The following is a 57,671-nucleotide window of genomic DNA, read 5'->3' as shown; positions in this document are numbered from 1 at the left end:
GATATATAAGGATTGGAATTTCGACAAGGCGAAGCAGGCGATGGGTATCCGCTTGCTCCATTCGCCCAACTTCACGAGTGCGGGCTCGCGAGAGAGTATCCAATGGTCGGAATCAGCTCCAACCGAACGTATTCGGAGTGATGGCCATGTGGTATAGGCGTCTCCCCCTGATTCTGGTTATGGCGACTGCCCCTGTCGCGCTGGCTGGTTAGGCGGGTGGTGGATTGAAGATGGGTGGACCATGCAAAGCCGCCGCACTTTCGCCGTCAATTCTCGAGAAGTATTATCTCCCCGCCCTTCCTGAGGGTGACGGCGTTCGATTCTGCGAGAGTTCCGATCCGGACGGGTTTGGAGTGGAGCTAACCTTCCAGAGTTCCCCGGTGGATTCCAGGGAATATTTGAAGTCATTGGGTATGGATCTGTCGGATTTCACGGAGGTGTCCGGCGGTAAGGTCGATGAACTTGCGAAGCCTGGCGGTGAAGGATGGTCGCTGATTGCTGGGCAGAAATATAAATGGGTCCTGAAGGCTCGTGATTGGAACGGGCACTGTCGAGTGGATTACTCGGCATACGTCCCGGATGGTGCAAATTTGGACGGCCGGGTCTATCTGGGCATGTACTGCCAAACGTAGGATTCCCCTTACGCCCCTTCGGGCTATGGGGGAGTGGAGCGCAGGGGGTGCCGATAGTGTCCTGGGCGTACGTCCCGACCGATCTGGCGATCGGCCGGCATCGGGGGCTACGCCAGTAACGACCTCGCGGCCCTTGGATTTCGCTGCTCCGCCGGGGTCGAGTGTTCCGCGCCTGCGCCTCTTTCAGGGAATGTTTTGCGAGCCGTTCCGTTTCGCTTCGTGCCCGAGCAGGCTGGCTGCGATCAAGTGCTGTAGTTCGCCAGAGGGGCGCGAACTACAGCGCTCGGCTCCCGTGGGGCGTGCGGTCCCGCTGACTACATCGGAGGGCCGAGGTCTCCCGCGAGGAGCGTTTGTGTGATCTTGGGGCGGTCCCAGAGGGCCAGGATCTCGTTCGCGAGGGCTGCAACGGGCAGGTGGTCCTGGTCCCGCACCTTGATGGCTGCCGCCTTCAGCGTGCGCGGGACGGCTCCGGCGTCCAGGAGGACGCGCCATTCCTGCGCGCCGATTTCCAGGAACTCCAGTGCCGTGAGCTCAGCGACCTCCAGGGGGTCGGCCAGTGTGCCGGGCATGGCGGTCAGAGTGCGAAGTCGGGGCAGCCCGACGACAGGCGCGAGGCTGAAGGGTGCGCCGTCCCAGGCTCCGATGGACAGGACTTCCAGGGCGGGATGGGAGGCAGCTTGGATGGTCTCGAGGCGTCCGGTGCCGACTTCGGCCTCGACGGGAAGCTTGTCCGCGCGGCGGCCACGGGCTTCTTCCCTCATCCGGCCCAGGACGAAATCTGTGAGGGAATCGGCTACCAGGTCGGCACCGAGGCTTTGCTCGTGGTCGACCAGGATGATCTGCCCGAGGTAGCCGGCGGGGCCGGGGGTCAGGTCGACGGCGAATTCGTCGCCGCCGTTGGTCCCGAAGCCGATCCAGCCGGGAGAGCCGGCCAGACCCTGCACCGCGGCGTCGGCCCCGATGTTGACCGCATGCGTCGCTGCGTGATCCCAGCCGGGGTGACGCACTGCGGCGTCGACGCTGTACAGGTGCTCCAGGCCGGAGAGCTCACAGCCGACCGCCTCGCCGGCCCGGTCCGCCTCCTCGAGATCGATCTCGTCGTCCTTGCCGTACACCCGTGTCACCCGGTACAGCACCTTGAGCTCATCGGACAGCGTGACACCAAGGCGCGCTTCCGCTGCGGCGATCTCGTCCTCTGTCGCTCCGACGGCGCCGGGCAATCGCGCGCGCAGCGTCCGCTCCAGCAATTCCGGATCGGCCGACGGCGCCGGCACCGCTCCGGGCACCGGATCGGCCTGGCGAAGCCAGGGCTCGGCAAGGGAGGCGTCGGCCAGAACCAGGACGCCCAGGTCCGGGTAGCCGAGAGCCGGTTCCACGGCCGGGCTCGGCCAGACCAGGCCGAGTGTGGTCCGACCATCCGGCTGGACCTCCGCGCTGAACGCGATCTCCTGGACTCCGCCGCGCGCGAGCGCCCGCTGAATGTCCTCCACCGCGGTCCGCGCTGCCGGCGACATGGATCCCCGGTACGCCAGGCTCGTGCCGTGCTGGCTGATGCGCCCTGCGACACGCGCCGGCCGGGCGGCACGCCGATCCGTGTCGTCGGCCAGCATGAGCCGGAGCACGGGTTCCCAGGTCGCGAAGTCGGACACCGATGACAAGGGGGGTCTCTGATCAAGCATGCGCAGACCGTATGCGGAGCCAATGACAAGTGGTGCACCGGGCGACGCTGCTGCTCACCAACGTCCCTGGTGAGAAGCGGCTACGGGGAGAACCTCCCCGACGGGCAGTTTCCAGATCCCGGGGATCGATCAGCCCCTGCAGGTCGGCCGTGGTCACGGCCAGGTGCGGTAGACGGGGCCCCGGCATGCCTCGGTCGGCCAGAACCAGCATGCCCGGGCGGAGCGAGCCGTTCGGCCGTTCGACCTGGCCCCGTTCCTGTCCGCGGACCAGAGGATCAGAGAGGCCGTACGATCCTGGCGCGGTAGCGGACGGCGCGTTCGTCGAACCGGGTGCCGAGCCGCTTGTGGCCGGCACGGGCTCTGTCCAGTCCCGCTCCGCCCCCTCAGCTCGCCTCGACCCACCACGAGATCAATTGCTGGCCCGTCTTAGGGTTGATGGGTGGTCCCTTCTGACGCTGCATCGAAGACACGCTTCCTGGTCCTGAACGACTACGGCATGGGCGGAACCTGGTGGTGGGTCCGCGCCCGGTCCGAACAGGAGGTGCTGGAGACCTTCGCCGACGTGGAAGTCGTACACACCGAGGCCACCCGCGCGGAAGCCGAGACGTGGGGCCTCGACGAGGCCGACGTCGACGGACCGACGACACCGCCCGGCTTGGACGAGGCCCGAGCCAAGCGGGACGCCCAGCGCGGCATGCCAGGCTTCGGCGCCCTGGCCGGCCGGGACCTGCTGTATCTGAGCCGCCTGTGGGACGAGGACGACGACCCGATCGTCTACATGATGGAGGTCGGCCCCGACGGCCGTCGGCTCCGCCAGGTCGAGCTGACCGAGGACGGAACGGCCTACCGGAGCACCCCGGAGGACTGGCCCTTCAACCCGCCGTTGGTGGACCGCTACGCCCCCGAGTGGGTGCCGTTCGTGATCGGCCAGGACGAGTTCGAGGCCCAGTGGACCCGGGCCGTCCACGATCCGAGCCGCTGGGATTGAGCCGACCTGCTCGGCGGCGCGGAGCGGCGGTCTGCCGTTCCGCGCCGCCAAGCGCTCGAGGCTCGCGGCCGGGCCCGGACGTCAGCCGCGAGGTCCGCTTCACGGGAGCCTGTTGCCAGACACTCAAGGTGAGCATGGTGGCGACGTTCGCCGCAGGGGCGGAGGGGCGGCTGTCATTCGCTCGGCAGGGTAACTCGTCATGCTCACGGTGTCTCAGCTACGTGTGCTTGCTTTCGCGGGCCAATCACGCGGGCGTGAGCAGCCGCTATCCAGTAGAAGGGGAGGGGAGGAACAGACCCGTCTGCTCCTCCCCTCGCACCACAACAGACCTCAGCCTCGAGGCCTCCGTGCCCACGATGAAGGCGTTACCGGCGGCCATCGCCGCCGCAGCCGCTGCCGCAGCACTCCTGGGATTCGTCCAGTACCCGGGCACCGAAACCGTCGTCCGGCAGCCATCCGTACACGACACGAACGAACCACCGACCGCGGAACGCATCCGCGAACTCAGTCGGACCGGGCAGATCAACCCCGCCAGTCCCCTCCCGGTGGACGAGCACGGCAACACCGTCGAGCCGAGGCATTAGGGTCTGCTCGAGTTGTCGTCGGTTTGGCGGATGTGCCCTCACTGCGACGACGGCGCCACGACGCCAGCAGGGAAGTCCTTTGCCCAGTGAGCAGTGGTGATGGAGCTGTCAGGGGTCAGCAGTCGGTGGGTGAGAGTCGGCCTTCGAAGGCGTTGAGGGCGACCGAACCGGCGGCCCTGCACCACTGCCGGCCGGCGCCTCAGCCGCCGGCCGGCCGCCGGCCCCGGACCGTCGGGATCAAGGCAGCGGATCCCAGTACCGACAGCAGCGCGGCCCCGCGCAGCAGGGTGTTGATGGCCGGGCCGTCGGAGGCTGCGTGCACCGGCGAGCCGCTGATCGCCTCCAGCAAGGTGGAGCCCACGGCCAGCGTCATGGCGCCGAACAGCACGATCGTCGTCAGGAACAGACCCGACGCGGCGGCGAGGCGTCCGGGCTCGACGTACGACTGTGTGGTCACGTTCGCCAGCGCCCAGACGAGCCCGCCGCCGAGGCCCACCACCGCGAAGACCGCCGTGTACGTGGCAAGGTCGGTCATCCAGGTCAGGGTGAACAGGCTGACGCCGCTGAGCAGCAGGCCGCCCGCGATCAGGGTCTCGGGACGAATCCGCTCCGCGAGATGTCCCGACCAGTAGTTGCCGACCCCCAGGCCCACGGACAGCGCCAGGAAGACCAGTCCGGAGCCCAGGGGCGACAGCCCGCGTACCTGCTGCAGGTAGATCGCGGAGAAGAGGTTGACCAGGGCGTGGACCATGTTGGACAGCGTTCCCGCGAGTGCGACGGCGACGAAGAGGCGGTTGCGCAGCAGCCCGAGGTCGAGCAACGGTCGCTCGGAGCGCTGGTCGATGCGGAGGAACACGGCCAGCAGCCCCACCCCTGCGGCGATGCAGCCGAGGGTCGCTGCGGAGTCCCAGCCCCAGCGCCTGCCCTGGTCCACGCCGATCAGGATGCCGGCCACACCGCCGGCCAGCGTGAGCACGCTGGGCAGGTCGGGCCGGCCTCCGGCTTGCTCGTCGCGCGTCTCGGGGACATGCCGCAGCAGGAGCGCAATGGCCGTCAGGCAGAACGGCAGGTTCAGCAGGAACAACGCGCGCCAGCTGACGTGTTCGGCCAGGGCCCCACCCACGACGGGCCCCAGAACGGTTCCGATCGTGCCGCAGGTGATCACGATGGCGACGGCACGTCCTCGGCGCGCGTCCTGGAAGTACGCGGTGACCACTGCGACGGCCACGGGGAAGACGAGGGCCGTGGTGCATCCCTGGACGACTCGCCCCGCAATCAGCCAGGCGAGATTCGGCGCCGCGGCGCACCCTACGGAAGCGATGGCATAGCCGGTGAGTCCGGTGACGAGCACACGCTTGCGGCCCCACAGGTCAGCGGCCCGGCCACCGGTGATCAACAGGGCGCCGAGGGCGAGCATGGAGCCGCTGAACAGCCACTGGAGGTCGGTGGTGGGGGTGTGGAAGTCCCGGCCGATGACGGGAAGCATCAGATTCAGTGCGAAGAAGTCCATCTGCACCAGGAGCATGCAGATGCCGGCGGCCGCGATGACCGCCCGGTCCCGACGGCCGAACCTGCCCCGGGATTTCCCGCCCCCGCCGGCATGCGCATGTCCCGTCATGGTCGCTGTGTCCCGTCACGTGGGCCGGAGCCGGAGCCAGAATTGTCCCGCCGGCCGTTCCTTCACGCATTGTCGGCCTGCGAGGCCGGGACACCGGTGAAGCCCGGTGCGCCGGATGCGGGGTGTCGGGGTGTCAGGCCGTTCCGCCAGGCGGCACCTCTTGGCCGGGCCGTGCACCTGCGATCCGACGCAGCCGCGATGCCCAGCGAACCTCACGTAAGACTGGCGCCCTTCACCCTGGACACCCGCCACCGACCAGCACGGTACGGCTGTGATCAGACGTTTCTTCCCGGCGCGCTTCACTCTGGGGCCAGCCCTCATCATCCGGCTGCCTGTGCTGCTACGACGTGGGTAAAAGCCGTCCGGCGCCCCGAGTCCGTCGCCGAACGCGGCCGGATAACCATGAGGAACAAGATCAGACAACTCTCACGACATCCGACAAAGGGACGTCGATCCTGGTCGCGCCACCGAGGATGTCCACCGTCAACTCGATCCGGCCCCGAACATGGTCGACAGCCACCACGGGGCTCGTGAAGTCTGCGAACGGCCCCCCGGTAATCCGTACGTCAGTCCCGACCTGGATTTCCATATCGTGCGTCACACCGGCCCCCTTGCGCTGCTACCTCGGTTAGCCATCGCTGGCAGATTCGAACCTACGCCTTGGCGGTACAGAGCCGGACGGCCCGGGGCAGCTGGGGGGCGACCGTCGGTTGAACGTCAAGGTCAGCCGCTCGCCGGCCCTTTCGGCGGCCGGTCCACCTCCATGGGCGTGGCGGTCGTCGCGTCGGAGAGTGCCAGGTACAGGTCGAAGGCCTCGGCGGCGCCGCGGTGGGCGGGTCTTCTGGGCCGCCGACCTGTGACCCGCGCACGCCGTCGATCGAGGCATCTGGGCGGACACGGCGGCTTCGGACACTTATCCCCGTATCCGGTACTGCCGCGTGGTAGAGATAAGGGGAAAATACTCCCAAACCAGGAGGTATACGACGATGCGCACCACTCTTCTCCGTGTGACGGCCGCGCTGGGTGCCGCGGCAGTGCTGGCCATCTGCGGCGCCGGCGCGGCCAGCGCCGACGGCGTAGGCACCGCGGGCATCGGCAACGCGGGCGTCGGCAATGCAGGCGCCTTCAACGACGGCGTCGGCAACGCGGGCATCGCCAACTGGGGTCTGGGTAACGCGGGCATCGCCAACACGGGCATCGGCAGCCACGGCATCGGCAATTCAGGCCTCGGAACCTCCGGCATCGGCAATTGAGACGGGCTCACAGCCCCCGCACCACCAGGTCGCACGACGCGCCCGGCTGACGCCGGGCCGGTCCACCCGGGCTGCCCGCTCCACCAGCGGCCGGCCCGGGTGTGGCGTCGAGCAGCCGGCCCGCGAGGATGGCCAACCGCGCGCAGGATCGACCTCACCTCGTTGTGCGAGAACCCGGATGCCAGCACCCCGGCCGCCCGCGGGTCGCCGCGGAGGAAGTCCTCCGTGCCGCCTACGCGCTGGGCGTCTCACGACCCCCTGTGGCCTGCTCCTCCCGTTCTCGTGAACATCGACGTCCCGCCTCGGCGGGTGCCTCCCGAAGTCATGACGAACGGGCTTCACCCGTGAAGAAGGCCAGTCTCGTGGACAAAGCCATCAGTACCTGATCCATGTCCTCGGTCTCGGCCGCCGCCGCTACCGGGGCTAATCGCAGTGCATCGGGCTTTAGCCCGGTGGTGAAGCGATTCTGAGAAGTGCTCTGACCCGCAGGTCACAGCGGACGGTTCTGCTGCTCGATGCAGTGCCCATGGCGCCCCCGTCCAAGCGCCCAGCAGGCTTCCGGCGAGCAGGCAGAGTCGCCGCACTCCGCCAGCATCCGCCTTTCACTTCAGTTCAAGGGCGGCGAGCTCCTCTAACCGGTCTGGTTCAGGGCGGTGATGCGGCCTAGCTCCCTCCTGGGGACGTCGTCGACCGGCTGGTCAGCCTGTCGGCCCTGCGGAACCGAGGCGCGCAGCCGGCGAATGGTCCGAAGAACCTCCGAACGGTGCTTGGCCGACTTCACCCAGGCCGGCAGCCGCTCCACCAGGCTCATCGAGCCGGGAATTGCGGCGCGCTCACGCAGCCCGGCACCGATGTAGCTCTCGAGCAGGTCGAGATGAGCGAGGTTGTACGCCCAGAGCTGCTGTCCGCCGCAACAGTCCGCAGCCAGCCAGAGAGGCAGCTGGAAGTACGGGTCGACGGGCTGGCCGAACGTCCGGCAGTCCTGGAACTCGTCCCTGACGTGCCCGCAGCCGCACCGCAGCCGTCGACGGGTGTACTCCCGGCCGCCGACCCAACGGTGCTCGCACTCACCCAGCCGCGCGAGGACGAGGGCGCAGCCCCCGCACACCGGGCAGCGAACGAGTACCTCATCGGCGAACTCGTACACCTTGACCCCGGGGTCGGCGAAACGGCCCTCCATCATGCCCTCCACGATGCCTGACATCTTGTCCAGCGATCATCCCACCAGCCGCAGGGCATGCTGCCAGTGCACAACCCACTGCACCGGCGGTCAAAGGCCAATTCCGGCTGTCGGCCGGGGGCCCTTGCTCGGGGGGATGATTCGCGTTTCCCTCAATTGTGCAGAAAAGCCGCATGCCCGACCGGTAACTCGCTCTGCCGTCATCGCGAGCTGAAGCGACAGAGCCACGTCGCCGGGCCCTCAGCCACTCGCCGGCCCCTTCCGCGACGGGTCCACCTGGACGGGCGGGGCGGTCGTCGCGTCGGAGGGTGCCAGGTACAGGTCGAAGGCCTCGGCGGCGCCGGGCGGTGGGGGCGGTGGGGGACGATGAGCGGCGGTTCCTGGTGGGTGCCGTTCGCGCACGCGGCGAGCTGCATGCGGGGGAGGAAGGTGTGGAGGGTGTTGATCCAGTCGGCTTCGGCGAATTCGCGTCCAAGTGGGGGCAGCCGGTCAGCTGGCGCGGCATCACCGGCGGGACGGGGGCACGTTCTGGCCGAAGTAGGGGTCGGCCACCACGTGGGCCCAGCCTCCGTCCGGCTGGCGTCGGAGAATCTCCGTGGTGGTGGAGACGACCGGCTCATGACCGGCACAGGTGAGGGTGGCGGTGTTCGATACAAGGGCGACGTCGTCCACCTGCCGGATGTCGCGCAGTTCGAGCGCGAGACGAGCGCCCGTGTCGATCAGCTCTTGCAGGCCCTTCCGGATGGACGCGGTGCCTACCAGGTGGGTTCCAGGGGCGGGGACGAAGTGGGCGTTCGGCTCGTACAGCGACACCAGGCCCTCGATGTCACCCGCCTCCAGGTACTCCGTGAACAGGGCCCCCACCTCCTCGGGCGTCTCGGCGCGGCGCCGGGCCGCGGCGCCGACGGGCTTGTCGCCCCAGCCTGCCGAGGCGAGCAGGTCGTACCAGTCGGGGTGGGCGCCGTAGGGGAGATGGTGGCGGAGCAGGGCGCCCGGGAACGTCAGCGGGGACGCCTTGTGGGGCTTGGCCACGGCCTGGGTGACGATGGCGTCGCTGAGTGCGTAGGCCAGGTCCATGCGGGGGAGCAGGGCGTGCACCTCGTCGGCGAGGCCGGGCGGAAGGTCCTCACGCCGGATTCCGAGGATGTCGGTGCCGATGCCGGCCTGCGCAAGCGCCACCTCCGGGCCTTTCCGTCCGGCGATGCCGTCCGAGGTGTGCAGGGCGATGGCGTCCCAGACGATGGCGACGCGCCGTTCCTCGACGCCGCGTTCGCGGAGGAAGGCCGCTGCGGTGTCGGCGCCGTCGACTTCGAACCGCTGGTCGCCGTTGCCTGCCTCGCTCACCCCGATGTCGTGCAGGACGCAGCCGAGGAACAGCAGTTCGTCGTCGTAGTCGGTACCCACGCTCAAGCCCTGGTTCCGGGCGTGGGCCCGGGCGAAGACGTAACTGCGCACGCTGTGATGGAGGATGAAGTCCGCCGTGGCCCCGGCCACGTAGGCGTAGGCGTCCCGGGCGAGGCTCGTGTCGGGGAGGTGGAGCCGCTCGAAGAGGGGCAGGGGTGCATCAGTGGTCATGGTGTGGCTCTTTCGTTCGTATCGCTGATCGGCAGGCGACGTCTCCGTCGGTCATGAGCCGACCGTAGGCGCGATCCCGGCGAAGGAGTCAGTGGCACGTATGCCATCCACCGATAGGATCGTGCCATCCGCTGGGAGGTGAGATGTCGGACGCAAAGCACCGCGTGGTCGTAGTGGCTCTTGAGAACGTCCTCGCACTCGACATGGGGATCCCCGTGCAGGTCTTCGGGAGCTGGCCGGACGGGCCCTACACGCTGACGGTGTGTGCGGAACGGCCCGGGCTCGTCGCGATGCACGGAGGCCCCGTGTTATCGGTAGCCGACGGGCTGGACGCCCTGGCTACCGCCGACACCGTGATCGTCCCCGGGTACTTGGAGCCGGACAGGCCCTCCGACGCGGTCAGCGCCGCGCTCGCGGATGCGGCAGCTCGTGGCAGCCGCATGGTGTCCATCTGCTCGGGCGCGTTCGCCCTTGCCGCCGCCGGGCTTCTCGACGGCCGACGGGCCACCACGCACTGGCAGTACGCGGCAACACTGGCGAAGCAGTACCCGCAGGTGAAGGTGGAGCCGGAGGCCCTGTACATCGACGAAGGCCACGTGCTGACCTCCGGCGGCGTGACCGCCGGCCTCGACCTGTGCCTGCACCTCATCCGCCGCGATCACGGGACCCGTCTGGCGAACCAGATGGCACGTCTGCTGGTGACCGCACCACACCGCACGGGCGGGCAGTCCCAGTTCATGGATCTGCCGGTGCCCCCCGACCCGGATGACGGACGGGCGCCGGTGTACGAGTGGGCCCTGCGCAACCTGCACCAGCCGCTCACGGTGGACCAGTTGGCGAGCCGGGCCGGGATGTCACGTCGCACGCTGATCCGCCGTTTTCACGCCGACACCGGCCGGCCGCCCATGCGTTGGCTGCTCGACGCAAGGCTCGGCCGCGCACGGGAACTCCTGGAATCCAGCGACCTGCCGGTGGAAGGGGTTGCACGGCGCTGCGGTCTGGGCACGCCGGCCAACTTCCGGACCCTGTTCAAAGCCCACGTCGGAGTACCACCCAGCGCCTACCGCGAGACGTTCAACTCGGCCCGCTGAGCACGACTTGATGCCGGCCGGGTCGTAAACCGGCCGCTTGCGAGCAGGTTCAGGATCCGGGTTCCGCGACGTCGCACGGGTCGGATGCGGCGTCGCAGGGAGCAGCGGCCAGGTCCATCTCCCGGACGTCACAGGCGATCCGGCCGAGCGAGGTCCGGAACGCTCGGGCGCTCGTTCTCATCGAGCGCATCGAGGAACCTCTCTTCGGCTACCGGACGCTCGCCGCCGCCGTCCGGGGTGACCAGCAGAATCAGCTCGCCCCGGCCCGATACCCGGGGGAGAAGGTCATGCCGGCGGAGCCGATCACCGCCAGGGGCTTGCGGAGAGTCGGGGTCCATTTCCCGCTCCGGAGCGGGTACGGCAGCCAGGGGTCGCGCATCTTCTGGTCGTCGCGGGCCAGAAGCCATCCATGAAGCGAAGCTACGGTTCCTCCTTGCGCCGTGTCGGACCGTTCCTCCTCCTTCCCGTGCAGGCGGCCCTGATGGTCGGGCTGGGACGGCTGGTCACCGGATCGGCGGCCGGACACTGGCCGCTGTCGGCGGAGGCCTCGATCGGCAGTGACCTTGCGGAGGGCCGGGACCCGGCCGTGTCCGGAGTCACGGAGATGTTCTCCGTACTCGGAGGTACCCAGGCCGTCGTCGGTGCGACCCTGCTCTGCATCGTCGCCCTGCTCGTCCTCCCGCGCGTCGCCCTGCGCACCGAGGCGCTGTTCCTCGGCGCCTCGGTGGCCGCGCAGTCGGCGGTCTTCGTGGCCGTGACGGCGTTCGTGGACCGCCCGCGGCCCGCGGTTCCCCACGAGGACGCCGCGCCGCCCACGTCGAGCTTCCCCTCCGGGCACGTCGGCGCGTCCCTCGCGCTCTACGGGGGGCTGGCCGTCATCGCCGCGCTGCGCATGCGCGGTGCGTGGCGCTACGCGGTGGCGGGCACCCTGCTGCTGATCCCGCCGGCCGTCGGACTGTCGCGGATGTACCGCGGCATGCACTACCCCAGCGATGTGGCGGGTGGTCTGCTCAACGGCACTTTGACCCTGCTGATCACCGGGTGCGCGCTGCTGTACGGGCGACAGTCCGCTGCGGAGCCCGACGGAAGGGAGCGGCCCGACCGGGAGGTGCCCGCCCCGCGCAGCACCAGCGGCGGTCGGGTCCTCGTCGTGCGCCACCCGTACGGCTGCCCGGACGAGCTCGCGGACCGGCTGGCCGCCGTCCTGCGCGAGCACGGCCACCGGGACCCCCGGTGGATCCTGACCTCCGCAGAGCTCCCCTGCGGCACCCTGGCGGAGGAGCTCCGCCCCGTCCGCCCCGCCCTCGTGGTGGTCTGCGGAGGCGACGGAACCCTGCGTGCCTGCGCCGAGGTCCTGGCGTGCACGCGGATCCCGCTGGCCGTCGTACCCTGCGGCACCGGAAACCTCCTGGCCCGCAACCTCGACCTCCCGATGGATCCGGCCGCCGCGCTGACCGAGTCCCTGTCGGGCGAGACCTTCGGCATCGATGTCGGCCGGGTCCGGGGTGACGGGATCGAGCCGATGCGGTTCACGGTCATGGCCGGTGCCGGATTCGACGCCGCGATGGTCCGGGACGCCTTCCCGTGGCTCAAGTCACGGATGGGCTGGGCCGCGTACGCCCTGTCGGCCCTGCGGCACCTGCGTGATCCCGGAGTCCGCCTCACGATCCGCGTCGACGGGGGCCGCATGCTGCGGCGCCGGGCCCGCATGGTCGTCATCGGAAACGTCGGCACCCTGCAGGGCGGCCTGCCGCTGCTGCCGACTGCGCGTCCGGACAGCGGACGCCTGGAAGTGGTGCTCTTCGACCCGCGCGGCCCCGCCGGATGGCTCGCCGCGGCCGGGCACCTGGCGGCCCGCCTGTTGCGCCGGTGCCCGCCGGCCGCTCCCGGCCCGGCCGCCCCCGGCCCGGCCGCCCCGGACGGGCGCAGCGAGGCCGGGGGAGCGCTGGAGTACTTCAGCGCCACCCGGATCGACGTCCGCTGTGCCGTCCCGCAGCCGCGCGAGCTCGACGGCGACGCCGTGGGCGATGGTGTCCGCCTCACCGCCGAGATCGAACCGGGAGCCCTGCGGGTGTACCTGCCCCGCGCGCCCGGGGTGCCAAAGGCCCCACCCGCCGAGCAGCTTCCGGCGGCGGCCCCCGGCACACCGTCCTGAAGTCCGGTTTCCCACCCCCCCCCGCAACTCCGGACGACCGCAGGCCCCGTAGGGCCGCGGGCTCCACGAGACACGAGAAGGCAGGAACGCGATGGGCACCGCGAGACGGGTACCGCAACGCCACGACGTGAGTGGCGAGGAGCTCTCCGCAGACGAGGCGTGGACCGCACTGCGCCGCTACGGCGGCTGGAGCCTGGCGCGCGACTCCTTCGTGCGCTTCCGGTACGCCGACGGCTTCAGCCACGCTCGCGCGCTCGCCCTGCAGACCGTCCTGTCGATCGTCCCGCTGGCCATCGCCGCCATCGGCCTGTCCGGGGTGCTGCACACCGAGGACGTGGGCCAGGTCGCCGAGCTCACCCTCCGCGGGTTCACCAGTGGCCCGGGCCAGGCCGTCGTGGACGACGCGCTCAGCGAGAGCAGACGCCACGCCGGCGACGGTGGCCAGGCCGCGCTGTGGCTGGGCCTGTTGTTCTCCCTGGCCAACGTCACCACCGCCCTCTGCCAGGTCGAGCGGGGCGCAAACCGGATCTACGGGAACGAGCGGGACCGGCCCTTCCTCGCCAAGTACGGCCGGGGCCTGGTGATGGCGGCCCTCGCGGGACTCCCGCTGGGACTCAGCTTCATCCTCACCGTGCTGGGCACCCACCTGACCCGTGCGCTGGCCGAGGTGTACCGGCTTTCGCCCGACACCGTGCGTACCTGGGAACTCCTGCGCTGGCCGCTGGGCATCCTGCTCGCCGTCGTCGCCACCAGCGCGATGTTCCGCCTCTCCCCGCGCCGGCGCCAACCCGGCTACACCTGGCTGGCCTTCGGGGCCGTCGTCCACTTGGTGCTGTGGAACCTCGCGACCTGGGCCCTGAGCCTCTACATCGGCGAGAGCAGCTCCTTCACCAGCGTCTACGGGCCCCTGAGCGCCATCGTGGCCCTGCTGCTCTGGTCCTACCTCACCTCGATGGCGCTCTTCCTCGGCCTCTCGTTCGCCGCCCAGCTGGAAGCCGTACGGGCGGGGGCGAGGGAGCCGGTCCTGAGCGACCCCGGCGTCTGACCGCCGCAGTCACCTGCGGTCGGAGGCCCGCCACCGCACGCACTCAAGAGGGAGCCGTCACCATGGCACCGCGCACCCCGAAGCGCCCCCGACCGACCCGCCCGCTACCGCCCCACCTGCCGCCTGCAGGCCAGGCGCCAGCGAGTTCCAGCCGCTCGCCTCGCGGCGCGGGCCCGGCGGGGGAGCGGTGCCCGATCGGGGGCAGGCGAGGCCAACGACAGCTTCGACATCCGAAGGAGAACGGCCATGCTAATCACTGTCAGTCGCTCTGGCGGTTTCACCGGCGTGGACAAGATGCGGAATGTCGACACCTCCGGCCAGCGGGACGCCGCGGAATGGGAGGGCCTCGCGCGGCGCGCCGTACGACGCGTGGCAACCCGCGGCCCACGGCCGCCGGTTGCCACCCTCCGACTACATGTGGGGCATGCCGTAGTAGTGGGCGAACTGTTCCAGGTAGCTGGGCTCGCCCGAGTACTTCGCCTCGTCGAACTCGGGCGCGTTCTTGATCTGCTCCTTGGTCCGGTTGACGTAGACCTTCTCCTCGGCGGTGTCGATCCGGCGGATGGTGCCGGCTGGGAGCAGGACGTGCTTGCCGAAGATCCAGGCCCCGGTGTCGACGACGAGGTAGGACGCGCCCACGTCCTCGGAGTGCTTGTCGATCTTTCCGATGTGCCCGTCCGTCGCCTCGACGGCGTAGCCGATCAGGTCGATCCCCGTCCTGTGGCCGGTGTCCTGTCCGTAGCCCCAGATCCCTGCCTCACTCATCGCTCTCGCCTCGCTTCTCCTTGCTCTCGCGGCTCTTCGGGCTGACCCAGCGCCTCTGCCCCGTGGCGGGGTTCGGTACGGGTTCCGGCCGGTCGAGGCGGCTCGCCTCGTCCGTGTCGGCCGCGGCCGTCCGCTCTTCGCCCAGGCGCTCGATGTGCTGCCGCGTTCGCCGTGAGCCGTGCCCGTCGTGCGGAGGTACGCCTCCGGCACCGCCTTGCTCGTCCATGACGGCCTCCTCGTCGTCCCCGGAGTCTCTCTGCGGCGGCTGCCCGCCCCCGGCCGCGGGAAACCGTGAAGCAGGCGCGTCTGCGATCAGCGGCAGCAGGGGTTGCCGTCGTGCTGTGGTCGGTGATCGAGTAGTGATCCTGTCCGGGCGATGGAGTCCGGGTTTTCCCCGTTCAGTTCTGTCCCCCGAGTCCCGCCAGCAGTGCGCGGGGGTCGAAGGTCACGCGGATTCGGGTGACCTTCCCGTCGTCCACGTGCATCCAGTTCGCCGTCGGGGTGGGCGGCGCAACGCTTGTGCACAGGTCGAACCAGGTGATCACTTCATCACCTTCCGCTACCCGCACCTTCACGTCGATCTTCTCCAGCACCTGACCGAGCCCCTTCAGCCCAGCGAGCGCCGCCTCCACCCCCGACGCCGTTCCCAGCGCTCCGACGAAGTCGACGTTCTCGGCCAGCAGCCCCCGCAAGGTGTCGAAGTCGCCCGCCTCCCAGGCGGTGAAGTAGGTCTCGGCAAGCTCTCGCGCATTCATCGTCGTCGTCATGTCTCCATCCTCCGACCACCCTTCCCATCAGTCCAACAGATAGATCAGATGGCATCTATCATCACTGGATATGGAGATGCACCAGCTGCGCTACCTCGCTGCGATCATGGACGAGGGCACCTTCACCGCTGCCGCCCATCGTCTGCACGTCAGCCAGTCCGGCATCAGCACCCAGGTGGCCAAGCTGGAGTCGGAACTGGGCCAACAACTGCTCGACCGCTCCGGCCGTCGAATCCGCCTCACCCCGGCCGGTGAAGCCGTTCTCCCCCTTGCGAAGAACGCCCTTGCCACTTTTGAAGCCATCAAGCACACCGCCGCCGAGTTCGCCGATGCCGTCCGTGGCCGGGTCCGGCTCGGCATGATCATGGGCTGCTCGATCCCGGCCTTCCTCGACACCATCGCCGACCTCGGCCGCACCCATCCCGGCATCGAGCTCAGCCTTCACGAGGGCTACTCCGACGACCTTCAGGCCCAGGTCCTCAACAGCGCCCTCGACCTCGCCCTGATCGGCTACGCGGGCAGCGTCGCCCCAGGTCTGGAGGCGAGCACCGTCATCGACGAGCCGATCACCGCAGCCGTTCCTGCCGGGCACCCCCTCGACCGGCCGGACCTGCGCCTCGGCGACCTACGGGGCGAGAAGATTCTCTGCCTCTCCCCGGGCACCGGCATCCGCGCCGCCTACGAGGACTCCTGCCACAGGATCGGACTCGACCCGCGCGTGGACATCGACGCCAGTTCTCCAGTCGCCCTGCTCCGCCTCGCCGAACGCGGTGCGGGCATCGCCGTCCTCAGCGCGTCCTCCACACAAGGCACCGGCCTGCGGACCGTCCCGCTCGCCAACGCGGCCACGCACGCCCGGCTCGGACTGATCACTCGCCGGGGTCAGCACTCCCCAGCCGCACAGCTCCTGCGAACCAGGCTCCTCGCCGCTCTGCAAGCCGGCTAGGCATGCATGTATCGAACGGTGATCAACCTGCGGGACCCCCTCCCTCCGGAGCTCGATCCGGTATGTCAGGCCGCGCGGCGCGAGCGCAACTGAGGGATGCGGAGTGTGAATTCACCGTGGCCGGTGTACGTGACGTCCGCCGAGTTCTGGAACCGGACGCTACAGAACTGGCAGTCCGAGCTCCTGGCAGTTGCGGCGATGGTCCTCCTCTCGATCCACCTGCGCCAGCGCGGGTCACCGATGGCTGACCCCGGGTCAGGCCAGCAGGTTCACGGCGTGCTGGAACAGGCCTGGGAAGCGGGCTGCGGCCGGGGTGATCAGGGGCGCCAGCCGGGGCTGGTTCCGGGCCCACAGCAGGGACCTCGTCAGCAGCCGGTAGTTGCGGGACAGCCGGCGCCACGCGCGTTCGTAGGCCTGCGGCCGGCCCTCGCCCAGGCAGCGCACCAGTTCGGCGGCCGCCGTCAGGGCGAGGGCGAGTCCCTCGCCCGTCAGAGCGTCGACGTACCCGGCGGCGTCGCCCACGAACAGGACCCGCCCGGCCACCCTGGAGCGTGCCTGCTGGCGGAGCGGACCCGCGCCCCGGACCGGCGTCCGGTCCGCCGTACCCAGCCGGGAGACCAGCAGCGGGAAGCGGGACAACTGGGCGTCGTACGGGAGCTGTTCGGACGTCAAGACGGCGATACCGACCTGGCGCGGGCCCAGCGGCGTGACGTAGGCCTCGCAGCCGGCGGACCAGTGCACCTCCACCAGGTCGCTCCACGGCTCGACGGCGTAGTGGCGCCGCAGTCCGTACCGCGGCGGCTGCCGCCGGCCGGCCGGCCGCACGTCCAGGCCGAGTGCCCGCCGGGTCGGCGAGTGCAGTCCGTCCGCCGCCACGAGGTAGCGGGCGGCCATCCCGTCCGCCGCGACGTGGTCGTCGTACTGGCTCACCTGGCGAACGCGGCGGGGGAGAACCGGGACGCCGAGCTGTAGGGCGCGGGCGGTGAGTGCCTGGTGCAGCAGGGTGCGGCGTGCGCCGAGGCCGTGGCCCGTCCGGAACGCGGCCTCGGCGTGCCGTTCGCCGGCGGCGTCCAGGTAGCGGATGCCGCGCAGGGGCCGGCCCGGCACCTCCACGCCCAGGGCGTTCAGGGCGCGCACCGCGCCCGGCATCAAGCCCTCGCCGCAGGCCTTGTCGACGGGCGCGGGGCGCGGTTCGGCGACCACGACGTCGAACCCGGCGAGCGCGCCGTGGATCGCGGTGGCCAGGCCCGCCGGGCCGCCGCCCACCACGAGGAGGTCGATCACGGCGCCGCGCCGGGGACGGGGAACGGGCGCGCGGGAGTCAGCGCGTCGTCCTCGCAGCGGATGCGTACGGTCAGCAAGGCGGCGTTGAGCAGCGTGAAGCCCAGGGAGGTCACCCAGGCGGTGTGCACCAGGGGAAGGGCCACGCCTTCGACGGCGACTGCCAGGTAGTTGGGGTGACGCAGGTACCGGTAGGGGCCGCGGTTGATCAGCGGAAGACCGGGGACGATCAGTACGCGGGTGTTCCAGCGGGGGCCGAGGGTGCTGATGCACCACCACCGCAGCCCCTGGGCGGCCAGTACGAGGACCAGCGCGGGCCAGCCGAGCAGGGGCAGGGAGGGCCGGTCGGCCGCCCAGGGCTCCGCGAGGCAGCCGAGCAGCAGGGCCGTGTGCAGGGCGACCATCGCCGGGTAGTGCCCGGCCCCGTACTCGAGCCCACCCCGGGCCCGGCTCCAGGCGGCGTTGCGGCGCGCCACGGAGAGTTCCGCGAACCGTTCGGCGATGACCAGCAGGATCAGCGCGGTGTACGGCGTCATGGCGCGATCACCAGGCCAGCAGGACGAGTTCGGACGAGAAGCCCGGCCCGAAGGCGATCATCAGGCCGGTCGATCCTGACGGCGGAGCCTCGGCGCGGACGTCGCGCAGGATCTGCAGCACCGACGCGGAGGACAGGTTTCCCGTGGCGGCCAGCGCGCGGCGGGAGGGGGCCAGGGCGGAGTCCGGCAGGCCGAGCTCGTCGGCGAGCGCGTCAAGGATCTTCGGGCCGCCGGGATGGCAGATCCAAGCCGTGACGTCCCGGGGCTTGAGGTCGTGAGCGGCGAGGAAGGACTCGATCTCCTCCGCCACGTGCAGCCTGACGAGCTCGGGGACCTCCCGGCCGAGAACCATGCGGAAGCCCCAGTCGCCGACGTCCCAGCCCAGCAGGTGCTCGGTCCCCGGGTACAGGCGGCTGCGCGTGGCCGCGACCACCGGTCCGGACGAGCCGGGCGCGCGAGCCGTCGCGGAAGCACGGTCGTCACCGACCGCCACCAAGGCGGCGGCCCCGTCCCCGAAGAGGCTTCCCGCCACCAGGTTCGCCATCGAGGTGTCCGTGGGCTGCAAGGTCAGCGAGCACAGTTCGGTGGACAGCAGGAGCGCCGTCCCGTCCGGACGACCGGAGAGGAGGTCGTGGACCCGGGCCAGCCCCGCCGCACCGGCGGAGCAGCCGAGTCCGAACATCGGCACCCGCTTGACGTCGGGCCGCAGGCCGACCCGCGCGGCCAGCCGGGCCTCCAGGGAAGGCGCCGCGATGCCGGTCACGGTCGTGGAGACGACCAGGTCGATCTCCTCGGCCCGCACCTCCGCCTCGTCGAGTGCCCGCTCGACGGCTTCGGCGCCCAGGGCGACGGCGAGTTCGACGAACAGGCGGTTGGTGTGGCCGAAGCCCCGGAGCTCCTGGTACCGGTCCAGGGGAAGGGCGAGGTGACGCGTCTCCACCTGGGCCGCACCGTGCAGCCGGCGCAGGAGCGCGCTGTCGGCCCCGGGCGGGAGACGGGAAGCGAGGACGTCGGTGATCTCCTGCTGCATGTAGCGATGTGGCGGGAACGCCGTGCTCACCGCGAGGACCCGTGTCATTGGTCCAACATAGGGACAGCGGGGCGCGGGCACGCTGAACGCAGCCGCTACGGGCGCGCCGGACCCATAGCGTGGCCTGGTGCCCGCCACCACCGATGAAGGAGCCGCCGCGCCCGCCGCGCCCGCCGCGCCTGCGGGGTCGGCGTCGGCCCGACGGCCCGCCCGCGGGGGCTTCCTGGGGGTCCTGAAGGCCAGTCACCCCGTGCCTGCCGCCGCCGTCACCCTCCTCGCGGCGCTGCTGGGCGCCGCAGTCGGGCTCGGACCCGGCGCCGGGGCCACAGCGGTGGCCGCGGTCGCCGCGGGCCAACTGTCGATCGGCTGGTGCAACGACCGGCTGGACGCGCGGCGTGACGCGGCGGCCGGCCGCTTCGACAAGCCGCTCGCCACGGGTGAGGTCCGGCCCGGAGTGGTGACCGCGGCGGCATGTGCGGCCCTGCTCGCCTGCGTTCCGCTGTCGCTGGCCTGCGGCGTCCGGGCCGGCTGGGTCCACCTCGGCTGCGTCGCCGCGGCCTGGTCCTACAACCTGTGGCTGAAGCACACCCCCGCCTCCTGGCTTCCGTACACCGTCGCCTTCGGGCTCCTTCCCGCCTTCCTGACGCTGGCCCTGACCTCGCCGTCGGCCGGATGGCCCCCGGTGTGGCTCACCGCGGCAGCGGCTCTGCTGGGGACCAGCGCCCACTTCGCCAACGCCCTGCCCGACATCGACGAGGACATCGCGGGCGGTGTGCTGGGACTCCCGCAGAGACTGGGGCGACGTACGTCCATCGCGATGGCCGCGGGTCTCGCCTTCGCCTCCTGCACGGTGGTGACGCTCGGCCCACCCGGCCCGGCGCCCCTTGCCGGCCGGCTGCTGCTGGGCGTGACACTGGCCCTGTGCCTGGCGGCACTGGCCGCACCGCCCGCCCTCGCACGCGGCCGGCTGCCCTTCCTGATGATCCTGGCCCTGGCCGGAGCCGACGCCGTACTCCTGGTCCTGGCCGGACACGCCCTGCCCGCCGGCTGACCGCGATCTCCGGGCGGAGCCCGGGCACCGCCTCAGCGCGGAGTCGGGGGCGGCGGGGCCATCGCCCACCGGATCGTGCGGGTCAGGGCATGACCGGACAGGCGTACGCAGGTTCCCCCCGGGCCCGTCGCGGGGCGCAGACCGAGGAGGGCGGGAGCCCACGGTGGCAGCAGGCCGACCGCGTTCGCGGCGAGCAGCGAGTACGGGGCGCGGGCAGCCCAGGGCAGCGGAGGGTCGCGGAGGATGAAACGGGCCGCGTCGAGTGCCTCGGACGTGGCCCGCAGTTCCGACCGGTACGCCGTCAGCAGGGATGTCAGCGCCGCCAGGTCACGGGGCGGATCCACCACACCGAGGGCCGTCGCCACGCGGGCGGTGTCCGCGACGTAGGCGTCGCAGCCGGCCGCGTCGAGCGGGTGGGCACCGAAGCGTTGGTGGGCCCGCAGGAAGCTGTCGACTTCGGCCGCGTGCACCCAGCCGAGCAGGTGGGGATCGGCCGCGCGGTACGGCTCGCCCGCCGCGGTTACGCCGTGTATCCGTTCGTGGACCGCCCGGACCCGGTCCACCGCGTCCTGCGCGTCCTGTGAGGTGCCGAACGTGGTGACGGCCAGGAAGGTGCTGGTGCGCTGGAGTCTGCCCCACGGGTCACCGCGGAAGCCGGAGTGCGCCGCGACCGCTGCCATGGCGAGCGGGTGCAGCGACTGGAGCAGGAGCGCGCTCAGGCCCCCGATGAACATCGAGGCATCGCCGTGGACCGTGCGGATGGGCCGCTCGGGACCGAACCATCGAGGTCCGGGCGTGTTGTGGATCCGGGCGCGGTTGGCGGGGCCCGACGGTCCGGCCACCCGGCTGAACAGCGTCGAACCGAGTCGCTCCCGCAGGTTGAGGCCTCCGGTCGCGGGCGTGTCCATGGTGGTGCCCTACCCGCGGGAGCTCGGCTCAATGCCTCGGCCTGCCCGCCCGTCGATGCAGCCGAGCAGGGCGAGGCGTGTCGGGCGACGGCCCGGAAGTCCGGATCCTGGCACTGGGCGGTTGGGGGGATCTTGCTCGACGGAGGGTTCCACAGGCCGTGATCGTGGCGAGTGCCCCGTGGGCCGAGAGAAATCTCCTGCCCGCCCTGCAGAACCGGTAAGGACGCCACCGACATGACCTGCTGGACCACCTGCCGCCGGACTGCTGGCCGTCCGTACCGGACGGACCCCGCTGTACGACCGGGCGCGGCTCGCCGCCAACGAGGTGCCGGTGGCCTCGGCGGTGTGCCACGACGACATGTACGTGGACACCGCGGACTCCCTGGCCACCGCCCGGGCGATCCGCGGCCTGAAGACCTGGGTGACGGACGAGTTCGAACACGACGGGGTGCGCCCCGGCGGGCCGCGCGTCCTGGACCGGCTGCTGGCCCTCGTACGTTCGACGAGGCCTGACTCCCCCCGAGTCCGAGTGAGTTACTGGACTACGGGACCGGGATGCCCGTGCGGAGGAAGTACAGACCGATGAGATGTTCGCCTTCGTTGAAGGTGACGCGGAACTCTCCGGTCCCCTTCTCCATGTGGAGGGGCACGTTCACCACGGACCCCTGGACGGACGTGACCTGGCGGGGGTCCCCGTGCGACCGGTAGGGCCCGTACTGCTCCTGATAGTCCTTCCAGGCCTGCGCGAGCGCCTCGGGGGACGCCTGGTGGCGGAGCGTCTCGTCGAAGCGGGCCGAGACGGCGGCGAAGTCGCCGCGCACGACCTCGTCGAGGGTGTCGAGTGCGAGCCGCTCGTCGTCGGCCCGCCCCGGAAGGGCCGTCACGGCCGGGGCCGTGACCTCCGCGGGGACGCGGACCTGGGCCGCGGCGGGCGGTGAGCCGTTCGTCAGCAGCAGGGCACCGGAGGCCAGTACGGCGGCGGGTGCGAGCCGAACGAACCGGGCGAGTCGGTGGGGTCGGGCGAGGCGAACGGACCGGCCGGGCCGTCGCTTCGCGCCACCCGTGGGCCGCCTGCCTGACAGCGGGAGCATGGCTTCCTCCTTCGGAAGGCCGTCTTTCATGCTAGGGCGCCTCCCCAGTGGTCGCATGTCGGCTGCGGACCGCCAGGGCCGGCAGCTCCTCCCGGGAGGCGCGCGCGGCGGCCCGGTCGCGTTCGTGGGAGTACGGGACCGCCGGATCGGCCACCCGCACCGCGTGGACCAGCACGTCACCGGTGACCAGGACGTCCCGGCCCCTCCCCCCGCCGCCGTGGCCGGCCGCCCTTCCACCAGCACCGACTGGTGGCCGGGCGCCGGCAGCAGGGTGATGCCGGGAGCGAGCCGGTGCTCGCAGGGCCACCTTCTGGAGCCGTCCGGTGGCCCGCAGCAGGGCCACCGTCCAGTCCCACGGGATCCGCCCGGTCCTGGGCCGCCACTTCCGCGCTCTGTACGAGCTACCGCGCGTCGGGGAAGAGCTCCTTGGAGTCGTACCCGTACACCTTCCACTCCACCGGCTCGCCGCGCCCCGCGAAGGCCTCCTACTGCCAACTCATCAGCGCTACAAGGTCGGGGTGCGGTGGCAGACAAGGTCACAGCAGCGCAGCGACGCCCTCCCGGTGCTCGGGCAGCCCGGCCGTGCGGAACCACAACGCGTTTCCGGCGATGCCGCCCGTCACCTCGTCGGTGTCCACGAAGGCCCGCAGCAGATTGCGTTGGGCGGGGGTGAGCGGGTGGGCCGGGTCATAGCCACCCGCGAAGGCCTTCAGCAGGATCGGTCCACGTTCGTGATCGGTCACCGACGTGCCACCGGCGGCCACGATGGTGACCACCACTGGTTCCACCTCCTCGAAGTTTTCGGCCAGGGCGAGCGCGGAGCACAGCACTGTGAAGCGGAACCAACCGTCCAGTCCGGGCAGCGGCTCGGGGAACCAGCTGTCCGTCGTTCGCGGGTCCCGCAGGGCGTCGAGGAGAACGGCGAGAGCGCGTGGCCGATCGATGGGGGCGGGACCGAGAGCGGCGCAGACCCGCACCGCGGGGTCGGAGTCGGCGAGCAGGTCGGAGGTGTCCGCCCCCCATGCGCCGAGCGCCCGCGCCACACTCGCCCGTTCCCGTCGCCCCGTCACGAGGCCCAGCCGTGCCCGCAGCAGCGTGGCGGCCCTCGGCACCAGGTCGGCCAGCCCCGGGGCACGGAGGAGTGGCACTGCGGCGCCGAGTGCGGCCTCACGGACATGGGGATCGGGAGAAGAGAGGAACGGCTCGACAGCGGCGTACAGGGTGGGGCGAATCTCCCGGCACGCGTGCAGTGCGGCGAGCCCGTCCGGGTCCTGTTCGCGGCAGGTCCCGTCGTGCCAGGGCTTCCAGTCCCAGTTGCTTCGGTCGCGCACCGGATCCTCCCCATGGGCAGCCGACTCGGCAACCTGTCCCAGCCAGACCAGCAGGGCAGCCCGCAAGGTGCGTGGCGGTCCCCCGTCCCACGGGAAGTACCCCTCGTGCTCGGCGAGGCCCACGGGGTGGTCGAGGATCGCGGCGACGAACAGCGCCGCGGGCGCGGTGACGGTGTACAGAGAACCCTGGTGCAGCACGCCCATGTCCAACGCGGCCAACGCCTCGGACCGAACCCCGGGATCTTCGTCCACGAGCGAGCAAAGGGAGACCGCTATGTCCTCGCCGGAGCCGTAGGCATGCTGGAGAGACCCCCAGTCCGTCCCCAACAGCAGTTCACGGGCCGCTGCCGGCAACCCGCCCAGGAGCCGTGTCATGCGGGCACTCTCGCTATCAGTCATGGACGCACCCTGCCAGCCCCCACCGACAACGCCCCCTCCTCGAAGAGGCACGAACACCCGGACGCCACCCTCTTGGCCATACGGAATGCTCGGCACGACAACCCCCATGCCCACTGGACAGAACTAGCGCTCCTTACCTTGTTGGCGGGTTGATTCCGGTCCTTCGTACGATCGGGAGACCCAGGGGCCTGGTTGTGGCCTTACGGCGCTCATACCGTGGTTGTGGCTTTGACTGATTGGCCGCCCGGTGCCCCGCGACGACACGGCCGCTCATTGGGATGAGCGAACAGAGGTCGCTTCGTAAGGACACGTCGGCGTGGTCGTCTGCAGGGACCAGTCAACCGGACGACGAGGCAGGCCCGGGTGCCCGAGCTCTGGGCGCGGACGGATGCCGGCAAGGCCGCGCACCACTGCACGGTGATCGGCACGGACGGGACGAAGGTGCTCTCGCGCCGGGTGTCGAACAATGAGCCGGAGCTCCTGGAGCTGAAGCCGCACTCATCCTCCTGACCGGCTACCGGACCCCGGCCGGCCTGCGACGGATCGGCTCGAGGCGGCTCGCGACCTGGCTGAAGAACCGCAAGGTCCGTGGCGCCCGAGCCATGGCCGATGCGGCCGTCACCGCGGCGCAGGCCCAGCACACCGCCGTGGCCGGGGAGAGCACGGCCTCAGCCGTGGTGAACACGCTGGCCCGGTCGGTCCTGGCTCTGGACGAAGAGATCACCGCCGTGGATGCAAGGATCGCGGCACGCTTCAGAGAGCACGGGGATGCCGAGGTGATCCTCAGCATGCCTGGCATGGAGCCGTTGCTGGGGGCGGAGTTCGTCGCTTGCACCGGCGGGGACATGGACGCCCTTCAGAAGTGCGGCCTTGTCAGCCAGCCGCTGCGGCAGACCCCCCCCACCGAACCGGGGAACGTTCTCCACCGTGACGGAGGGCTGTTGGGGGAGCCCCCGGATGCCGCCGGTGAGGGCAGTATCCGGGGTCTGGGAGCGGATAGGAGAGGGGGAGCCCCGTCACTCTGCGAAGGCGTGCTCGTTGGTCTGCGCCTCGGCGCCATTGTGGAGGTGTGGGGCAGGCCTTGAATCTGCGGAAGGTGATGGGGAACTATCGTCCCGCCATGTCCAGGGGCGGGTCGAGGGCGTCGACCGTGCTGTGGAGGCCGGTGGGGGAGCTGCCGCCTGTGGCGTACACGCACATGGCGCCCTGCCCGGGCGGACATTGCATGACCGCGGCCGCCAGGTGCGACCGCGCCGTCGGAAGCGTGGGCAGGGTGGTCCAGGCGTTGGAGGCGGCGTTGTACGACTCCACGGTGCCCAGGGCATTGAAGCCGGCGCCGCCACGGCCGCCGACCGTGTAGACGCAGGTGCCGGTCTGGCCCGGCGGGCAGGGCGCGGCCGCCGCCGCGAGGAGGTAGCGGCCGGTGGGCAGTGGCTCCACGGGGCTCCACGCGTTGGTGGCCGGGTTGTAGGAGCGGACGCTGGCCTGGACGGTGCTGGTGCCGTCGACGCCGCCCATCGCGTAGACGCAGGTGCCGGTCTGGCCCGGCGGGCACGTCGCGGCCGCCGCGGCGAGGCCGTACCGGGGCGTGGGCAGCGCAGTCGGTTGGCTCCAGGCGTTGGTGGCGGGGTTGTACGAATGGACCTGGCCCAGGGCGGTTCCGGTGCCGTCGAGTCCGGCTACGGCGTAGACGCAGGTGCCGGTCTGGCCCGGCGGACAGGGCGCGGCCGCCGCCGCGAGTGACCCACGCGGCGCAGGAAGCGAGGTGACCGTGCTCCAGGCATTGGTTACGGGGTTGTACGACTCCACCGTGGCGACGGGTGCGTCCGGACCCGTGAGGGCGAAGGACGTGAATCCGCCGATGGCGTAGATGCAGGTGCCGGTCTGGCCCGGTGGGCAGGGAGCGCTCGCCGTCCCGAAGCCCCATCGGGGTGTGGGCATCGGACGGAGAGTCGACCAGGCATTGGTGAGCCGGTTGTACGACTCCGCCCGGCCCGAGACCGTGCTGGGGGTCGTGGCGTTGCCGAAGGCGTCACGGCCGCCGATGGCGTAGACGCAGGTGCCGGTCTGGCCTGGCGGGCAGGGAGCGCTCGCCGCCCCCAGGAAGTCCCGGGCGGCGGGCAGCGGAGCCAGGGTTGTCCACACCGTTCCGTTGGTGGCCGTCGCGGGCATTACGCAGGCCAGGACTGCGGCGACCGCCAGCAGGGGCGCCCATCGTAGTCGGCTCCGACGGCTCCTGCGGCTTTGCGTGGTCAGGGGCGCTTGATTCGCTCGTGGTCGTGGCAACGCCGGCCTCCTTGTCGGACGTGTACGGGCGATGTCTGCCCGGACTGCCATGCACCACGCAAGGAGTGGGCCAGACGGCCTCCCGCTTTGACCGTGCCGGATGACCTCCCTCGCTCCGGCCGATCCTGTCGGGGAGGTTCTGCTCCATGGGGCGGTCGGCCGACGCGCGGTGTCGTGCAAGGTGTCGGAGAGCCTGCGGGGCGCGGGGGCGGCACTGCCGGCCGGCTCGTTGAGCGCTTCCTCCGCTACCGCTGCTGCTGCGGGGGCAGAGGAATTCAAGGCGTTCAGCCTCTGGTTCGACGTCGCCGAACTCTCCAACACCAACGCGTGCATCCCGGCCTGGGTGACGGCCCGGTACAGGGACGCGTCCGGCAGCGACACCTGGACCAGGTTGGTGCGCACCAACACCAACGGCTGCGACTCCGACCCGGAGCACTTGCAGAAGTTCGGCGACTTCCAGACAACGACTTCGAGATGTTGGTCGACCACTAAGTTTGATCTTTGATCTCGCCCGTCATCTGACCTGCTGAGATCTACCGTTTCCGGGGGCAGGTGACGCGGCCGCCCTCCACGCTGTTGCTTGGCGGCTCGGGGATACAGGGCCTCCTCAACTGCCACTGGCTGCGACGTTGCTGCGTCGCAGCCGGTGCCACCACCGGCTTTGTGGCTGTTGGGTGGACATGGCCAGCGCTGTCTCCAGCGCGTTGCGGGTGCTCAAGGTATGCGTGTGCTCGTCGCCCAGGATGCGGACGCGGTCGTCGAAGGTTTGGCGCAGCAGGTCTATCGCCTCGGCCTGCTCACCTGCACTGGTCAAAGCGAGAGCGAGGTTGTGGCGACTGGCAAGGGTGTCCGGGTGCTCGGGGCTCAGGATGCGGGTGCGGTCCTCCAGGGTCTGCCGGTGCATGCGCACTGCTTGTGAGTGCTCGCCCATCCCGTCCAGTGCGAGACCGAGGCTGTCCCGGCTGGCCAGCGTGTGCGGATGCTCGTCGCCCAGGATGCGGGCGTGGTCGTTGAGCGCCTGCCGCAGCAGCTGTATCGCCTCCGTCTGCTCACCCGCCCTGGTCAGGGCGCTGGCGAGGCTGTGGCGGCTGAGCAGGGTGAGGTGGTGCTCGGGGCCCAGGACACGGATGCGATCGTCAAGGGTCTGCCGGTGCATGCGCACTGCTTGTGAGTGCTCGCCCATCCCATCCAGTGCGAGACCGAGGCTGTCCCGGCTGGCCAGGGTATGCGGATGCTCGGGGCCCAGGACACGGGTACGGTCGTTGAGGTTCTGCCGCAGCAGACCCACCGCCTCGGCATGCTCACCCGTCCCGTCCAAAGCGCACGCGAGGTCATTGCGGCTGGTCAGGGTATCGGGGTGCAGGGTGCCCAGGATGCGGGTGCGGTCCTCCAGGGTCTGCCGGAGTAGGCGTATTGCTTCGGCCGGCTCTCCCATTCCAAACAAGGCATTGCCCAGGTTGTTGCGGGTGGTCAAGGCATCAGGGTGCTCGGGGCCCAGCATGCGGGTCTCGACATCGAGGACCCGTTCAAGCAGCAGGCGCGCCGCACCGAAAGCGCCGGCCTTCTCCAGCACCTGCGCCAGGGCGTTGAGAGTGGTTCGGTGGTGTGTGGTGGTGCGGGGGTCCGCGTAGTCGAGCAGCAGCGGCAGGTGGGGGGCGAGGAGCACGGCTGCAGGCCAACCAGCGCGCCCGCGCTGATTGGCCTCGTGCACGGCCGTGGTCAGCCGCTCGGCGAGGGCCCGGTGCCACACGGCCAGATCGGAAGTCTCGGCCGTGAGGGTGACAGCGTTGATCTCTCGGATCAGGGGATGCAGCACCACCTGCACCCCCTCATGGCTGCCCGACGCCGGGCCGGTGCTGCCGGGAGAGTGGGGCAGGCCGAGGAGACCGTAGCGGTGCAGGCCGGCGAACGCGGCCTCCAGGGCCACCGCGGTGACATCGTGTCCGGTGACGACGGATAGCAGGTCCGGGGTGATCAGGGACAGTGGGACGGGGGCCTGAGCCAGCAGGGCCAGCAGTCGCAACAAGGGGCGGGCCAAAGCGTTTCCCTCCCCGGCGAGCTGGTCCAAGGACACCTCCCAGGTGTGCCGCACCACGGCGCGGGCGACCTGCGGATCGGAGGCATTCGGGTGCGCCGCTCCCAACAAGAACCGCGGTTCCTGTTCCAGGGCCTGGCGGTAGGCGGCAAAGGTGCGGTACCGGCTGGTGGGTCCGTCCAGATAGGTGCCGGCCGCGTGCAACGCCAGTGGCAGCCCGCCCAGTCGCGCCGCCAGTCCCCGGGCCTGCTCGGCGGTGCCGGCCATGGGAGCAGCGTCCAGTAGGACCTGCCCCGCAGGTCGCACCGGCAGCGGCTCCAGCGGCAGCAGCTGTGCGCACGGACCCCAGGTCTGCTCGCTGCCATCCCGGCTGGTCACCACCAGCAGGCCCCGGCCATGAGGACGGATCCAGCCGCGATAGTCGGCCACCGGCTCCCCGGCCGGGCCGATCGCGTACGGCTCGTCGGCGTTGTCCACCACTAGCAGCCACCGCCGCACCCGGCCCAACTGTCGCCAGACCACATCCGGCAGGCTCGCCTGCCCCGCTCGCGCGGCCTCCAGCTCTGCCTCTGGCAGGCCGCAGGCCAGCGCCGCCTGCACCATCTGCTGCGCCAGCTCGGCACCGTCGCGCCAGCGCACCCAAAACACTCGCCAGCCCGCCGCCTCGGCCTGGGTGGCCAATTGCGCGGCCACCGTTGTCTTACCCATCCCGCCGACCGCGCACAGCACCGCGAACCGGCCGTGTGGCCGCCGAAGCATGCCTGCCAGCACAGCGAGTTCGCCCTCACGCCCCCGCACGCGCTGAACATGCGGGGGACGTAACGAAGCCTGCTGGCCTCGGGCCAGTCGGCTCACCGGTGCCAGCCGCGCCGGAGGCCTTGCTGCGGCATCGAGATGCCTGCCCCACAGCGACAGCCCGATGCTGACCACCACCAGCACGGCGAACACCGGCCAGATCACCCACGCCTGCGCCGCCCAGCCAGGCACCGCGTCACTGGCATAGTTGGTCACCGGCCCCAGCACAGCCGCCACCAATGCGGCCCCTGCCGCTACCGCCGACCCGGCCCACGCACCCCGTCTACGCCCCATGGTCTGCCACCCCCGTCCACCATCACCAAGATGCTCCCGCCTGGATCACGTCCATGGAAGGTTGCGGGTGGTCACGACGCGGGCGGCGGTGTTGCTCCGGTTCGGCGGCCGGATGCCGAACCTGCTGCTTGAACGCCGTCATCCGCCGCGCGGCGCGGCCCGGGCATCAGGGCACGCAGCAGGTCGAGCCGCTTGTCCTTGTCGAGGCGGAAGGTGCCGTACTGGTTGATGTTCGACCAGAACAGCGCAGTCACTCCTCGCCCGTCCTCGTCGGCCAGCTCCTTCGTCCAGGCCGGTTCGGCGAGGACCTGCTGCAACAGCAGTTTGTGCGGGTGTCTGTGCCGAGATCTTTCCGGCGCAGCCTGACAGTCGGATCGTCATGGTGTGTGATTGGGGTGCGGTTCATGGTGCGTTCGGTGCGGGAGCGGTACGACGCGCGGCAGGCGGCCAGCTGGTTGCGGGGTGGGCGGCGGACCGGCTGACGGAGGCCCTGGGTGTCCCGGGCCCGTGGCGCCTGCCGAGGGGGACCGCCGCGGCGGTCGGCCATCTCCGCCGAGCCGGCCTCCTCGTCCGCCTCGGCGGAGAGACGGAGTTCCCGGAGGTGCACCCGGACCAGGTGGCCGCCCTGGCCCGGCGCCGGGACCTGCCCGCCCTCCTCGACCGACACGTGCCCTTCGGGCCGGACCAGGCCGCGGTACGCCTCGGTGTTCGTCGGACCGACTTCGACCACGCGGTGCGCCTGGGCTGGCTGTCGCGGGTCGCAACGGCCGACGTCGACTTCGGCCGCGCGACCAGGGGCGTGGTCGGAGTGCCGCTGTCGTCCACCCGGGGCGTGGCGCTGCTGCCCGTGCTGGTGCCGTCGGCACGACGACTTCCCTCCGGCGCTGGTCGGGACGGACGTGCACCCGACCTTCGACGCGGGCGCGGTCGTGGCCTGGCTCCTGGTGGAACGTCGAGCGCCCGGCTTCGCCCTTGGTCCGTACGGTGCCTGACCAATCCTGCAGGCCGGACACGGCAGAGGGAAAGGTCCGCCGCACGGAGACATTCGTTCCGGCGAAATATTGCCAGGTCTACATAGAAGACGCCCCACTCCAGTAAAAACCAGGTGACATCGATGGAGATGGCCGCAACCTCGACGGCTGAAACAAGCCGATAACCGGTTTCCTGGAGAACGCCGGGGGACCCGGTACGTACTTCTCGCAATCCGTGAGAAGCCCCCATTTGAAACGTGCAAGCAGTAATCCGCCTGCACTGGCCCCCTCCGCGCCAAACAACTTGAAGATGCTTCTACATGCGCCTACTCCCAAGAATCGCTGGAGGGCCGACCCGCCAGGAAGGCCCGTGCCGGCTCGGCTCATGCGCAATACGGCCCCAGTCATACCCCCATGCGACATCCGCGGCAGACGTGAGGGTCCGGGTTGTTCGTGCAGCTGAGAGGTATAACAGCCGTACAGGGGCGACTGGCATATGATTCCGCCTCTTGTATTGCTGTGGGTGAAATCTCCCGCAGCGGATCGGGGTGGACGCCATCCGGCCAATTCCAAGATCCAATTCCGGGAATTACATGAGGACTGATCCATTCCTCTGTCGCGCGGACCGGCGCCCTGGCAGGCTGCGTGCGGCCCTGGTGAGGGAGATTCGAACAGCTGCATTGCGGCTGATTGGTGTCGTTGTGCCGTGGGCTCGGCTACGTGTATTTCACGTCGGGAATCGTCATCGAAAAGGGGAAATTGTAATGTCCGGAAACGTGCGATCCAGGATGGCTGTGATCGGGGCTGCGGCCGTCGTCATGGCGGGCGTCTTCTCCGCACCGGCGCTGGCCCAGCCCACCGGTTCCGACTCCGCCGAGATCGCCGCGATCGTGGCCGGCACGGGTGACTGCCCGCGGGGCTACTCCTGTCTGTGGGTCGACGCGAACTGGAGCGGGCAGCGGTGGCAGGGCCAGAACAACAATCCGACCCTGCCCTCCTTCATCAACAACAAGGCCTCGTCGTCGTTCAACAACGGCAACAACTGCCCCGTCCACTTCGCCACCGGCACGTACTACTCCGGCCAGATCATGACCGAGGGCCTGGGCAGCATCCGTCAGAACCTGTCGCTCGACGCGAAGCCGGGCGGCGGGAACTGGAACGACGACTTCGAGTCGATGTACTGGTGCAGCCACTGATATGCGTCCCACCACCGTCAAAGCCACCCTGTTGGTGTTGATGGCCATCGCGCTCTCCGGCTGCGGCAGCTCGCAGCCGGGGGGTGCGCGGGTGCCGGACCACCTCGACCAGGGCACCGTGGACATGATCACCAACTCTGGGGACTATCCGGATCGGCTGTACCAGGTGGCGCTGGTCGACCTCGCGCTGACCGAGAAGTGCATGCGGGACGCCGGGATCCCGTGGAAGGGGGGCGTCGACCGGCCCAACCCGGACGCGGACCAGGGCGGCGGGGTCAGCGCCGACTGGGTCCGGCAACACGGGTACGCGCTGTCCGAAGCAGCGCCGTCCGACGGGCGGAACGAGCAAGCCGGCAACGGAGACCATCCGCGTCTACGCGAAACCCTGCTCGGGCCGCGCACCGCACTCGCCAAACTGACCGCCCCGGGCGGCATCGTCTATTGGTACCCGAAAGAAGGCTGTGCGGCGAAGGCCCACGTTTCCGTGTACGGCGACCTGGACACCTGGGCGCGGATCACCTACATACCGCAGGAGATCAGCCTCGGCCTGTTCAAGAAGGCGACGTCCGACCAGAGTTACGAAGCCCTGCTCGGGCGCTGGCAGACGTGCATGAGCCAGTACGGGTACAGCTACGACTCTCCGTCGCGCATCCCCCCGGCCCTGCGAGAGGCCTACGCGCACTCCACCGAACCGTTGGAGCAGCGACGGAAGGAGGAGATCGCCATCGCGGTACGGGACATGGGCTGCGACCAGCAGGTCGAACTCTCCAAGACCGGGCTGCGGCTGCGGCAGACGTTCGCGCACGCCATCGAGCCGGAGCAACGTGCGGAGATGATCCGGCTGTCCGGCCTGTTCACCAAAGCCGAACAACGCAGCAAGACCCTGTCCCGCTGACCGCACCCGGTGTGGCGGAGCATGGCCCAGGTACCCGGGTGATGCACCCCCGAAGGTAGAAAGGAGGCCTTGGCGGGCGAAGGCGCGTTCCGTTGCGCGCACGGCTGGACGGTCGCCTTCGAGCTGAAACCCCCTCGCGATCGCGACCCCTCCAAGGGAACACTGCGGCCATGGAGTTCCTCTGCTACCACCGCGACCGCACCGGCTCCCTGCCGCTGCGCTACGCACTGAACGATGCGCACTTGTCGTACATGGACGGATTCGCGAAGGGGATGATCGCCCGGGGGCCGACCTTCGCGGACGACGGCGAGACCCTCACTGGCAGTGTGCACATCCTCGACCTGCCCGATCCTGCTGCTGCCCGCGCGTTCGCCTTCGAAGAGCCGAACTACCAGGCCGGCGCCTACCGGGACGTGCTCGTGCGACGGTGGCGCAACACGCTGGGGCGCACCATGTGGGACTTCCCCGGCGGCCGGACCGGAGGCAACCGGTACCTGGTGCTCGGTCTCGGCACCGGGCAGGCCGCCGACCTCGCGCTGCCGCCCGAGCGCAGCGAGCTGATCGCCTACGGACCGCTGTTGTCCGACGACGAGACTCTCTGGTTGGGCACGGCGGCGTTGGTCCGGGCGCCGGACCCGGACACCGCTCGCGCCGTCCTCACGCACGACCTGTACGCCGACATCGAGGTGCACAACTGGGAGTTCGGCGGGCGGCCGTCATGAACGAGGGCGCCCACTGATGCCATCGCCGTGGCGTCATGCGCTGTAGACGCGGTGGCCATCAGCGGGTATTCGAACCGGGCCGCGACGCGCTTCCGAAACCCTTCGTAGGGCGGCAGGAGCGGGCCGGCCTCTCGGCAGCCGACTCGCTCTCGTACGTCGAGGTATCGGACCGGAGACCGGCAGCAACCTGATCGCCTACCTGAGTGGCACGGGTGACGGGAACTGTCCGGTGTCGATCGGCTGCTGTGGCGAAGGGAGGTCACGTCCTTCGTCGTCGACATCGTCGCCTTCCAGGGCCGTGTCCTCGAGCCGTCTCGTGCAGGCGCAGGACTGGCCCCGACCCCACTGGGGCCGGGGCCAGAGCAGCGGATCTTCAGAAGCCGCTCGGCCGTCAAGCGCGGCGTCGTGGCCGTGGGCGAGGCGCTCCTGCTACCACGTTCCCCTTTCGATTCGGCGGGACGGAGGACTGCTCCCGCCCAGGGTCCCGTTCGGCTGGGTCGGGAGTACTGACATGAGGTACTCCGTGGTCCCGTAGTCGTACATGTACATCAGGTCGGTGCGGTTGTCCCCGTTGAAGTTTCCGGAGTTCAGGAACACGCGGTTCCACTCCCAGTTCCCCGGGGGGATGTCGTAGCTGACGTAGTTGTCGTTGAAGCCCCCGTCCGCCTTGGCGAGGAACGTGAAGAAGCGGACCCGGCCGTCGGGGTATCCGTACATGGCCGCGATGTCGGTGCGGCCGTCGGCGTTGAAGTCCCCGGTGGTGTAACGGGCCTTGTCCGCGAACCAGTAGTTCTCCGGAACGGTCCAGCTGGGGGTGCCGTTGGCGAATCCGCCACCGGGAGTGCCGAGGAAGGTCCACAGTGCCGCTCGCCCGTTGCCGTAGTTGTACATGAACGACAGGTCGTCACGGCCGTCGCCGTTGTGGTCGCCCGACATCATGGTGCTCGATCCCGCGCACCAGTTGCCGGGGCCGGACCGGAAGCTGGAGGTCTCGTTGGCGAACCCCGCGTCGGGCCGGCCGAGCAGGGTGAACAGCCCCATGTCGCATCCGCCGAAGTCGTACATCATGGCGATGTCGTCGCGGCCGTCGCCGTTGTAGTCCCCGGAGGCGAGTGTGATGGCGTTCCAGTCCCAGTTGCCCGGCGGGATCTCCCGGCTCTTGACGTCGCCGAAGGAGCCGTCGGCCCGGCCTGTGAAGGTGAAGAACGCGACGCCTCCGTTCGGATAGCCGTACATGGCGGCGATGTCGTCGCGCCCGTCGCCGTTGAAATCGCCGGACAGGTACTTGGCGCTGCGCACGCACCACCAGTCCGCCGGCCAGCTCTTGCGTTCCACGGGCATGCTGATCGACGCGTTGGTGATGCTCGTGGTCCACAAGCCGGCCGCGCAGTTGCGGTGGTCCATCATCGTGGCGAGTTCGTCGCGGCCGTCGCCGTCGAAGTCGCCGGTCAGGTTGGTGCGCCACATCGGGGTCTCGGCCCCTGCCGCGTAGTCGGTCGTGATGCCGGTGACGCTGTTCCAGCGGATGTAGGCGTCGTTCTCGAACTTCGAGCGGGCGCCGGCCGCGACCGCGTGCTCGTCGGTGGTGGGGAAGCCGAGGTAGCTGTTCTCCCATCCCATCGACGCCCAGCGGTCGCGGATCGCGCCCTTGACCTGGTGGGCGCCGGTGCTGGGCGACCAGTAGACGGATGAGGTGTCACCGCCTGCACCCATGAGCCGGAAGTGGTTGTAGCGGCCGACCTTCACGGGGGTGGCGGATTCATCGGTGCTGGGGAACCCGACCGCCAGGGGCCCCCCGAGCTGCAGGTACTGCGCGTAGATCGCGCCGTGCATTTCGTGGGAGCCGGCGGGGTCGTAGTGCGTGATGGCCCCGGGTGAGGCGTTCGGGGCGCCGGCGAAGGAAGAGATCCAGGCATCGCTGGACGCCGTGAGGCGGTCCTCGTCGCCGGTGGGGTAGCCGAGGAAGCCCTGCTCCCATCCCAGCGCGGCCCACTTCGTCCGGATGGCGCCGTGGACGAACCAAGCGCCGGTGTTCGGAGACCAGTAGATGGAGCCGTTTGAGTTCTGGCCGGTGGTGCCCTGTCCCTGGAAGTGCGCGTAGCGTCCGGCACCGTCCGGTGTCGGCCGGGACTTGGTGACCGGGTAGCGCAGTTTGCCCGTCGGGCCGCCGAGTGCCAGGTACTTGGACAGGACGGCGCCGCACAGTTCGGCGGGCTCGGTGTCGGGGCCGTCGAAGGTCTGGCAGTCGTTCCAGGTGCGGCTGTTGGTGACGAGGTTGCGGGCGGGGCCAAAAGCGGAGCCGTCGGAGAGCGCCTTGCCGGGGAACTCGTGGACGCGTCCCTGCGGGTCGATGGCCCACAGGTCGGGGTAGTGGGTGCCGGCGGTCTGGTTCTCGATGTCGCCGTCGGTGCTGAGGTGTGGATAGGCGGCGGCGGTGAAGCCGGTGCCGATCTGGGTGCGGTTGGCGGTGTCGGCGTAGGCGGACGGGTCGAAGTTGCCGCTCGCGTCCTTGCGGCTGCGGTACTCCCAGACCTTGCCGGTGTCGTTCTCGCGGACCCACAGTTCGGGCAGTCCGTCCCCGGTGGTGTCGCCCGGGGTCATGACGGTCTTGCCGGCCCAGACCGCGTCGCCGATCTGTACCGGGTCGCGGGACTCGTCGAGGTAGTCGGACCTGGTCGGGTAGTAGAGCCAGAGCTGGTTGCCGGTGAGCAGGAGCAGTTCGGGCTGGTCGTTCTCGTCGACGACGCCGTCCGGGGCCCTGTCCGGGTCGTCGGTGTCGTCGGTGACGCTGCCCAGGGAGAGGATCTGGCCGCCCGCGGACCAGCGCTTGTTGTCCGGGTTGAGGGTGTCGAGGCGGTACTCGCCGGTGGGCCGGGCGTCGAGCGTCCCGTCGCCGTTGTTGTTGCGGCGGTACAGGGTCTGGGCGCCGTCGGGGCCGCGCTTGAGGACGATGAGGTCCTCGTAGCCGTCCTGCCCCCAGTCGCCGCGGTGGGTGACGGATACGGTGGCGAAGCTGCTGTTGTCGGCGTCGCGGGACAGGCCGAAGGTGCCGTCGCCCTGGCCGGGATGCACCTTGAGCTGGCCGCCGTCCTTGTCGACGGCCCACAGGTCGGTCGTGCCGTCGCCGTTGACGTCGCCGTAGCGGTCGCGCGTGGCGCTGCGCGAGGCGTAGAAGAGGTAGCTGCGGACGTCGGAGGGGTTCCCGGCCGCGTCGAAGCTCGTGACGTACATGTGCTGCGGGCCGACGCTGAGCGGCCTGAAGGGGACGGTTGCGCTGCCGCCGGCATCGGCCGCGTCGACCTTGCGCAAGGTGGTGTCGAAGTCCGTGTACCACTCGTAGCGCACCACGTCGGAGATGCCGTTGGCGCCGAGGGTGAAGGTGCCGTCGGTGCGGGCCGGTCGGCCCCAGGTTCCGCCGCTGCCGTCGGGGAACTGGCTCGACGTGACGGTCGGCGGTCTGCCTGGCCGGTCCTTGTCCATGCTGAACCGGCACTGGCCGGCCCAGGGGGAGTAGGCGTGGCCGTCCCAGGCGCGGACGTCCCACCGGTAGGTGACGTTGCTCTCCAGTTGGCCGGCCGGGATGGTCACGGCGGCCACGTTGCCGCGGACGGCGCTCGTCCAGCGGTCCGGCAGGCTGCCGCCGCCCTCCTTCCAGATGACGAACTGGGCGGAGACCTGGTTGTCCTCGTCGTCGTTGAGGGTCGCGCGCAGCGTCACGTTGTCGACCAGGCCGAACGAACCGCCGCCGCAGGGCACCCACGGATCGGTGGACTGGCCGGAGGGGGTGGCCGGCGGGGTGTTGTAGTTCGTGGAGATGCGCGCGGTCTCCGGGTCGAACTTGCGCCAGGAGACGTCGACGGTGTCGTTCTTGGCCTTGAGTCCGAAGGCCCAGTATCCCCAGCGGTTCCCGGCGGCGGCCTCGGCCGCTTTGGTGACGTTGAACTCGACGAGGTCCTCGCCACCGGCAGTGGGGCAGCTGCGCCCGCCGAACGAGACGCCGGTGGCGTCGATCTTGGAGCTCCAGGCGGGCTGGTTGTTCCAGGTCGTGGCGGACGTGATGCCGTTGGTGTCCCAGACTTCGACGTCACCGGACTGGCAGCTCCACGAACCAGCCCAGGTCTGCTTGATGCGCAGGGTCGATTCGAGGATCTGCTTGCCGTGGAGCTGGGTCATGGGGACGTGGAAGAAGGTCTTGGCGCAGACGACCTGGTTGCCGTTGTTGCCGTCCTTGGCGCAGCCGACGCGGGCTTCCTTGGAGAGCGTGCCGCCGTTGATGTAGGCGGTGTTGGCGGAGTTGGGGAAGGCGTTGTGTTTGTAGGCGATGGCCCACAGGTTCTTCCAGTCCGTCTGCCAGGTGGGGTCGATGACGACCGGGTAGGTGGTGTCGGCCGCTGTGAGGAGACCCTGGTCCGGGGTCAGCCTGAGGGCCGTGCCACGCAGCTCGACGCCCAGCGCGGCCTGCTTGGCGGACTCCGGAGCGGCTTCGCTGGGGTCGGCGGAAGGCCGCAGTGGGCTGGCGCCCTCCGCTGCCTCGGCGCCCGGGGGAGCCGCTGCCTCCGGTGCCGTCTGCGCGCGGGGTGCGGCCTTGTCGGCGGCGGGCTTCGCGCCCTTGCTGTCCCACATCGCGGGCTTGGGAGCGGTGAAGACGGTCTGTCCGGCGGGGGTCACGGCGCTGAGGTTGCCGTCTTTGTCCGCTTTGATGCCCAGGCCTTTGGTGGCGAGGCCGAAGTCGAGCCTGGCGAGCTTGGGGTTCTTGGCGGCCTGAGGGGTCTTGACGACCAGGACGTGGGAGAAGGAGTCAGGCTCGGCGATGACCTTCAGGTCGACGCCGGGGAGGACTTCGGTGTAGGTGGCGGTGTCGCCGTCGAGGGCCGGCTCGGGCAGTTCGCCCGGCCAGGTCAGGGAGATCTGCCGGCCGTCCTTGGTCACGGTTGCCAGGGGTGCCTTGTCCCCGCCGCCGGAGAAGGCGAAGTCCGCGCGGGCCGCCTTGGGTCGGATGGTGCCGTCCTTGGCGGCGACGAGGGTGTCGTCGGCGGGGACGAACTTGCCGTTCTGGCGTACGTGCACCGGCCGTAGGTAGCGGTCCAGAGTGAACGTTCCATCCGGGTTCGCGAACGTCTTGCTGTCCTCGGTCCGCGCGGACTCGACCTCGACGGAATGACCGGATTGCGCCGCGGACTTCGTGGAGTTCGCGGCGGCCCGGTCCTCGGCGGATGCCGTACGGGGCGTCGCGCCCGCGCCGGCCAGCAGGTCAGTGGCTTGTGCGGGTGGTGCGGCCAGCGCGGAGCCGCTCACGGCAAGTGCGAATATCGTGCCCAGAAAAGTACTTGTATTCTTCTTTGGGCGACCCTTTCGGGCGCGTCCGCGGAGTAATTTCACGTGGCCTCTCTCGGCTCGGGGAGAACTGGTCGATGTCGGCGTTCAAGTGTCCGGATCCAGAGACTTGTACCAGGTGGGAGCGGTTGGGGGCGAGTGCCGGACAAGGTTAGCCAATCCGGGCATAACTTCCGCCAATTCCTCCGTCCGTACATTTTCCGGAAAAGCTGGATTCTCACCCTGTGTGGCTGATTCCGCGGCGGCGCGCACCATTTCCTGGCGACGGTTTCGCTGATATCTTTCGCCGGCCGCTGTGATGACTGGGGGGATCGTCGTGCGCTTCTTAGGGGTGGGCTCGTCACGGGTCGCGGTGACCGCGGGCTGGTACCGTTCGCCGATCCGCGGAGTGCCGCGCACGATCTCCCTGGCGGTCGTCGGCGCCATGGTGCTGTCCGCTCTGGTGGCCCCGGACACCGCCGCGGCGGGCCCGAAGCCGCCGCCGCTGACCTCGAACGTCAAGCGCATGCCCTCGGTGCCGGGCGCGCCGGTGAAGTCGAAGCCGGCGCCCGAGCCGGGCGAGTCGCAGCGCAAAGCGTGGACCGGCGCTCCGCGCGTGGTGTGGCCGGCCGCCGGATCCGGTGAGGCCGAGGTGGCAACGGCCGCGGACGCCCTGCGGACGGGTGCCCCGTCCATGCAAGGGCGGCTTGGCCGGCTGACCGAAACCCCGGTCAGAGCCGGCGCGTTGCCGGTGACGGTCGCGATGTCCGCGGCCGCGGGCCAGGAGAACGCCGCGGTCGGAACCGACGTCGAGGGGGCGGGTCCCCCCGTTCGGCAGGGAGCTTCGCCCTCCAAGGCAGTGCTGGCCAAGGTGCGGGTGGACCTCGCCGACCGCGCCGCCGCGGGACGCGCGGGTGTCGACGGGCTCTTGGTGAACGTGAAGCGCTCGGACGGCGCATCGGTGTCGACGCCGGTGGCGGTGGCGCTGGACTACTCGGCGTTCAAGGGCGCCTACGGCGGCGACTGGGCGTCGCGGCTGCAGTTCGTGGCGCTGCCTCAGTGCGCGCTGACCACACCCGAACTCGAGCGGTGCCGGGAACGGACGCCGATCCTGTTCAAGAACGACCCGAAGACCTCGACGCTGACCGCGCGTATCGACGCGTCGGCCGCGGAGACGGCGGCGACGACGGCGACGGTGACGACGGCGGCGGCATCCGCGCCGACACTGACCGGCGGTGGCGTCCTGTTGGCCGCGGCCGCGGCGCCGCAGGGCCCCAAGGGCGATTTCAAGGCCACCTCCCTGGCGCCCTCGGGCACCTGGCAGGGCGGCGGCCCGGCCGGTGACTTCTCCTGGTCCTACGCCCTGGAGGTGCCGACGTCGCTGGGTGGTCCCGGCCCTTCGATGTCGATGGCCTACTCGTCGTCGAGCGTGGACGGCAGGACCTCCGCGGCGCAAGCGCAGGCCTCGTGGGTGGGCGACGGCTGGGACCTGGGGTCGTCGTACATCGAGCGGACGTTCCCGCAGTGCGCCGCGGACAAGAAGCCGGGCTCGGGTTTCAACAACCCCTCGAGCGACACCGGGGACCTTTGCCAGGGCCCGCCAGTGGTCGCGATGTCCCTCAACGGCGGCTCCACCCAACTGGTGCTGGACGACGCGAGCAAGAAGTGGCGCCTGCAGTCGGAGGACGGGTCGACCGTCGAGCTGCTGCGCGGCGCACCCAACGGAGACCAGGAAGGGGAGTACTGGGTCGTCACCGGAATGGACGGCACCAAGTACTACTTCGGACAGAACCGGCTGCCGGGCTGGTCCGCGGGCAAGCCGGAGACGAAGTCCGTGTGGACCGAGCCGGTGGTCGGCAACCACCCTGGCGAGGACTGCTACCAGGCCGCGTTCGCCCAGTCCTTCTGCACCCAGGCCTACCGCTGGCACCTGGACTTGGTGGTGGACCCGCGCGGCAACGCGATGACGCACTACTACGAGACCGAGACCAACTCCTACGGCTCCAACGTCCAGTCCAACGGAACCTCCACCAACCGGCCCTACGTGCGCGGCGGATGGCTGGCGCGCACCGAGTACGGCCTGCGCGGCGACAACCTGTACGCCCCGGCACCAGCACAGGTCGACTTCACCGTCGCGGAGCGGTGCATCCCGCTGGCCGGGGTCGACTGCTCACCCGGCGCGCTGACCAAGGACACGGCGAAGAACTGGCCGGACGTGCCGTTCGACCAGAACTGCAACGCGGGCGAGGACTGCAAGGACCGCTACGCTCCCACCTTCTGGTCGCGCAAGCGGCTCGTGGACGTCACCACCCGGATCCGGACCGGCGGACAACTCCGCGAAGTCGACACCTGGAAACTGACGCACGACTTCCCGATGGCCGGGGACGGAACCGACCGGGCGCTGTGGCTGGCCTCGATCCAGCGCACCGGCAAGAACGGCGCCACGCCGGGTATCACCACGCCTGCGGTGCAGTTCGTCGGCAAACAGCTCCCGAACCGGGTGGACAACAACGGCGACGGCTCGCCGCCGTACTTCCGGTACCGGATCGAGGCGATCCACACCGAGACCGGCCAGACCACCGCCGTCACGTACGCGGCCCCCGAGTGCTCCACGGTCGCACCGGTCAACATGCCCGCCAACCCCGAGAGCAACGGCAAGCGCTGCTACCCCGCCAAGCTGGAGGTGAAGAACCCGTCCGACCCTCAGGCACCGCCCACCTACAAGCTGGACTGGTTCCACAAGCACCTGGTTACCCAGGTCCGGGACGAGGACCGCAACGGCAACTCACCCACCAAGATCACAAACTTCGAGTACGTGGGCGCTCCGGCGTGGGCCTTCGACGACGACAACGAGCTGTCCAAGCCGGAGCTGCGGACCTGGAGCCAGTGGCGCGGTTACGAACGGGTCCGCACACGGGTCGGCAACCCTGACGAGGACGCACCGTCGCTGACGGAGACGTACTACTTCCGCGGCATGGACGGCGACAAGCTGCCCGGCGGGACGCGCTCTGTGGAACTCGTCGACTCCGAGGGCGGCCGGATCCGCGACACCGAGGAGTTCAACGGGCAGATCCGCGAGACGCTGTACTACCGCGGCGACACGAGCTCCCTGGACTCCGCGACGGTGTACACCCCGTGGCTGGGGGAGGCGACCGCGACGCGGGCCCGCGACGGCATCGGGCCGCAGGTCGCCCGCGTGCAACAGACGATCAAGGTGGCCTCGCGGGCGCTGCTGTCGGACGGCCGGGGCTGGCGGCGTACCGCGACGGAGAACACCTTCGACAAGTACGGCCTGCAACTGACCAACAGCGACAGCGGCGACCTCTCCACCGAGGCCGACGACACCTGCACCCGCACCACATACACGCCGATCGCCGCCAAGAACATGCTGAGCCTGGTCGGCCGCACCGAAACGGTCGCCAAGGCGTGCAACGCGACGACCTCGCGACCGCAGGACGTCATCGGAGACCAGGTCACCCAGTACGACGGGTCCGGGAACTTCACCAGCGGCGCCGTCCTGGACGGCTACGTCAACGGTGCGCCGAAGTACCAGACGAACGGCAGCGTCACCGTCGACGAGTACGGGCGTCCGAAGACGGTCACCGACATCTACGGCGTCACCACCACCAACACCTACTTCCCCTCGGTCGGCGAGATCGCGACCAGAGTCGAGACGGTCAACGGCCACGCGACGGTCGCCAGCCCGGCCCTGGGCCGCAAGACGGTCGTCGACCTCGACCCGGGGCGCGGGCTCCCCCTGGTGCAGACCGACGGCAACGGACGCAGGACCGTCACGCAGTACGACGCGCTGGGTCGCATGACGAAGGCGTGGACGCCGGACCGGGACCCCGGCACGAAGTCCCCGGACGCGGAGTTCGCCTACGACGTCCGCACCGACGGCCCGGTGGTGGTGACCACCAGGCGACTGCAGGAGAACGGCGAATACTCCACGCAGTACGAGCTGTTCGACGGCATGCTGCGGCTGCGGCAGACCCAGATGCCGGCCTTCGGCGGCGGCCGGGTCATCACCGACAACTTCTACAACTCGCGCGGCGAAGCCTGGAAGCAGAACGCGGCCTACGTCAACCGGGACTCCGGCCCGGTACCGGCGCTGTGGTCCAGCCTCGACTCGGCCGTCCCCTCCTCGGTCGTCACCCAGTACGACACCCTCGGCCGCATCACCGCCACGATCCGCCGCGCCAACGGCACGGAGCAGCGGCGCACCACCACCACGTACGGCGGCGACTGGATCGCGGTGGACCCGCCGCAGGGGACGACGCCCACCAAGGCGCACCTCGACGCGCTCGGCCGCAAGACGCGGCTCGAGCACTTCAAGGGAGACGGCCCCGCCGGCCCCTCCGACTCCATCTCCTACGAGTACACCCCCCAAGGCCGACTCGCGAAGGTCACCGGCGCCGACGGCGTGGCATGGACGTACGAGTACGACACGCGCGGCAGGCTGATCAAGTCGGTCGACCCGGACAGCGGCGAGAGCCGCGCCTCCTACGACGCGGGCGGCCGTGTGCTGACCGCCACCGACGGCCGCGGCAAGACCCTCGCGTACGCCTACGACGTCCTAGGCCGCCCCACGGCCACCCACGAGGGCACGCTGCAGGGCCCCAAGCTCACCGAGTACACCTACGACACTCTGCCCGGGGCCGTGGGACTCCCGGTCTCCTCCAGCCGGTTCGCGGGCGGCAGCGAGTACAAGCAGGAAGTCACCGGCTACGACACCGAATACCGCCCGACCGGCAGCAAGACCACCATCCCCGCCGCCGAGGGGAAGCTCGCTGGCGTCTACGCTTACACCAGCGGCTACAGCGCCAACACGGGCATGCCGACCTGGGTCCAGCACCCTGCCGCGGGCGGCCTGGCGGCCGAGACCGTCACCACCTCGTACAACGGCTACGACCTGCCGACGAAGATGACGTACGGAGGCGGGGCGACGTTCGTCGACGACGTCGCCTACGACGCGGTGGGCCGGGCGACGGTCACGAAGACGGGAGTGCTCGGCAAGCAGGTCTGGTCGTCGTACGACTACGACCTGCAGACCGGCCGGGTCAACAGCGTCACCAACGACCGCGAGACCGCGCCACAGCGGATCAACCGCGTCGACTACGCGTATGACGCGGCCGGGAACATCCTGAAGATCAAGGACGCGGAAGGGCCGAACGCGGGCCCCGCGCAGACCGACACGCAGTGCTTCGCATACGACTACATGCAGCGGATGGCCGAGGCGTGGACGGCCACCGACGACTGCGCCGCCCAGCCCGGCGCGGCCGGCCCGGGCGGCAGGCCGCGGATCGGCGGACCGAATCCGTACTGGACGTCGTACGCCTTCTCGGTGAGCGGCAATCGGACCGGCGAGGTCCAGCACGACCCGGCCGGGAACACCGCCTCCGACGTCACCCGCACCTACGCGTACCCGCAGGGTGGCAAGACCCACCAGCTGTCCTCGGTCACCACCACGGGCAAGGGCGGCAGCCGGGTCGAGAACTACGGCTACGACCCGTCCGGCAACACCAGCAGCCGGACCGTCATGGGCGAGACACAGACGCTGGAGTGGAACACGGAGGGCGGCCTGGCCAAGGCCACGAGAGCCGGCGCCTCCACGGAGTTCCTCTACGACGCGGGCGGCAGCCGACTGATCCGCCGAGACCCGGACGGCACCACGCTGTACCTCCCGGGCACGGAGCTGAAGCACACCAAGGCGACCGACAAGGTCACCGCCACCCGGTACTACGCGCACCCCGCCGGACCGGTCATGGTGCGGACGAACGAGTCGGGCACCACGACGAGTTCCTACCTGATCAGCGACCACAACGGCACCGCCAACACCAGCGTTGACAGGACCAGCCAAGAGGTCAGCCGCCGCAAGTCCACCCCGTTCGGCGATGTGCGCGGTGCCCAGCCCTCGATCTGGCCCGGGGAAAGGGGCTTCGTCGGGGGAACGGAGGACAAGTCCACCGGTCTCACGCACCTCGGCGCCCGCGAATACGACCCCGCCATCGGCCGGTTCATCTCCGCGGACCCGATCATGGACAACACCGACCCGCAGCAGATGCAGGCGTACAGCTACGCCAACAACAGCCCGGTCACCCTCAGCGACCCCAGCGGACTCTGCACGGAGCAATGCCTGATCGGCAAGGGCGCTTTTGGCGGGACCGAGGAACAGAAGGTCAGAAACAACAACCAGCCGCCCGCTCCACCAGCGGACACGTCTCCGGCGGCCGAGGACGTCGCGCGTGCCAAGGAGATCATCCGCGGCGGCAAGATGCAGTTCGCACTGCAGGCGGCCAAGGAGGTACTCAAGGACGCCAGCGGTTACAACGACATCAAGGATTGCCTCGGCGGCGATCTGAAAACCTGCGGCATGATGGCCGCCGAAGCCCTCCTGCCCTTCGCCGGCAAGGCGAAGAAGCTCGTCAAGGCCCTCAAGAAGTCATGGGAGGCCTTCGACAAGTGGAGCGGCGTGATCTCCTGGGCACTCGACATCGCCGAGAAGGCCGAAAAGTATGCCTCCGCGCTCGCCAGGTACACCGAGGACCTCGCGAACTACACCCAGAAGTACAACGAGGACCTGGCCGCAGCCAGAAAGGCCGACGCCGACGCGGCCGCAGCCGCGGCAAAACAGACCGACGAAGCAGCCGCAGCCAAGAAGGCACCGGACCCGGGCGGCAAAGCCGACGCTCGAGGCAACGGCGGCAACGGCAACTCGTGTACGCGCAACAGCTTCATCCCCGGCACCGAAGTAGCGCTCGCCGACGGCAGCACCAAGCCGATCGAGGACGTCCAACTCGGTGACGTGGTCCTGGCCGCCGACCCGGAAACCGGCGCCACCGAAGCACAGCCGGTAGCCGCCACCATCATCGGCCAAGGGGACAAGAACCTCGTCCGGATCACCGTCGCCACCGGCCCGAACCACCGCACCGACACGATCACCGCCACCGACGGCCACCCGTTCTGGGTCGAAGCCCTCCAGGAGTGGGTCCCCGCCAAGGACCTCACACCGGGCACGTGGCTCCGCACCTCCGCCGGCACCTACGTCCAGATCACCGCCCTCCAGACCCGGACAGAACCCCACCGCGTCCACAACCTCACCGTCAGCAACCGCCACACATACTATGTGCTGGCGGGGGCTACCCCAGTCCTGGTCCATAACTGCGACGGCGAAGTCAACTGGGTTCCAGAGAACGCAAGTATGAGTGCACAGGCTCAGGCTTATGACGCTGGTGCAATGGGTTCACGACCTGGCTTTGCACCGGCCTTGGATTACTTCAAGGCAGGCGCATCCAAGATGAGTCAGATCAAGTTCGATGGCCACGATGCGATCAATAATGTTCTGATCGACCGAAAACTCAACGTAACTGGATACCCCAAGACCTATCGACAAGCACAGAACCAATCCCTTGCATTGGAGCAGAATGGCCTCACCGGGGTATGGGAGGTTCCGAATGCTGCAGTAGCCGCTCAGGCGCGGAAAATTCTAGGGAGGCAGATGATCATGAATATCAAAGTAAGGGTTGTGCCATGAACGCCGTGGAACGAGTGCTCGCCAAGGCCGTAATGGATCTCGTCATCTCGATCGAGATGACCGATGACGAGGAAGTCGACCCTGACGTATCCACGGCCATCGTTGAACCCGTGGGATTTCTCCTCAATAACGTTTCGGACGAAATTCGACAGCAGTTGGTCCTCCTGTTTCGGGAACTGGCAGAGGAAGAGGAATTGCCCGATCGTCGGGCCATGGCTCTCGAATTCCCTGAAGCCATGGGTCTCGTGGAGCCAAGTTGAGCGAATGGGGGTGAGGGCTTCATCCCCGGTAGCTTCCACCCTGGCGGTTCTTTCTTCACGTGCGCGCCCCGGGCCTCTGGCAGCGGGCAAACATGACGAACGCCCCCATATGGGCTGTCCTGTAATTGGCTTCACCCCACCGGAGTGAGCCCTGTGCGGGAGTGGCAGCTCTGCTACGCGGTGTGGCTGAGGTTGTGCAGGCGGGCGATGCCGTGCATGGCGTAGTGGATGCCGTCGCCCTTGAGGCGGCAGTCGCGAAGGATCTTCCAGGTCTTCATGCGGGCGAAGACGTGCTCGACGCGGGCGCGGACTCGGCCCAGGCTTTGCAGTCGTTGCGGTTGCCGGGTACTGGGCGCCGACGGCGACGACCAGGCGGGTGTCAGCATCGACGACGACCTGGTGATTGGTGGAGTAGCGGTGGTTCTTGGACTTCTCGGCGATGCTGTGGTCGTGGGTGGCGACCAGTGTGCCGTCCACGATGAGAACGGTGTCCTTCCGAAATCGCTGCCGTTGCTTCAGCGAGCAGTGGTCCGAGGTAGTCGACGACTTGGTCCGCTGCCGACTTCGAGATCCCGAACAGATGCGCAAGCGCGACACCATCGCCGTCGTCACGGACGCCGTCTCCCGGACCCACAAGGTCAAGGCGGGCCCGCGCACCGGGCATCATCCCCGGTTCAGGGCAGCTGCTTTGTGGCTTCGGTCTGCCGGCGAGCGGCCTCGCGGGTGAACGACGCCACCGTCTCCAGCTGTTCGTCGGTGTACTGCTCGCACAGTTCGCGCAGTGAGCCGACGAGCCCGGCGAAGTAGTGCATGTGGCGGACTGCGAAGCGAGGGCGGCGGTCGCGGGCAGGGGCTGTCGCGCGATGCCTAGAAGCTGGCGGCTCTTGAATGGGTCTGGGTCTGGGTCTGGGCCTGCTGGTTGCTGATTGTTTATCAGTGGGATCGCGGTTGAATGGGCTCCGGCTCGGCGTAGAGGGCTAACTGATCGTTTCAGAATGAGTTGAGCCGGGTCTTGTGCTCGACGATCTCGGTCGGCCGCTGGGCGTAAGTCTCCTCCCGCGTCTGCTAGCGGGCGAGGAGCTCGGCGGGGAAGCGGTGCGGTGTCACCCGGGCGTCCAGTTCCAGGCGAGGCCGAGCGTGTCTTCGGGGTGCAGTACGAAGGTGTTCCGGATCTCCGCGGAAACGACGACCACTCCATCGGCGTCACTGATGCAGGAGCCACCTGGGTAAGACGGAGGAAAATCGTCCTGGTTCTCAGCGGGCACGAACGGCGGCCCGTGGGGTTCGGGATCGACCGCAAAGTGACCGCGAGCCATGGTGGAGGCTGCCTGTCTGCGGCCGTCCACGAGTACTCCCTCGAACAGATGCCGAGTGGGAGCAGTCGGGAGAAGCCGCCATCGTCGACTGTCTACGGCGTGGACTCTCGCGTCACAACACGATTTCCGTCCCCGAACCGGCACGAGCGCCGCGCCGACCCCACACCACACGCGCCCTGAGGAAGCGGTAGCCGGCTTGATCCACCGGCCAGAGGTTAAACGGCAAGCCAATAGCCTGCCGGGTGGGCCGGCTGCGGGATCGTCGTGTTCAGGCGGCTCCAGTCCGCGAGCAGCTTGAAGGGCGGTGCCGGGAGGGGCGTTGCGAGCAGGCGCGAGACCCGGACGACAGAGAAGTTCGGCACATCCCGCACGGGCGCGGTCGAGGCAGTCCTCTGCGATGGAACCTTCCCGGGTCCAGTGCGCTTCGACAGCGCTTCCGGCGGGGGAGGGGAAGTCGTGTCGCAGCGGCAGGCCCACGACGGCCGCCGGACCCGCGTACCGAAGGCGGCCGCGCTGCGCGCGGTGTGCTCATGGGGCTGGGCCCCCGAGGTCGCCCTCGCCGCGGCCTTACCCACTCCCGGCCGTTGTGCGGCCGATGCTGACTGACGGGCTCCCCACCGTTTCTCTCCGGCGCGGGGCCTGTCGGTGACCAGGCGCCTGGGATGAGGGGCGGTCTGTCGCCGCGGTGAACTCACCGCACCGCGGCGGGAACCCTGGGGGAAGGTGTCCCGGCCGCGTTGCGGGTGAGCTCGGCTCTTTCAATGAGCCGGGACGGGAACGGTTCTGCGCGAGCGGGCGGAACGCTACGGGCTGCTCTCGCGCTGACGGAAGCCGGTGACCAGGTCGGGCCCGGCACGTTTGGTCATGGGCTGACTCACAGCCAACGCTGCACGGTTCCGGCCCAGCTCATTCCCGCGCCGACGGCGGCGTGCAGAACGGTGCTATCCGGGTGGAGGCGGCCTTGGTCTCGTGCCACGTGCAGGGCCATGGGGATCGAGGCCGCGCCCGTGTTGCCGAACGTATCGGCGGTGACGACGAGTTGCGAGGTGGAGATGCCCAGCTCGAGACTCAGCGCGCGCAGTATGCGGGGATTGGCTTGATGCGGAATGACGAGATCGATCTCGCTCAGGGGGAGACCGGACAGCTTGATGAGTCCGCCGACGATCTTGGGGAAGGCGTCGTGGAAGTAGGCCGCGACTGCTTTCCCGTTCATGTGGAGGTAGTGCCCGCCTTCGGAGACGGTGTGCTCGGTCGTCGGCTGTGCGCTGCCGCCCGCGCGGATCCCCACGATGTCGGCCAGGGCGCCGTCAGTTCCCTGCGTGCTGCACAAGATCCCCTGTCCCGTGGCCGCGGGTCCGACCACCACGGCGCCGGCTCCGTCCGCGAACAGGACGCCCGTGGACCGGTCGACGGGATTTTGGAACTTGGAGAACGTCTCGGCTCCGATGACCAGTGCGCGGCCCGCGGGATTTGACGCGGCGAGGATGTCACGGGCCGTCTTCAGGGCGTAGAGGAAGCCCGCGCAGGCTCCGCCGACATCGGTGGCCCAGGCGTGGTCCGCGCCGAGACGGTGCTGCACCCGGCAGGCCGTGGCGACCGCGAGCTGGTCGGGTGTGCTCGTGGCCACGAGGATGACGTCGATGTCCCGAGGGGATAGATGGGCATCGGCGAGGGCGTGTTCTGCGGCTGAGACGGCGAGGTCGGAAGTGGCCTGGCCGGGCTCCGCGTACTGCCGCTCCCTGACACCGGTCATGCGCTCGATCCACTCGGGGTCCACCCCGTACCGGCCGGCGATCTCCGCATTGCCGACCCGGCGCTGCGGGATGTGGACACCCAGGCCCTGGATCCCGAAGGCGATGGACGGCGCCGGGCGGGTCACGTGCGGACCTCCTGGGCGTTGGCCTCCTGCACCACGCGTGCACAGTGGGCCACGGTCACGCCCTGCTCGGCCAGTAGGGAGTCGTCGATGGGACTGCCGAACTCTTCCTCGGCCCGGACCGCGATCTCCACCACCTGGAGCGAGTCGAGGTCGAGGTCTTCGACAAGCCGGGATTCCGCGGTGATGTCATCGACTGGACGATCGGCGACGGCGGCGACGAGGGCTGTGACCCGGTGCAGGATGTCAGTGGCTGCGGACATGGTGGATTTCCCATCTCGGTGGACAGCGCGGAGAGGTGTGTTGACGGTGGTGCCGGTGGGTCGTGGATCGGGGTAGTTGTGTTCTGGCACGGTGCCGGCGACACGGCGTCAGCGATGGCATTGATGCTCGGGCTGTACGTCAGGCGAGGGTGCTGCGGTCGCCGGCGGTGAGGATTTCCAGGTCGGTGTAGAAGCGTCCCGACGGGCGGGGCTGGCCCAGCAGGATGCGGCGCGCGGCATCAGCGGTGAGGGCGCCGCCCAGTGCGACCCCTGAAGCGAGTTGTGGCCAGCTGCTGAGGGTGACGCCGATCTGGGAGATGGAGGCCGTCAGCTCCGGGCTGATGCGCTCCCGGTCGACCATGGCGAGGATGACGTCGACCATCTCCTCGTGGGTGAGGTCCCTCAGGTCGCTGGAGGTCGTCTCGCCGAGGAGGCCGTGCAACAGGGGCCGGTCGGGTTCGAGGTCGAAGCGTTCCACGTCCAGCAGACCCCGGTCGTTGGCGTCCATGACGACCGGGATGCCCAGTTGCCGGGCGTGCTCGCGGGCGGCGATCTTCACGTAGGGGGTATCGCACTCTTCGACGAGGAGGTCGATGGGGCCCGCGCCGCCGGTGAAGAACTCCTCCATGGTGTTGTCGGTCAGACCGCCCTGGTAGAGCTCGATGTCCAGCCAGGGGTCGATCTCCAGCATCTGCCGGGCCGCGAGCACGCACTTGTTCAGGCCCAGGTGATGGACACCCGCGCGCAACCGGTTGAGGTTCGAGACGCTCAGGGAATCGAAGTCGGCCAGCTTGAACGATCCGCCGATGCCCTCCATCGCGAAGGTCAGGGCGGCACTGCTGCCGACCGAGAGACCGATGATGCCCACACGGCATCCCAGCAGCCGGCGCTGCTGCGCACGGTCGATCCGGCCGCGGTTGCGGTCGGTGCGCACGAGCCGGAACTCCTCGCGGGGCAAGAGGTGCACCAGGCGCCCGGACCACGGGTACCAGACCCAGGTTCCGTACTCCTGGGGGCGGGCGCCGGCCAGTTGTTCCGCCACGGCCCGCCGTACCGCGTCAGGCGAGGAACGCAGACCGGGTTCACGGCTGGTGACCAGCTCCGCCAGCTGATCCGCAATCGTGTCCATCACCTCGCGGACGTCACCCGAGTCGATCAGGCTCTGCAGGCCGATCCGGTCCTGCTCGTGCGCCGGGGCGAAGAGCACGGGCTGCCAGCACGTGCGGGAACGCGGATCGCCGCTCGTGGCGGTGGCGGGGATCGCGAGACGGGTGGAGGGCAGGCGTACGAGGTCCTGCGGGGCCGCGCCCGGCCGGGCCACCGTGCCCAGCCCGGCATGCTGTGCCGGTACGACCGAGGCCGGAAAGGATTCCTCCAATTCCTCGATGAGCCCGCTGAACTCGCCTCCCGAGAACCCGGGGCGGTACAGCATGATGACCACGTCTTCGGTGTAGTGCGCGACGTAGCGGCGCGTACCCGGGACGGGGCGGAAACCGAACCGCTCGTGGAACCGGTCTTGCCCGTCGGCGGTACCCGAGGTCCCGATCATTGCCTTGGCTCCCAGGAAACGTGCGGCGCCCATGGCGAAGGCGTTCAGATGGATTCCCAGGCCCAGTTTGCGCGCCTGGTGCTCCACCACCAGACGGCTGTGCTCAAACGTTTCCGCTGCACCGAGGCCGTTTTCCCTCAGTACGTCGTCGTAGCGCTCGGCACCCAGATACGCCCGGGTCTGGAAAAGGCTGCCCGTCTCCGGCGTCGAAAGCCGCACGTACCCCAACGCCGGGCCCCCCGGCTCCCGCCGCCCGACGAAGTGCCAGGCGCCGAAGTCCAGGTCCTGGTCGTCGGCGTAGCCGCCGTCCGATGTACGAAAGTCGGGCCGGCGGCCGTGGTCGAAGAGGATCCTCGCCCTCAGCTCACGGACCCGCCCGAGCACCTCCGCTTCCCCCGACCCGCCCGCTTCGACGCGGAACGCGGATACGTGCCACGGAACGCCCGCGGTCGTATGGATGTTCTTCACAACCAGTAACCCACTTCGACTAGCGCATGATGCTCAGCTGTGCTCCGGGGGCGCACGCCCTGCGCACCCAAGATCACAACGAGTGCGCCGTTGATCGGTTGCGCGCTCGTCGTCGTGATCGTCAGGAACGTCCCGACGAGGGGTGACGTGCAGGGGCCCAGGAACGGGCGCAATGCGTTTGAACCTTTGCCACGGCCGGAGTTGAGGCCCTGACGCCCGGCCCTCGCCGGCGGTGCCCGGCTTGCCCAGGCGGCGATGCCGCCTGATTCACCGTCGAGCGGCTATTGCTGGACGCCTGTTCCCCGCGTCCGGACGGGTGATGGACGGGGGTGACGGCCGGCGGCCCCGCCAAGGATGGGCCGCGACCGCATTGACGTCCGCCGCTACTCGGAGGAGCCCTCATGCCCGACAACGCCACACCAGTGCTGACCCGCAAGATGCACTACATGTTCACGCTGCTCGACGCCGACCAGGACGGCTTCCTCGGGGAGGACGACCTGGCAGCCGTAGCCGACCGGATGGCCGAAGTGTTCCCGGGGCAGGCGGACCGGATCCGCACGCTCCGCGACGCCCTGCACCGGCTGTGGGTAGACCACCTCGCACACGTCGACCCCGGGGGCTGCCGCCTCGACCCGGAGGCCTTCGAGCAGGGGATCCGACGGTCGGTCGCCGCCAGTCCCGTCACCCTGTTGGAGACCTTGCACGCGGGGGCCTCGGCCTGGCTCGCCCTCACGGACGTCGAGGACGACGGAGTGATCGGGCTGGAGGAGTACCTGCGGCTCAGCCAGGCCATCGGCGGGGTGCCCGCACAGCGGATGGAGGAGGCGTTCCGCCGCCTGGACCGCGACGGGAATGGCACGTTGGACCCGGCTGAAATCGACGCCGCCGTCGTGGAGTTCTTCACCAGCGAGGACCCCGACGCCCCGGGCAACTGGCTTTACGGACCATTCTGACCGGCGCGCACGGACGCACGGCAGATACAGGGTGGCGCCACAGGCGTCCCGCCCGCCTATCGGCCGGATGTTCCCGCACCGTCCGCAGGGTTCCGTCCGGCTCCTCATATAGCAGGACCGGTACGCCCGCACACCGCCCAGCGGGGAGGCGACCCCGTCCTTCCCGCACCGGCCGTACACCGGGCGGACCACGGCGCCGGTGAAGCGAACCATGCGGGCCGGGCCCTGGCACCGGCACCCCTCAGCAGGACATGCCGCGAGGCTATGGCGGCCACCGACCCTGAGGGGGGCGAGGTGGGTCCGGCAGGTGGAACCCTAACTAATCGTCTGCAACGAAACCATCTGTTACAGTCTCTGTTGTTGCGTCAACTGACAGGAGACGCCACGGGTTTGCCGCATCCAACCCGCGTCATCGCGCGCCCCGCCCGCCGCCCCGAGCAGCAGGTTGCCCTGGACCGTCGTCGATGAGCCGGCTCCCGCCAACGCCGCGGCTGTCCGACCCAGCCCCCATCCCGCCCGACTCGCCCCCGACCATCAAAGGCTGATCTTCATGAGTGAGCACACCGCCACCGAAACCGCCACCACCCAGAACGACGGACCGGCCCCCCGGGCGCTCACCGACCAGGAGCTCTCGCAGCTGTTGAGCCAGCAGCAGTTCGGCGTACTCGCGAGCGTCAGGAGCACCGGCCACCCGCACCTGTCCACCGTCCTCTACGACTGGAACGCCGGGGAGCGCGTCCTGCGGGTCTCCTCCACCGCCAACCGCCTCAAGGTCCGCCAATTGCGCAGTGATCCGCACGCCTCACTGCACGTCAGCGGCCCGGACATCTGGTCGTTCGCCGTCGCCGAGGGAGAGGCGGAGATAGTAGACCCGGCCGACGGGGCGGCTCCCGGAGAGCAGCCGCTGCCTGACCGGCGCGTGACCATCCTGCTCCGGGTCTCCCGCCTGTACGGGACTGCCCTGGACATCCCCGCCCAGAGCTGAAGAACCCGCGCCGCGCCGGCATGTCTTTCGTGAGCATCCGGGCGGTGGCACCGGTCCTGGCCGCGAGAGCGGAAAAGCAGGATGTGCAACGAGGCCGGCTTGTTCGGCGGTGGGGCAGGAGATGCTCCAGGAGCCGTCGGATCTCTGCCACGGTGAGACCGACGATGCCGCAGGCGGGGTCGTTTCTGCTGCCCCCTTTGCGACTTCGTCGGCGGCCAGGCCGGCCAGGAACGCATGGGCGAGCATGGCCAGGGTGATGTGCCGATACCAGCCCACGTACCGGCGGACCTCGTACTCGTCCAGGCCGCACTCGTTCTTCGCGGCCTGGAAGCACTCCTCGATCGCCCACCGCATCCCGGCCACCCTCGCCAGATCCACAACCGTGCAGGCCACGGGCCCGTAAGTGAAGTAGTAGGCGATCTCGTCCGGACGGCGGACGCTGCGGCGGGCCAGCACCCAGCGGTGATGAGTCGGGATGCCGCCGTCGAAGGATCCGATCGACGGCAGCCTCGCACTCGCCCAGTCATAGATCCGCGAGCCTTTCGCCGCGTCACCGCAGGAGAGCCGCTGCCAGGCGTCATCTGGAGCCCCGGCAATCAGCTCATCGATCCGCCAGAACCCGGCCAGGCTCTTGACCTGCGCACCGTTCCCGGTCACCGGTCCAGGACTTCGGCAGATGCAACTCCCGGTCCACCAGGGCCCGTCCACGGCTGGCGGCATAGGCCGCGAACACCCCGATCTGGCAGTTGTCGATCTTTCCCGAAGTGCCGGTGTACTGCCGACCCACCCCGGCTGAGGTGCTGCCTTTCTTGATGAACCCGGTGTCGTCGATGATCAGCACACCATCAGGGCCGAGCTTGTCGGCGACGTAGTCCCGGACGTCGTCACGCAGGGCATCCGTGTCCCACACGCTCGAGTTCAGAAGCCTTTGGAATCCGCCAGGGGTGCGGTGACCTGCGTATTCGGCCAGCTGCCAGCCGTTCCTCCGGGCCACGGGAGCCAGCAGCCCGCGCAGGTAATCCCGCATCCGCCACCGCAGATCCGCCCGCCCAAACCGGCTCGCCACCCGCGCGAACACCGACTCCAACTCCGCAGCCCACCCCTGGGCCTCAACCATCCCCACCATGCCCTGACAAAGACAACCAGCAGATCAGGACACGATCCGCTGCTGGAGTACTAAGGGCGCGCCCACGATGGAGGAGGTCGCCGCCCTCGGGGTGCTGCTGACGGCTCGCCTCCAGTCCGAACCCGCCCCGGGGCCGGCCCGCGGCCCGGCCCCGCTCTGACGCCACCTCGCCCCCCGGTAGCGGCCCCCGGGCGGCCCCCGGCGCCTGGAGTTTCTGACGCGCACCCCACCCGCACGCCGCTCCACCTCCACCTCCACCGCTGTCCTTCTCCACCCGGGTTTCCACCCCTGGGTGCAGGTCCCGCGAGCCGTTCCGGAGCAGTCTTGGGGACATGACAACGACCGAGTGGATCACCGACATCGCGCTTCTCCTGATTGTTTTCCGCCAGCTCCGGGAAGGACGGCTGGGCCTCAAGACCTTCCTGATCCCGCTGGGAATCGTGGCCTTCGTTGCCTACTCGTACCTGGACACCATCCCCACCGAGGGAAATGACCTGGTGCTCATCGCGGCCCTGGTGGGTGTGGGCGCCGTGCTCGGCATCGCGGGCGGCGTCTACACCCGCGTCCGTATCGTTGGCGAGCACGTCCTGATCAAGGCCGGTGTGGTGGCGGCGGTCCTGTGGGTTCTCGGCATGGGCGCCCGGATGGGTTTCCAGCTGTGGGTCGAGCACGGCGGCGCCGCCGACGTGGCCCGCTTCAGCGCCGCTCACCAGATCACCAGTGACAAGGCCTGGGTGGCGGCGTTCGTCCTGATGGCCCTCACCGAGGTGGTCACGCGGCTGGCCACGATCTTCATCCGGAGCCTGCCCCGCACGGCGGCCGCGGCCCAGACCGCGACCGCACGCCAGAACGCCACCGCCACCGCCCCCGCCTCCGTCCTCGACCGCACGGCCTGACCGTGCAGTACGTTCTGCGCATGCCCCGCACCGAGCCCCAGAGCGAAAGCGCTCCGCCCCCCGGGAAGCCGCCGTCCCAGGGGGCGGTCCCGTATCCGGTTCCCGGAGGGGACCTGCAGGTCCGGTGGGCGCTGACCCTGGCCGTCATCGTCGCCGGAGCGATGACGATCAGACCCATGGGAATCAGCGGCCGGGGGCTGGCCGTCGCCGTCCTCTTCCTGCTCAGCACGGCCGCACTGCTCGCCCGGAGCCTGCCCGAGAACGCCGTCACCCAACGCTTCGCCCCGGCCTGGCTGGCCGGCGGCATCCTCGCGTCGGCCGCTCTCATCGGGGTCAGCGCCAGCGGCACGGGATACCTCTACCCCTTCTTCCTGTCCGGCCATATCGGATACCGGCTGAGCACCAGATGGGCCCTGTCCCTCGCGTCGCTGTGCAGCCTGCTCTGCGCGGGTGTCCTCTACCTGGACCTCGCCCCCGGGCCCCAGCGTCTGCCGTGGGTACTCGGCCTCGCCACTGGAGCGCCGGTCCTGATCGGCATCCTCAACCGCAGCCGCCGCCAGGCCGTCCAAGCGGTGATCGAGGCCTCCGAATCGGCCGAGCGTGCCGCCCGCGCCGAGGCCCGCACGGCTGTACTGACCGAACGCGGCCGGATCGCCCGGGACGTGCACGACGTACTGGCGCACTCGCTGGCCGGGATCAACATGCAGCTGGAACTGGCCGACGCCCTGATCGAGACGGGTGACCTGGACAAGGTCCGCGAGGCCAACGCAAAGGCCCACGCCCTGGTCAAGGAGAGTCTGAAGCAGGCCCAGTGGACCGTGCACGCACTGCGCGAGGACGCGCTCCCGCTCGTGGAGACCTTGACCGCAATGGTCGAGTCCTCGGGCCACCACGACGCCCTCACCCTCACCGGCACGATCCGCGAGCTCCCGGCCCCCGTGACCCAGAACCTCCTGCGGATCGCTCAGGAAGCCCTGACCAACGCCGCCCGGCACGCACCCGGAGGAGAGGTTGGCGTGGAGCTGACCTTCGCCCCCGCATCGACGACACTGAAGATCCGCAACCGCCCCGGCACCCGCACGACGACCACGGGAACCGGTAGCGGAATGGGACTGATCGGCATGCGCGAACGCGTCGCGCTGCTGAACGGAACCGTCACCGCGGGCCCCGTCTCCCGGGGCCCGACCGGGGCGGCTGGTACGTGGAGGCAGTGATCCCGGGATGAGAGAACCGACCCAGACCCAGCCGAAGTTGAGGGTGGTCGTCGCCGACGACCAGGCCGCCGTCCGCGAACCGCTCGCCGCGGTGCTCGGCCTCTGCGAGGACATCGACGTCGTCGCGGCCGCCGCGGACGGCAACGAGGTACTGGCCGCGCTCGCGGCCGGCCCGGTGGACGTCGTCCTGATGGACCTACGGATGCCCGTCATGGACGGCATCGAGACGACCCGCCGGCTGTCCGAACAGCACCCGGGGGTGGCGGTGGTCGTCCTCACCACCTTCGCCGACGACGAGTCGATCCTGGGCGCCCTGGGCGCGGGAGCCCGCGGGTACCTGACCAAGAACGCGGGACGCCAGGACATCACCCGGGCGATCCGCGCCGCCGCCGCCGGCCAGTCCGTCCTCGACCGCGAGGTCCAGGACCGGCTGCTCGCCAATGCGAGGACCACGGCGGCCAAGCCCCCCGCGCCGGGTCCCGCCCTGCCCGAGGACCTCACCCCGCGCGAACGCGAGGTCCTGACCCTGATCGGCCGGGGCCTGCCCAACCGGGCCATCGCCGAGGAGCTCTTCATCAGCGAGGCCACGGTCAAGACGCACATCAACAACCTCTTCGCCAAAGCGGACATCCCCGACCGCGCAGCAGCCGTCCGCCGCGCCATCGAGGCGGGCCTGGCCTGACCGGGGGCGAGTCGGCACGTGCCGCCCTGAGCCCGGCGGGCCTTCGTGCTCGCCGCGGCCCGTGCCTCGGGTGACAAGGTGGCGCCCGCGGCACAGGCGGCCGCGGCCGTGGAGCCGTGCACGGCTCCACCCTGCTC

At 69.7% G+C, this 57,671-nt stretch carries 42 protein-coding genes and 5 pseudogenes; 24 read left to right on the top strand and 23 right to left on the bottom strand.

Annotated features, from left to right (window positions below; genetic code table 11):
- The first annotated feature begins 380 nt into the window (after positions 1-380).
- Positions 381-632: a hypothetical protein gene (locus ACWGDE_RS04215; protein ID WP_453387434.1), complete on the top strand. Its 252-nt coding sequence runs from the start codon at positions 381-383 to the stop codon at positions 630-632.
- Positions 633-946: 314 nt separating this feature from the next.
- On the opposite strand, the gene ACWGDE_RS04210 is transcribed toward ACWGDE_RS04215, so the two are convergent.
- A complete protein-coding gene (locus ACWGDE_RS04210; RefSeq protein WP_453387433.1) occupies positions 947-2,311 on the bottom strand; it encodes an SMI1/KNR4 family protein in 1,365 nt (454 codons plus the stop codon).
- A 439-nt stretch (positions 2,312-2,750) separates the two neighbouring features.
- Here ACWGDE_RS04210 and ACWGDE_RS04205 point away from each other — a divergent pair, with 439 nt between their 5' ends.
- Complete coding sequence (locus ACWGDE_RS04205; protein WP_453387432.1) at positions 2,751-3,299, top strand: hypothetical protein; 549 nt, start codon at positions 2,751-2,753, stop codon at positions 3,297-3,299.
- A gap of 356 nt (positions 3,300-3,655) precedes the next feature.
- Entirely contained in the window at positions 3,656-3,883 is a 228-nt protein-coding gene (locus ACWGDE_RS04200; RefSeq protein WP_453387431.1) for a hypothetical protein, read from the top strand.
- A gap of 199 nt (positions 3,884-4,082) precedes the next feature.
- Here the strand turns inward: ACWGDE_RS04200 and ACWGDE_RS04195 are convergent, their stop codons facing one another.
- On the bottom strand, positions 4,083-5,501 hold the full coding sequence (locus ACWGDE_RS04195; protein ID WP_453387430.1) for an MFS transporter: 1,419 nt from the start codon (positions 5,499-5,501) through the stop codon (positions 4,083-4,085).
- A gap of 986 nt (positions 5,502-6,487) precedes the next feature.
- Here ACWGDE_RS04195 and ACWGDE_RS04190 point away from each other — a divergent pair.
- Complete coding sequence (locus tag ACWGDE_RS04190) at positions 6,488-6,754, top strand: hypothetical protein (RefSeq protein ID WP_453387429.1); 267 nt, start codon at positions 6,488-6,490, stop codon at positions 6,752-6,754.
- A 631-nt stretch (positions 6,755-7,385) separates the two neighbouring features.
- On the opposite strand, the gene ACWGDE_RS04185 is transcribed toward ACWGDE_RS04190, so the two are convergent.
- On the bottom strand, positions 7,386-7,958 hold the full coding sequence (locus ACWGDE_RS04185) for a hypothetical protein (RefSeq protein WP_453387428.1): 573 nt from the start codon (positions 7,956-7,958) through the stop codon (positions 7,386-7,388).
- Positions 7,959-8,438: 480 nt separating this feature from the next.
- Positions 8,439-9,509, bottom strand: a complete 1,071-nt coding sequence (locus ACWGDE_RS04180) for a nuclear transport factor 2 family protein (RefSeq protein WP_453387427.1) — start codon at positions 9,507-9,509, stop codon at positions 8,439-8,441.
- A gap of 143 nt (positions 9,510-9,652) precedes the next feature.
- On the opposite strand from ACWGDE_RS04180, the gene ACWGDE_RS04175 reads away from it, so the two are divergent.
- The 3 genes from ACWGDE_RS04175 to ACWGDE_RS04165 all read left to right on the top strand — a co-directional run bounded on the left by ACWGDE_RS04175 (position 9,653) and on the right by ACWGDE_RS04165 (position 13,800).
- On the top strand, positions 9,653-10,600 hold the full coding sequence (locus ACWGDE_RS04175; RefSeq protein WP_453387426.1) for a GlxA family transcriptional regulator: 948 nt from the start codon (positions 9,653-9,655) through the stop codon (positions 10,598-10,600).
- Between the two features lie 409 nt (positions 10,601-11,009).
- Positions 11,010-12,755 carry a diacylglycerol kinase family protein gene (locus ACWGDE_RS04170; RefSeq protein ID WP_453387425.1) on the top strand — a complete coding sequence of 582 codons (1,746 nt, stop codon included), beginning with the start codon at positions 11,010-11,012 and terminating at the stop codon, positions 12,753-12,755.
- Positions 12,756-12,846: 91 nt separating this feature from the next.
- Complete coding sequence (locus tag ACWGDE_RS04165; protein WP_453387424.1) at positions 12,847-13,800, top strand: YihY/virulence factor BrkB family protein; 954 nt, start codon at positions 12,847-12,849, stop codon at positions 13,798-13,800.
- 411 nt (positions 13,801-14,211) lie between these two features.
- On the opposite strand, the gene ACWGDE_RS04160 is transcribed toward ACWGDE_RS04165, so the two are convergent.
- The 3 genes from ACWGDE_RS04160 to ACWGDE_RS04150 form a co-directional block, all read right to left on the bottom strand.
- Positions 14,212-14,565, bottom strand: coding sequence for a PRC-barrel domain-containing protein (locus ACWGDE_RS04160; RefSeq protein WP_453387423.1), 354 nt, complete (start codon positions 14,563-14,565; stop codon positions 14,212-14,214).
- Positions 14,558-14,791: a hypothetical protein gene (locus tag ACWGDE_RS04155; protein WP_453387422.1), complete on the bottom strand. Its 234-nt coding sequence runs from the start codon at positions 14,789-14,791 to the stop codon at positions 14,558-14,560. Before ACWGDE_RS04155 ends, ACWGDE_RS04160 begins: the two co-directional genes overlap by 8 nt.
- 172 nt (positions 14,792-14,963) lie before the next feature.
- Positions 14,964-15,332: a nuclear transport factor 2 family protein gene (locus ACWGDE_RS04150; protein ID WP_453387421.1), complete on the bottom strand. Its 369-nt coding sequence runs from the start codon at positions 15,330-15,332 to the stop codon at positions 14,964-14,966.
- Positions 15,333-15,402: 70 nt separating this feature from the next.
- Between ACWGDE_RS04150 and ACWGDE_RS04145 the strand changes: the two genes are divergently transcribed.
- Together ACWGDE_RS04145 and ACWGDE_RS04140 are read left to right on the top strand one after the other, a co-directional pair.
- Complete coding sequence (locus ACWGDE_RS04145) at positions 15,403-16,278, top strand: LysR family transcriptional regulator (RefSeq protein ID WP_453387420.1); 876 nt, start codon at positions 15,403-15,405, stop codon at positions 16,276-16,278.
- Between the two features lie 96 nt (positions 16,279-16,374).
- Positions 16,375-16,518: pseudogene (locus ACWGDE_RS04140) on the top strand (DUF6766 family protein); the annotation flags it as partial.
- A 15-nt stretch (positions 16,519-16,533) separates the two neighbouring features.
- Here the strand turns inward: ACWGDE_RS04140 and ACWGDE_RS04135 are convergent.
- Genes ACWGDE_RS04135 through ACWGDE_RS04125 form a run of 3 tightly spaced genes read right to left on the bottom strand, consistent with a single transcriptional unit; the run spans position 16,534 to position 19,173 of the window.
- Entirely contained in the window at positions 16,534-17,562 is a 1,029-nt protein-coding gene (locus tag ACWGDE_RS04135) for an NAD(P)/FAD-dependent oxidoreductase (protein ID WP_453387419.1), read from the bottom strand.
- Positions 17,559-18,095 carry an isoprenylcysteine carboxyl methyltransferase family protein gene (locus ACWGDE_RS04130; protein ID WP_453387418.1) on the bottom strand — a complete coding sequence of 179 codons (537 nt, stop codon included), beginning with the start codon at positions 18,093-18,095 and terminating at the stop codon, positions 17,559-17,561. Before ACWGDE_RS04130 ends, ACWGDE_RS04135 begins: the two co-directional genes overlap by 4 nt.
- Before the next feature lie 7 nt (positions 18,096-18,102).
- On the bottom strand, positions 18,103-19,173 hold the full coding sequence (locus ACWGDE_RS04125; RefSeq protein WP_453387417.1) for a type III polyketide synthase: 1,071 nt from the start codon (positions 19,171-19,173) through the stop codon (positions 18,103-18,105).
- A 79-nt stretch (positions 19,174-19,252) separates the two neighbouring features.
- On the opposite strand from ACWGDE_RS04125, the gene ACWGDE_RS04120 reads away from it, so the two are divergent.
- A complete protein-coding gene (locus ACWGDE_RS04120) occupies positions 19,253-20,176 on the top strand; it encodes a UbiA family prenyltransferase (RefSeq protein ID WP_453387416.1) in 924 nt (307 codons plus the stop codon).
- Positions 20,177-20,208: 32 nt separating this feature from the next.
- Here the strand turns inward: ACWGDE_RS04120 and ACWGDE_RS04115 are convergent, their stop codons facing one another.
- Positions 20,209-21,084 carry an oxygenase MpaB family protein gene (locus tag ACWGDE_RS04115; RefSeq protein ID WP_453387415.1) on the bottom strand — a complete coding sequence of 292 codons (876 nt, stop codon included), beginning with the start codon at positions 21,082-21,084 and terminating at the stop codon, positions 20,209-20,211.
- A gap of 256 nt (positions 21,085-21,340) precedes the next feature.
- On the opposite strand from ACWGDE_RS04115, the pseudogene ACWGDE_RS04110 reads away from it, so the two are divergent.
- Positions 21,341-21,583, top strand: a pseudogene (locus ACWGDE_RS04110) (alpha/beta hydrolase); the annotation flags it as partial.
- A gap of 43 nt (positions 21,584-21,626) precedes the next feature.
- Here the strand turns inward: ACWGDE_RS04110 and ACWGDE_RS04105 are convergent.
- Together ACWGDE_RS04105 and ACWGDE_RS04100 are read right to left on the bottom strand one after the other, a co-directional pair.
- Positions 21,627-22,175: a DUF3887 domain-containing protein gene (locus ACWGDE_RS04105; RefSeq protein WP_453387414.1), complete on the bottom strand. Its 549-nt coding sequence runs from the start codon at positions 22,173-22,175 to the stop codon at positions 21,627-21,629.
- 536 nt (positions 22,176-22,711) lie between these two features.
- The gene (locus ACWGDE_RS04100; protein WP_453387413.1) at positions 22,712-23,881 is read right to left on the bottom strand and encodes a HEAT repeat domain-containing protein; all 1,170 of its coding nucleotides are present in this window, start codon (positions 23,879-23,881) and stop codon (positions 22,712-22,714) included.
- 387 nt (positions 23,882-24,268) lie between these two features.
- On the opposite strand from ACWGDE_RS04100, the gene ACWGDE_RS04095 reads away from it, so the two are divergent.
- Together ACWGDE_RS04095 and ACWGDE_RS04090 are read left to right on the top strand one after the other, a co-directional pair.
- Positions 24,269-24,415, top strand: coding sequence for a hypothetical protein (locus ACWGDE_RS04095; protein ID WP_453387412.1), 147 nt, complete (start codon positions 24,269-24,271; stop codon positions 24,413-24,415).
- 92 nt (positions 24,416-24,507) lie between these two features.
- Positions 24,508-24,990: a hypothetical protein gene (locus tag ACWGDE_RS04090; protein ID WP_453387411.1), complete on the top strand. Its 483-nt coding sequence runs from the start codon at positions 24,508-24,510 to the stop codon at positions 24,988-24,990.
- 22 nt (positions 24,991-25,012) lie between these two features.
- Here the strand turns inward: ACWGDE_RS04090 and ACWGDE_RS04085 are convergent, their stop codons facing one another.
- Positions 25,013-26,050: a Kelch repeat-containing protein gene (locus ACWGDE_RS04085; RefSeq protein ID WP_453387410.1), complete on the bottom strand. Its 1,038-nt coding sequence runs from the start codon at positions 26,048-26,050 to the stop codon at positions 25,013-25,015.
- Positions 26,051-26,291: 241 nt separating this feature from the next.
- Here ACWGDE_RS04085 and ACWGDE_RS04080 point away from each other — a divergent pair, with 241 nt between their 5' ends.
- Positions 26,292-26,696: a hypothetical protein gene (locus ACWGDE_RS04080; RefSeq protein ID WP_453387409.1), complete on the top strand. Its 405-nt coding sequence runs from the start codon at positions 26,292-26,294 to the stop codon at positions 26,694-26,696.
- A 102-nt stretch (positions 26,697-26,798) separates the two neighbouring features.
- Here the strand turns inward: ACWGDE_RS04080 and fxsT are convergent, their stop codons facing one another.
- Together fxsT and ACWGDE_RS04070 are read right to left on the bottom strand one after the other, a co-directional pair.
- Positions 26,799-29,237 carry an FxSxx-COOH system tetratricopeptide repeat protein gene (gene fxsT, locus ACWGDE_RS04075; protein WP_453387408.1) on the bottom strand — a complete coding sequence of 813 codons (2,439 nt, stop codon included), beginning with the start codon at positions 29,235-29,237 and terminating at the stop codon, positions 26,799-26,801.
- A 149-nt stretch (positions 29,238-29,386) separates the two neighbouring features.
- Positions 29,387-29,632, bottom strand: a complete 246-nt coding sequence (locus ACWGDE_RS04070; protein ID WP_453387407.1) for a hypothetical protein — start codon at positions 29,630-29,632, stop codon at positions 29,387-29,389.
- 1,442 nt (positions 29,633-31,074) lie between these two features.
- Here ACWGDE_RS04070 and ACWGDE_RS04065 point away from each other — a divergent pair.
- The 3 genes from ACWGDE_RS04065 (at position 31,075) to ACWGDE_RS04055 (ending at position 33,099) form a co-directional block, all read left to right on the top strand.
- Positions 31,075-31,482: a peptidase inhibitor family I36 protein gene (locus ACWGDE_RS04065; RefSeq protein ID WP_453387406.1), complete on the top strand. Its 408-nt coding sequence runs from the start codon at positions 31,075-31,077 to the stop codon at positions 31,480-31,482.
- Between the two features lies 1 nt (position 31,483).
- Positions 31,484-32,377: a hypothetical protein gene (locus ACWGDE_RS04060; protein WP_453387405.1), complete on the top strand. Its 894-nt coding sequence runs from the start codon at positions 31,484-31,486 to the stop codon at positions 32,375-32,377.
- A 170-nt stretch (positions 32,378-32,547) separates the two neighbouring features.
- Positions 32,548-33,099: a YciI family protein gene (locus tag ACWGDE_RS04055; RefSeq protein WP_453387404.1), complete on the top strand. Its 552-nt coding sequence runs from the start codon at positions 32,548-32,550 to the stop codon at positions 33,097-33,099.
- A 429-nt stretch (positions 33,100-33,528) separates the two neighbouring features.
- Here ACWGDE_RS04055 and ACWGDE_RS04050 read toward each other — a convergent pair whose 3' ends face one another.
- The gene (locus ACWGDE_RS04050) at positions 33,529-38,394 is read right to left on the bottom strand and encodes an FG-GAP-like repeat-containing protein (protein ID WP_453387403.1); all 4,866 of its coding nucleotides are present in this window, start codon (positions 38,392-38,394) and stop codon (positions 33,529-33,531) included.
- Positions 38,395-38,821: 427 nt separating this feature from the next.
- On the opposite strand from ACWGDE_RS04050, the gene ACWGDE_RS04045 reads away from it, so the two are divergent.
- Positions 38,822-45,946, top strand: a complete 7,125-nt coding sequence (locus ACWGDE_RS04045; protein WP_453387402.1) for an RHS repeat-associated core domain-containing protein — start codon at positions 38,822-38,824, stop codon at positions 45,944-45,946.
- On the top strand, positions 45,943-46,206 hold the full coding sequence (locus tag ACWGDE_RS04040) for a hypothetical protein (protein ID WP_453387401.1): 264 nt from the start codon (positions 45,943-45,945) through the stop codon (positions 46,204-46,206). The genes ACWGDE_RS04045 and ACWGDE_RS04040 overlap by 4 nt, the downstream gene beginning before the upstream one ends.
- A 173-nt stretch (positions 46,207-46,379) precedes the next feature.
- Here ACWGDE_RS04040 and ACWGDE_RS04035 read toward each other — a convergent pair.
- The 5 genes and pseudogenes from ACWGDE_RS04035 to ACWGDE_RS04015 all read right to left on the bottom strand — a co-directional run.
- Positions 46,380-46,795: pseudogene (locus ACWGDE_RS04035) on the bottom strand (transposase); the annotation flags it as partial.
- 85 nt (positions 46,796-46,880) lie between these two features.
- On the bottom strand, positions 46,881-47,018 hold the full coding sequence (locus ACWGDE_RS04030) for a hypothetical protein (RefSeq protein WP_453387400.1): 138 nt from the start codon (positions 47,016-47,018) through the stop codon (positions 46,881-46,883).
- Positions 47,019-48,396: 1,378 nt separating this feature from the next.
- A complete protein-coding gene (locus tag ACWGDE_RS04025; protein ID WP_453387399.1) occupies positions 48,397-49,401 on the bottom strand; it encodes a 3-oxoacyl-ACP synthase III family protein in 1,005 nt (334 codons plus the stop codon).
- The gene (locus ACWGDE_RS04020) at positions 49,398-49,661 is read right to left on the bottom strand and encodes an acyl carrier protein (RefSeq protein WP_453387398.1); all 264 of its coding nucleotides are present in this window, start codon (positions 49,659-49,661) and stop codon (positions 49,398-49,400) included. The genes ACWGDE_RS04025 and ACWGDE_RS04020 overlap by 4 nt, the downstream gene beginning before the upstream one ends.
- Before the next feature lie 139 nt (positions 49,662-49,800).
- Positions 49,801-51,678, bottom strand: a complete 1,878-nt coding sequence (locus ACWGDE_RS04015; protein WP_453387397.1) for a ThiF family adenylyltransferase — start codon at positions 51,676-51,678, stop codon at positions 49,801-49,803.
- A gap of 401 nt (positions 51,679-52,079) precedes the next feature.
- On the opposite strand from ACWGDE_RS04015, the gene ACWGDE_RS04010 reads away from it, so the two are divergent.
- Positions 52,080-52,631: an EF-hand domain-containing protein gene (locus ACWGDE_RS04010; RefSeq protein ID WP_453387396.1), complete on the top strand. Its 552-nt coding sequence runs from the start codon at positions 52,080-52,082 to the stop codon at positions 52,629-52,631.
- Positions 52,632-53,181: 550 nt separating this feature from the next.
- Positions 53,182-53,616, top strand: coding sequence for a pyridoxamine 5'-phosphate oxidase family protein (locus tag ACWGDE_RS04005; RefSeq protein ID WP_375950512.1), 435 nt, complete (start codon positions 53,182-53,184; stop codon positions 53,614-53,616).
- Positions 53,617-53,718: 102 nt separating this feature from the next.
- On the opposite strand, the pseudogene ACWGDE_RS04000 reads toward ACWGDE_RS04005, so the two are convergent.
- A pseudogene (locus ACWGDE_RS04000) lies at positions 53,719-54,733 on the bottom strand (IS701 family transposase); the annotation flags it as partial.
- Positions 54,734-55,074: 341 nt separating this feature from the next.
- On the opposite strand from ACWGDE_RS04000, the gene ACWGDE_RS03995 reads away from it, so the two are divergent.
- The 3 genes and pseudogenes from ACWGDE_RS03995 (at position 55,075) to ACWGDE_RS03985 (ending at position 57,534) form a co-directional block, all read left to right on the top strand.
- On the top strand, positions 55,075-55,638 hold the full coding sequence (locus ACWGDE_RS03995; RefSeq protein ID WP_453387395.1) for a hypothetical protein: 564 nt from the start codon (positions 55,075-55,077) through the stop codon (positions 55,636-55,638).
- A 20-nt stretch (positions 55,639-55,658) separates the two neighbouring features.
- Positions 55,659-56,863: pseudogene (locus tag ACWGDE_RS03990) on the top strand (sensor histidine kinase).
- Positions 56,860-57,534 carry a response regulator transcription factor gene (locus ACWGDE_RS03985; protein ID WP_453387394.1) on the top strand — a complete coding sequence of 225 codons (675 nt, stop codon included), beginning with the start codon at positions 56,860-56,862 and terminating at the stop codon, positions 57,532-57,534. The pseudogene ACWGDE_RS03990 and the gene ACWGDE_RS03985 overlap by 4 nt, the downstream one beginning before the upstream one ends.
- Positions 57,535-57,671 lie beyond the last annotated feature (137 nt).

Source organism: Streptomyces sp. NPDC054956, from assembly GCF_053609185.1.
This window is presented reverse-complemented; position numbering and strand designations above follow the sequence as displayed.

Coding starts and splice junctions, on each gene's coding strand:
- ACWGDE_RS04210 (WP_453387433.1), bottom strand. CDS start 2,311: ATGCTTGATCAGAGACCCCCCTTGTCATCGGTGTCCGACTTCGCGACC.
- ACWGDE_RS04200 (WP_453387431.1), top strand. CDS start 3,656: ATGAAGGCGTTACCGGCGGCCATCGCCGCCGCAGCCGCTGCCGCAGCA.
- ACWGDE_RS04195 (WP_453387430.1), bottom strand. CDS start 5,501: ATGACGGGACATGCGCATGCCGGCGGGGGCGGGAAATCCCGGGGCAGG.
- ACWGDE_RS04190 (WP_453387429.1), top strand. CDS start 6,488: ATGCGCACCACTCTTCTCCGTGTGACGGCCGCGCTGGGTGCCGCGGCA.
- ACWGDE_RS04185 (WP_453387428.1), bottom strand. CDS start 7,958: ATGTCAGGCATCGTGGAGGGCATGATGGAGGGCCGTTTCGCCGACCCC.
- ACWGDE_RS04180 (WP_453387427.1), bottom strand. CDS start 9,509: ATGACCACTGATGCACCCCTGCCCCTCTTCGAGCGGCTCCACCTCCCC.
- ACWGDE_RS04175 (WP_453387426.1), top strand. CDS start 9,653: ATGTCGGACGCAAAGCACCGCGTGGTCGTAGTGGCTCTTGAGAACGTC.
- ACWGDE_RS04170 (WP_453387425.1), top strand. CDS start 11,010: ATGAAGCGAAGCTACGGTTCCTCCTTGCGCCGTGTCGGACCGTTCCTC.
- ACWGDE_RS04165 (WP_453387424.1), top strand. CDS start 12,847: ATGGGCACCGCGAGACGGGTACCGCAACGCCACGACGTGAGTGGCGAG.
- ACWGDE_RS04160 (WP_453387423.1), bottom strand. CDS start 14,565: ATGAGTGAGGCAGGGATCTGGGGCTACGGACAGGACACCGGCCACAGG.
- ACWGDE_RS04155 (WP_453387422.1), bottom strand. CDS start 14,791: ATGGACGAGCAAGGCGGTGCCGGAGGCGTACCTCCGCACGACGGGCAC.
- ACWGDE_RS04150 (WP_453387421.1), bottom strand. CDS start 15,332: ATGACGACGACGATGAATGCGCGAGAGCTTGCCGAGACCTACTTCACC.
- ACWGDE_RS04145 (WP_453387420.1), top strand. CDS start 15,403: ATGGAGATGCACCAGCTGCGCTACCTCGCTGCGATCATGGACGAGGGC.
- ACWGDE_RS04130 (WP_453387418.1), bottom strand. CDS start 18,095: ATGACGCCGTACACCGCGCTGATCCTGCTGGTCATCGCCGAACGGTTC.
- ACWGDE_RS04125 (WP_453387417.1), bottom strand. CDS start 19,173: ATGACACGGGTCCTCGCGGTGAGCACGGCGTTCCCGCCACATCGCTAC.
- ACWGDE_RS04115 (WP_453387415.1), bottom strand. CDS start 21,084: ATGGACACGCCCGCGACCGGAGGCCTCAACCTGCGGGAGCGACTCGGT.
- ACWGDE_RS04105 (WP_453387414.1), bottom strand. CDS start 22,175: ATGCTCCCGCTGTCAGGCAGGCGGCCCACGGGTGGCGCGAAGCGACGG.
- ACWGDE_RS04100 (WP_453387413.1), bottom strand. CDS start 23,881: ATGACACGGCTCCTGGGCGGGTTGCCGGCAGCGGCCCGTGAACTGCTG.
- ACWGDE_RS04090 (WP_453387411.1), top strand. CDS start 24,508: ATGGCCGATGCGGCCGTCACCGCGGCGCAGGCCCAGCACACCGCCGTG.
- ACWGDE_RS04080 (WP_453387409.1), top strand. CDS start 26,292: ATGACCTCCCTCGCTCCGGCCGATCCTGTCGGGGAGGTTCTGCTCCAT.
- ACWGDE_RS04065 (WP_453387406.1), top strand. CDS start 31,075: ATGGCTGTGATCGGGGCTGCGGCCGTCGTCATGGCGGGCGTCTTCTCC.
- ACWGDE_RS04060 (WP_453387405.1), top strand. CDS start 31,484: ATGCGTCCCACCACCGTCAAAGCCACCCTGTTGGTGTTGATGGCCATC.
- ACWGDE_RS04055 (WP_453387404.1), top strand. CDS start 32,548: ATGGAGTTCCTCTGCTACCACCGCGACCGCACCGGCTCCCTGCCGCTG.
- ACWGDE_RS04040 (WP_453387401.1), top strand. CDS start 45,943: ATGAACGCCGTGGAACGAGTGCTCGCCAAGGCCGTAATGGATCTCGTC.
- ACWGDE_RS04030 (WP_453387400.1), bottom strand. CDS start 47,018: ATGCACTACTTCGCCGGGCTCGTCGGCTCACTGCGCGAACTGTGCGAG.
- ACWGDE_RS04020 (WP_453387398.1), bottom strand. CDS start 49,661: ATGTCCGCAGCCACTGACATCCTGCACCGGGTCACAGCCCTCGTCGCC.
- ACWGDE_RS04010 (WP_453387396.1), top strand. CDS start 52,080: ATGCCCGACAACGCCACACCAGTGCTGACCCGCAAGATGCACTACATG.
- ACWGDE_RS04005 (WP_375950512.1), top strand. CDS start 53,182: ATGAGTGAGCACACCGCCACCGAAACCGCCACCACCCAGAACGACGGA.
- ACWGDE_RS03995 (WP_453387395.1), top strand. CDS start 55,075: ATGACAACGACCGAGTGGATCACCGACATCGCGCTTCTCCTGATTGTT.
- ACWGDE_RS03985 (WP_453387394.1), top strand. CDS start 56,860: ATGAGAGAACCGACCCAGACCCAGCCGAAGTTGAGGGTGGTCGTCGCC.